This window comes from Halobaculum roseum, from assembly GCF_019880245.1.
Lineage (GTDB): Archaea > Halobacteriota > Halobacteria > Halobacteriales > Haloferacaceae > Halobaculum > Halobaculum roseum.
The window spans coordinates 169020-226690 of sequence record NZ_CP082287.1 but is presented as its reverse complement, the minus strand read 5'-3'; the positions used below and the strand labels follow the sequence as shown (position 1 = coordinate 226690).

Below are 57671 nucleotides of genomic sequence, written 5' to 3'. Positions count from 1 at the left end.
ATTTGACGGAACGCTCTTCTGTAGGAGATTGTTGATGGCGCTTAGCTGTCGCCGTAGAATCGAAGAGAGCAAGGACACCGCGTCAGCGGTGTCCGTTAGGCATGATTCCGCTAGATGTGTTTGGGTCGGAATCGGTCGCAGCGGACCTGTTGCAGCAGGTTCGCTGGCGTAACGGTGTTACTTGCCCTCGCTGCCGTTCTGACCGAACGGTCAAGAACGGCAGCTATGGGCACTTTCAGCGCTATCTCTGTAAGAATTGCGACCGCACATTCAACGACAAGACCGGCACGATTTTCGCCCATTCGAAAGTCGCGCTCAGGAAGTGGCTGTTCTCGATTTACGCGTTTCTCCGGTTTAACACGAGTCTTCGCCAACTTCAGCTCGAAATCGACGTTCAGTACAAAACGATCTACCAGCGCGTCGAGCGCTTCACGAAGGCGCTCGACGCGCCTTCGCTCGACCTCGTCGGTCCCGTCGAAATCGACGAAGTCTACGTTTCTGCAGGGCTGAAAGGCCGCGAGCGCGACGGTCGGTCGCGCTCGCGTGGCCTGTCCACGCGTGGACGAGGATCGTACGAGCAGGACAAACCGCCGGTGTTCACGATCGTCGATCGCGGCACCGGCAATCGGTATGTGATCCCCGCGAAATCCGCCGATGAATCGACGGTTCGGCTCCTTCTCGCAAACCGCGAGAAGGAGCCACTGACCGTCTACACTGACGGATTTCGTACCTACGACCCACTCGACGAGGACGACGCATTCGACCGCGAATACGTCGTCCACGGCGACGGCGAATACGCGAATGAAGACGTCCACGTCAATACCTGCGAGAGCCACGGATCGTTGCTGCGACCGTGGCTCTCGCCTCATCGAGGCGTCTCAAAAGATAAGCTCACACAGTATCTCCGAGCGTTCCAGCTTCGACGAAAACTACTGCGGAAACCGGGAAGAGAAGCGCTCAAACACGCTATCAAAGCTACGCTGTGAGATCAACAAAGTGCTACACAAGAGCGTTGACGGAATCCTTCGGCGAGAGTTCCAAGACGCTGGCTTTGACGACATAACGATCGAGGAAATTCGGGAGTGGTCCCCCTTCCACTGGCCGCTAGAGTTCGCCGACGTCTTCGAGAAAGGTGGATTCGACGTGTTCATCGGGAACCCACCCTGGGACATGCTCTACGCGAATCGCGACGACTTCTTCATCCGCTACGATGAGCAGTTCCGTACCTATCCGTCGGAAGAAAAAGACGGTGTGATGGAAAACCTCCTCTCAAGCCCAGAAGTTGCGTGGGAATGGGAGGACTACAAGGACTCGATGGAAACTCAGGCAGACTTCTTCACGCAGGGAGACGTCTACAAGCTCCAATCTCCGGTGGTGGGCGGTCGGACGATGCCGACAAAAAATGAACTGTCTGCTCTCTTTCTAGAGCGGGTCTTCAGACTCTCCAGAGACGGCGTGAAGGTGAGTCTGCTCCTCCCGGGAACTATCTTCGGTGGAGTGATGGGGAAAGACCTCCGGACACATCTACTGGATCACACAGACGTAGAGAATCTCATTGGGTTCGAAAATAAGGGCATCTTTGAGGCGATTGACGATCGCTATCGATTTGCTGTACTGACGTTTGAATACGGAGGGAGGACGTCAGTACTTCGCGGCATCTTCAACCAGCATAACATGGACATCGTATATCGAATCGAGGAGGAAGCAGTTACTATCCCACGAGAGGTGCTTCTTAGCTACTCGCCTGAGGGGCGGATATTCCCTTCAATCACCTCACAGATGGAAGCAAGCGTCTTAGAGAAAGTGGTTGACCAACCGTCTTTGGGAGAAGGGGTGGAGGGGGCCTGGACAGTAGATATGCTGACGAAGGAATTTGTAGAATCGACTGACAAGGACCGATTACAGAATACACCTGAAGGTGCTGACTACCCAGTTTACGGGGGTAAAAATATCCATCAATTCCAGCACGATAATAGCCTCAATAGTGACTTAGCGGGTCCTGAGTACTGGAGTAAGGGACTCCAGGATCCGCCGAATAGTGCACAATATCGTGTCCGGGAAAAGAAGTTCAATAGAGGCCACCTGAAACGAGCAATCTACGAGGCATTCGGTGGGCCAGAAACCAGCAAGTCACAAGTACAATTCGTGGACGAACTCCTCAAGGAACATCGTGGCCACGGATTAGAAGAAGAAGATGTACTCCTTGATTGTGACGAGTATCGCGTCGGAATTCGAGACGTTACGAACTCCACAAATGAGCGGACGATAATCGCCACTGTACTCCCGAAAGACATCATCTGCCTCCATACGATTAACACGTTCAAACCGTTCGATATTAGGCCCAAAGAGGGACATCTCTCAGAGTCTCCGCTTCGGTCGCCCTACATCCGGCGATTCACGGATCGGGAACTCTTCGTGGCGACTGGACTCCTGAATAGCATTGCGTTCGATTTCCTGATGCGGACAAAGGTCGAGACGCACATCATCAAGCGTGAGCTACTGGAATCCCAGCTACCACGCCTCACCGACGGAGATGACTGGTTCCATTATATCGCTGAACGAGCTGCCCGGTTGAACTGTTACGGGGAAGAATTCAAAGAAATGCGTGAGCGACTCGGCGGAATCGAGGCAGCGGTAGAAGATCAAGAGCGCAGAGAATTACAGGCTGAAATCGACGCGGCCGCATTCCACGCGTATGGCCTGGAACGTCGTGACGTGAAGTTTGTTCTCGACGACTTCCATCGCGTTGGGAATCCGAAGCTGATGGATGAGATGTACTTCGGTCTGGTCTTGGAGAAATATGATCTGCTGGAGCAAAAGGGGCCGCTACCGTAGTTCCCGCATCACTGTCCGACAACCCCCCAGCATACGAGCTTTGCTTGCACATCACTCTCCCCCATCAGTTTTGTCTGGTACTCAGTGGAGGTTTCGACGTTCTCTTCCAAGAACTCCTCAAGCTGACTGAGGAACTCCACGGTCGGCCACTCTGGGAAGGAGTCGTACTGCTCGTTCTGGCGGAAGATCTCGCGTAGAATTCGGTCTTCATCGGTGTTGGCCAGTTTTACCCCCTGCAACCGCTCTTCGATGTCGTTAGCCCATTCTCCTAGCGTTTCGAACTCTTCGACAGGAGCCGGCTCATCGCCGAAATTCGGCTGAACGTAGCGACTGATGAAATCGAGGATCGTCTCCTGTTCCTTCGAGAAAGCCTCTCCCTGTTTGAAAGCCCCCTCAACCTGGCCTTCTCGAATCACCTCAAGACGCTCGTCAAGCACTGCTTGAATCTCCTCACGGTTCGACAATACCGTATCTGGATTTCCGGTAATCGGTTCGCCGTCAACTGACGGGTCGATGTTGAGCGTACTCACGGGCCGCTCTTTGACTTCGTCGGCAAAGGGCTTGTAGTAGAAAGCACGACGGACGCGTCCAAGCGGAGATTCGTGGTCATCATCGTCGAACCAGAGGTGAGCAAGGGCGAACACGCCAGGCCGGGGGCCGGCATCGTGGTCAGTTACATTCGTGTAGAGGAATTCCCGTTCTTCGGGCGGGTCATCGAAGAAGTCCTCAGCGTACTCGAAGTCTTCCGCAGTCAGGTCATAATCCTCGTTCAGTTCTCGCTTTAGAAGGTACCGTTCGAACGCAGCGTGCTCATTACTCCCAGCGTTGCGGAGAAGTGGATTCTTGCTCGTGTCGTCGAGTTCATTCACGTCGTCAATTTCACGGGACTTCTGGAGGGAGTCCTCGATTTCGTCTACCTGTAATTCCCCGATCGTCTTTTCCGTGTCCACACCTGTCTTTTCCAGAATCTGGTCTTCGTTCGGATCGAGGATGTTGTTCTCTTTCCCGACGATGAGCGCGATATCGTTGATTTTTGCTTGAAGCCGTTTCAGGAGCTTAATGGCCGCCTCGATGTCGCCGTCGGGGTAGAAATTGTGAACGTGTTTCTCGGCGGTACTCCCGATCCGGTCGACCCGCCCGACACGCTGGACAATCCGCATCGGGTTCCACGGCAAGTCGTAATTGACCACCACATGAACGTCCTGAAGATTAACCCCTTCACTCAGCGTGTCAGTGGCCACGACATACTGTAGTTCTGAGTCCCCCGACTCGGCGAGCGTTTGCTGATAGCCTGACGCCTCGGGGGCAAAGCGTTGAATGATGTCCTGCTTATTCTCGTCACCACCCTTGACGACGGCACTGTTCGCCTCTGTGAGTGGTGAGTCCGCGTTGTCACAGAGGGTCCGATAGACGTAGTCTGCAGTTGCCCGATACTGCGTGAAGATGAGCACCTTCTGATCGTGATTAGTAAGGACATCTGCAAGTCGGTCGATCTTTGGGTCGCGGAACTCGCGGAGTGAAAAGACGGCCTCGTAAAAGTCGCGTGTGGCGGGGTCGACTTCACTCAGGTCACTATTCGGGTAGAGAATGGGATTCGTTTCTTCTTCAGGGATATCTGGGAGGACACCAGCGTCGTGGTCAGCGAGCCATTGGCGCGTGGAGACCGCATAATCGCTCACATCACCCGCATCACGGGCGACATCACCGATGAACTGCGAGAGGAAATACGAGAGAAGGGTGAGGTCCTCCCTGATGTACGTCTTCACCTCGCCGATGGTGGCGTCTGCCAGTTCATCTCCATCGGTATCAGCTCCACCCTCCGCCTGAATGGCAGTGGTATCGAAACCGAATTCTTCGAGTGTTTGTTCGAGATCTTCAGCAGCGTCGGCTCCTTCGACAAAGTCACCGAGTTCAGAGTCATCCCCTTCCCGAACAGTTCGGAGCATATCGATGTCTTCGTCCTCGGGAAGTTCACCAAGAAGGCCGAGAAGCTGGCGTTCGCTCTGATGTAGCGTCTCGATCGACTGGACGAACGCGTACGTTGAGGACTCGAGCCGTTTGAGGAGGTTCAGCTTGTAGAGGGCTTTCAGCGTGCTCCCTGCTTTCGGGTTTTTGACTGTGATGTGAGGAAGGTGGAGGGCGTCCATCACGTCGGGAAGCATCCGATATATTGGCTGGTAGGCCGCCGGCAGGGAGTACTGTTGCTTGTTGAGTTTCGGCGGCTTGAAGCTCATCTCGAAGTCTTCGCTGTCCTGAATCTGATCTTTGACGTGCTTGCGCGTCCGGAGAACCATCACTTCGTTCAGGATATTCGAAATCTCAGAGGAGTGTCGCTGTAGCTGCTCGGTGGTTTCTTGCTGTTCGTCGTCGCCGACCTCCTCTTTCCCGGATGCGATGCGTTTTCGCGTCTCCGAGAGTTCGATATATTCGTCGAACGCATCAAAGTCGAGTGACGCCTTGTTCCGAAGTTCCTCCGGGCTGGTGAACAAGCTGATGAGGTTCTTTAGGTCGGTAGCGCTGTTATTGATCGGGGTCGCGGTCAGCATAATCATCGTCTTTCCGCGGAGTTGCCTGAGATTCGCGTGTCGTCGCGTCCCCTTGTAGTCGTCATCGTGGTCCGGATTCGGTCGCCATTTCCCGTAGTTCCGGAACCGGTGAGCCTCGTCGATAAGCAGGACGTCGAACTCGTCTTTGAGGTCCTGCACCTCGTCGTAGGAGAGATTCTGGAACTTGCTGATACTCATCACGTCAAGGTGCGTGCCGTCTACCTCTAACCCGAAGTACGGATTGCCGTCTTCGTCAATGTCGTTCTGGAGTAGGTCTTCCCACTGGTCAGTCAGGTTGGCCGGGACAATGAGGAGACAGTGGTCACCTCGTTGGCGATAGTCGTGGAGGAGTTCACCGCCAATAAATGATTTCCCCAGGCCAACCGAGTCGGAGACGATGCACCCGTTGAACTGGGAGAGCTTCTCCTTTGCACTCTCGTACCCGAGCTTCTGGAAGTAGTACAGTGGGCTGTCACGAATGTTGACGTTCCCACTCAGTTCGTCGTAAGCGAGCAGCTTGTAGAGCTCGAACGGTTCGAGATACGTGCCCAACTCCTCGGATGACGTCTTCTTGTTGGACTCGTCCTCCTGCTGTTCCTTCCAGTCCTGGTACTCCTCGCTGTTCTCGATGATTCGGATGATCTCCTCACTAAACTCCTCGGCGTTGGCCCACTGGTTATCGTACCACTCCTCGAACGCTTCGGCCTTGTGTCGATCCTGACTCGTGAGGTTCAGCTCGATGTTGTTCTGGTGGCCGCTCTTAGTAAAGTTCGAGGAGCCGACAACTGTAGCACATGGGCGGGTGTCTTCATGCTCGTCGTGTCCCCAATCTTCGTCATCTTCGAGTGGCGCTCGAAATGATGCACCCTTTGCGTGGAAGTAACCGTTTTCAGGATTTCGCACACGGACGCTCACCTCGCCTTCGGCGATAAAGTCTCGTAGCCGGTCTAGTCGCCCGATCTGGGCGTTATTCAGCTCCGAGATGCTTTCTCTTACCTCTCTTTTAAGTTCCTCTTTGAGATTCTGTCCCTCACCGATTTCGTCAGCAGTTCCCCTGTTCGTCTGACGACCCATCAAGATCCGAAGCGGAGCGTGGCCGAGTTCTTCAGGGTCAGCCAGGTTTTCAAGGTCTTCTCGGTAGAGGTCGAATCCTGAGAGATAAAAGTAGCCAGTTGCGATACGGCCTTCCTCGATCTGGGGAATAATCCGTTTGTAAGCGTCTTCTAGTGTTCTGTTGGCGTTATCGACAAGCGGAGGAAGTGAGAGCATCGTAATGCCGAGATGTATTCAGTACGCGAACTTAGTGTTTAGTGACCTCCCTACAGAGGTGGCACCAGACAATAGTCAATCAAACTGGCCGAAGATCCCGCCAGCGGACGTCAACGGTGTCACCATTAGCGATTTCAACCCGAAAAAGATAGCCCTCTCGTTGATCATCAGTCACAGCTCCCGCATCGTCTGAGATGATCTCAACGACTGTTCCTCGACGTCCATGGAGGCGCTCGTGATCTGGATCTGTCTCGTCCGGGATATCGATTCGGACCGTGTCTCCAATATCGAATCGTTTCATAGTAGGTGTCATCAGCTCCGAATCCAAAATATCCCTATCGAACCAGCCATAACGGTTGCACCGATTATTAGCCCGACTATGGTCGGAGACGGCAGGGAATAGCCTGCACTCGTGAGCAAAGGAGTTAGAACGAACCCGCCCGCGTATCCTCCGACAGTAAGATATCCAGCGGCGAGGAGACGGACAAACCACTGTTCGACAATGGTATGCGAGCGGTGATCTGGGTCTTCATCAGGTCGCGGCTCAACGATTTCCGGATCGGGCTTTTCCCGTTTGAGGTATCGCCATTCATCAAGATACATTCGGACAGGAAGGGCAGATTCGATTTGGTTGAGAATAGCATATCGGGCCTTGTTCAGCCGGCGATACGACTGTAAACTCTGATACCAAAAGTAACAGATTAGACTTCCAAATCCAGAGGCGAATAGAACGATTGCAGCACTAGTAGTCGTCAAATTTCCTCGGGCGAGAGCGAAGAGTCCGGCTAGTATCGACGTCAAAATTAAGCCGAAAAATCGGTTCATTTGAACCCGCTGATTCGCAGTCTCGATTGCCACCTCCCCATAGTGGATGTATTGATCCATCAAGCGGTCCGTCTCTTCGTCGTTCAGATTCGTTAACGGCCCATTCTCTACGGCATCGGGCTCGACCGATTCGGCCGGGTCCCCCCCAGTAACCTCTTCGGGGTGTTCCGGCTCTGTTTCAGGCGTGTCTTTGTCCTCTGTATTTTTGTCAAGATTTGTATTATTCGGCTCGCTCTCGCCAAGGGTTTCGTCAGTTGATTCAGACATATTCCGCTAAGGTGGCGGCGAATGATGTTTTGCGCCATCCTGAGAATAGGGGGCCGTAGAAACAGTTCAGATCCAAACGCTGTTCGGTCGCCATTGCGCTTTCTGCGTAGTGCCTGTACTGATTGATGAGCGTCTTATCACGCTCTGGCTCTGGGTGAAGATCGTGTACTGCCATCCCTCTGTCTTGGGCCATACTCGACCAAGGGTGAATCATGCATGCTTCGCGATGGCGTTCACGATAGACTTCTGCCGCCAACCGACAATCTCATCGGCTTCCTCCTTTACCACAGCTGGAAGTCGCTCGTTCCCGTTCGGTCGCACACCGATAATAGGTTTCTCGAAATGGTCTGCCATCTCAATCTCCTCCTCGATCCACTCGCTGTGCGAGACGTACATCCCAGCGACGACGACGACCACATTTGCCTGCCCAACCTGCTGATAGAGCTGCTGACGAAGATCATTCTTATCTTCAAACTCCATCGGATCGTCCTCTGGGACACTGAAGTTCTGCCAGTCCAGCCGATTTTCATCATCGAGGAACTCCTCAATACGTTCACGCTGTTCGGAGTACTTCCACGAGTGACTCACAAACACCCGATACGGCCGATCTTCCAGAGGGAGACGCGGCTGCGTCGACGTGCCGGTCTCATCTGTTGTTGAACCAGATGAAACTAGGCCACCAAGTCCTTGAGCGCCCTTGTATGTGAAATAGCCTGCCACAGCAGCAGCGATAATGAGTTCAGGGGCGTCGTGCCAAAGGTAACGAAGTGGATCGTCGTGTGGATCATGATCAACTTGTCCACCTTTCCAGTCGGCATATCCGGCGAGGAGGTCTTTTCCGAGATCGACGACATCGGTGTTTTGTTGGTTTGTGGTTGGAACGGATGTCGTATCGGAGCCTCCAGTAGTATCCTCGAACAGGCCAGCAAACGGATCGTCTTCCCCGTTTGATTTGATAAGGCCATTCACGTCAAGGCTTCCGGTGGGGCTTTGTACCTCGACGGTCGGCACGTTGGTGACAGGGTCGTTTTCGTTGGGTGTCACAGGCGATACATCGCAATTTGGATATTTAAACCCAAGGGGATATTTGCTATTCAGGAAGGTTCGTGTTTCCGTGAACTTCCGAAAAGCCACCACGACAGAATCCTTCCAAATCACCACAAAGAGACCGGGTATTCAACCGATGGCCAATTGGTGAAATTTGCTTTCCGGAAACAACCCGGTCACGTATTTATGGCCTGACGCAGAACCAGTCACTTACTAACACAATGATCCGCGATGCTCGTGTTCTCCGCGCCGGGTTCGTCCCTCGGGAAGTTGAGCATCGCGACGCCGAAGTCAACCACCTCTCTAGCGTCCTCGAGCCCATCACAAACGGCGAACCAGCCGACACAGCCATCGTCACCGGACCCAGCGGCACCGGCAAAACCTGCATCTCGAAATTTGTCACTGAACGCCTGCGTGAGGAGGTCCTCGACGTCGAGGCCATCTACGTCAACTGCTGGCGCAACTACACCCGATTTCGGACGCTCTACCAGATCCTCGACGACCTCGGCGCCACCATCGACATTCACCGGCAGTCGACGCCCCACGACGAACTCGTCGACCGCCTCCAGCAGCACGACGGGCCGCGTACGGTCGTCATCCTCGACGAGGTCGACCAGCTCGAAGACCCCAGCGTCATCTACGACCTTCACAGCCTCCCGCAGTTCGCGATCATCTGCATTGCGAATAAGGAAGAAGAGCTGTTCGGCCGCGTCGACGACCGGCTCGTGAGCCGGCTGCGCTCCAGCGAGCACGTCCGGATGGACAAGTACCACGACGAGCAGCTGTACGACATTCTGAGTGCGCGGGCGAAATGGGGCCTCGACGAAGACGTCATCACCGACGACCAACTCTATCGAATCGCCGATGCGGCCGCCGGCGACGCCCGCCTCGCAATCGGCATCCTCCGAACGGCCGCCGGTAAGGCTGATCGCGAGAACCACGAGCGCATCACCGACGACATTCTCCTGGACGCCGCCGAGGATGCTCGGGCCCAAATCAAGCAGAAGAGCCTCGATTCACTCACGCCCCACCAGCGCGTCGTCTACGACATCGTCCGCGAGCACGGCCCGGTCGGACCGAGCGAGATTCATGAGCGCTACTCCGAGGACGTCGACGACCCACGGACGAAACGGACAGTCCGGTCCTATCTCTCGAAGATGGCCCAGTACAACCTCCTCGAGGCCAAGGGCACGAGCCGGGATCGAGAATACGCAATCATTGAGTCACCGCCTGCTGCAACAACCACTTAAAACGTTCCAGAACATCGATACACCATGACCACACTTCCCACACTATTCAAAACCTTCCTGTCAGACATCCGCCCGCAGGACGAACACAATGATGCCTACAAGGAGGGTCACGAAACCCTCCGCGATCACTTGCAGACTGACGACGATATCGACGAGTTCTACGTTGCAGACTTTCTACAGGGGAGCTACCGTCGGTGGACGGCACTCAGACCGCAAGAAGACGAGAAATCCGACGTTGACGTCGTCTTTGTCTCTGATCTCAGCAGTGACCTTGATACCGACGTAGCGCTGGAGAAATGCGAACCGTTCCTGAAAGAACACTATGAGGGGCAGTGGGAACCGAATGCCCACTCCTACAAGATCGAGGAAGAGAAGGTAGAAATCGATCTCGTCTTGACAGCGGCACCCAGCGAGGCAACACGTGAAGCCGTCAAATCACTGGGTTCACTGGACGTGGGAACAGCCCTGACTCCGGACGACCTTTCGACGGTGGCAGAGGCCCTCAATATCTCGGCAGATGGCGACGACGAGTGGAAGGACGAACCGCTCAAGATCCCACATCGAGATGAGAATGAGTGGGAGAATACCCATCCCCTCGCGACTATCGTCTTCACTGTAAATAAGAACGATATCACGGATGGTCACTACGTGAACGTCGTCAAGGCCATCAAATGGTGGCGGCGAACGAAGACTTCCGACGTTGAGGGCCCGACGAGCTATCCCCTCGAGCACATCGTTGGCCAGTGCTGTCCTGATGATATCAACAGCGTCGCCGAGGGCGTGACAAGGACGCTCGAAGAACTTACACGGAAGTTCAAGACCGAAGCAATGACTGAGGAAACCCCTACCCTGCCTGCTCACGGTCTCCCGAGAACCTCCGAGAATGACGTCCTAAAACAAATCGACGGGAAAGATTTCGCGGCGTTCTACGATGAGGCAGAGGATGCCGCAGAGCTCGCGCGGACAGCACTGGATGAGGAGGACAAAGAAACATCGAGGGATTACTGGTACCAGCTCTTCGGCGAGAAATTCCCTCCATTCGGAAGTGACGACGATTCTGACGATGGAGGGGAGAAAGCCATGTCAGTAGGGTCGTCCTCACAGGTAGAGGATCCATCGGACCACCAGTTCGCCGAGGCGGACAGCTGACGTAATAAATGCCACCCCACGAAATTACAGAAGCCGTCGCAGCCATTGCCGAACGGGATGGAGTCACCGTCCTCAAAGACCCATATCGAGACGATAGCAACGGACGGTGGATTGTCAAGATCAGGCTTTCTCCAGACGACTTAGAACCCCATCCGGACGTGCCACGCGAGACAGACTGGTATCTCCATCTACGGGATACGTACCCTGCCGGTTCAATTGGGATCTACCCTGCGGATCAAGAAGAGAACACCATTACCGCCACATTTCCCCACCAGAAGCTGAACGTTGCTGGGAGCGACGATACTCCGTGGCGAAGAGGCGATGTCTGTGTTGCTCGGTATGGGCACACCCTCAGTCAAACGGGAGCCACCGGCGAACCCAGCACAAGCCGTGATCGACTCTGTTGGCATATGGACCGAGCATTGCGGTGGTTAAGTAATGCTGCGAAAGGGGAACTCCGGGAATCAGACGAACCGTTTGAAATCCCGGCCTTTGATACGAACTCGGCTTCGGCCACGACCATCGCATTCAACGAGACGCAGGAGTCGTTCTCAGACTGGAGGACGGAGTATGGACAGTGGGGGACAGTCAATCTCCGCTCGTTGCCAACTGCTGAAGAGACTTACGCGACTGGTACGTTCAAAAATAGCGACGATGAAGTCGTCTATCAGCCACAATGGGGCGAATACATCGATTCGAATCCTGATGACTCTGTTTCCGGAGCGTGGGCACTGTTAGAAGAGATGCCGATTGAACCCCCGTGGGAGGCCCCGGAGACGTGGGAACAGTTAGACGTATTTTTCGAGGGTACCGAGACCGACCCGTACGAACTAAGGGCGAATATCAAGCCCGTCTTGGACGATGAGCCGGTCAAGGTCCTTCTAATTGGATTCCCCATCCCAGCAACGGTTGACGGCGACCCCGAGATCATCTATTGGCAACCAATCGAGATAAAGGAGTTCAAAGATCCGAATGACCTCTCCGGCGGATTTCGAGATACTGGAAAGGGGCCTGAGATAGCCGAACGGCGGGAAGCCGGAGAGGAACAGATTCGGTGGCTGGACTCGGACAACTGGTCGCATGAGCAGCTCACCAGACGCGGGCATATGACAGAGTGGTTTCTGGATCGCAACATCGTGCTCATCGGAGCGGGAGCGCTCGGCAGTATGGTTGCCGAGAACCTTGTTCGAGCCGGCTGTCAGCAACTTACCATCGTCGACAACGACACGTATGAGATCGGCAACATGGCTCGCCACACACTAACAATCGATGAGGTGGGACGAAACAAGGCGACAGCAATCGCGGACCGGCTCGAATCCATTGCACCGTACGCCCAGGTCCTTGATGTGGATAGCGCCTTTCCACCGAGCGGTGAGTTGCCGGAGCCAATTAGAGAAGCGGAGGTAGTAATTGACTGTACCGCGTCACGGGGAGTTCGTCGCGCCCTGGATGCGATTAGATGGAATCACCCGGTCGTGTTTTGCTCCGCTGCGATGGGTCGGCGAGCGAACCGGTTGTTCTGCTTCAGAGCTTACTCACATACCTTTCCGTACAGCGATTACAACGAAGCGTTTGATCCTTGGCGGTTGCAAGAACAGATCGAATGGGACGAAGACGAGGATGCCATCCCCGAACGAGTGGGCTGCTGGCACCCAGCATCAGTTATCCGAACGGACCGGGTGATGACGTGGGCTGGGACAGTGACACGGCTTCTTGATCAGGCGACGGCATTGAGTCTGCGCGAGAATCACTTCACCGTACTCGAGACCGGGAGTGACGGCGAGCTGCCGACTATTTCACAGGCCACACCTCCCTTCCAGGACGGAACAATATGGCGAGCGCCGGAATCGCCAATCACCGTACAGATTCCGGCCACGTGTCTTGAAGCGATGTATGATCGCTGCCGAAAGGAACATCCATGTGAAACGGGCGGTATTCTGGCTGGTACCGACCGTCTCGATGGACCAGCACTGGTGGTTAATGCCCGAGACCCACCGCGGGACTCCATTCAAGAACCAACTCGATTCCTCCGAGGAACCGACAAAGTCGAGGAGTGGCTCAAAGATGCCAGGGAGAGCATCGGTATCGACTATCTCGGTGAATGGCACTACCATCCCGGCGCTTCACCCGATATCAGTCGGGACGATCGAACTGCGATGAATGAAATCGCCAACGACGACGGCTACGACTGTCCGCATCCGCTACTCTTCATCGTTGGTCAGGACGAAGAGGACCAGTTCTCGATTAACGCCTATCTATTCCACGATAGTAAGGAATACGAGCAGTTAGAACGGATTGACAGCCCAGATGCTGCTTCAACTCTCAACGTCGGTGACGATATATGACTGATCCAACTGGCCGTGTATTTCTCAGCTATAAGCACGAACAGACGGACGTCGCCAACTTCCTGCAAACGGAACTGGAGCGGCACGGGGTGCCGATTTGGCGGGATATCTTCGATTTGAAGCCGGAGCCACTCAGAGATGAAATCATCGACCAGTTGGAGAACCCGGAAACAGCCAGTGGAATTGCGCTCGTTAGTGAGGGCGTAGCTGACTCTGACATCATTCTCAACGACGAGTTGCCGGGGTTCAATAGTCGGTGGGATAACGATGACGAGTTTTTCGTGGTCGTTGTGCCATGTCCCGATATCAGCGTTGGAGAAGCCAAATCGATACTCAACGAGGCACCGATCCTCCACGACTTTTCCGCCTGGAAAATGCTCCCCTTAGAGGCGGCCACGTCTGACAAAGCTACAGATATCGTCCAGGCCGTCATATCAGAGCGGATCGAACGGATAGATGGGTATTTACCGGACGGTGAGCCTCTCGAATGCTCACTGGACACCTACGAATCGCCGGCTCACGACATCGATCCAGCGATTGCTATTGACTGGTCAAGATCTTTCGAACATGGTCCACCATCCCAAGAAGTATGGAACCAGCGTCTACTCCCGGCGTTAACCACGGTAACGGACTGTCTCATTCAAAACGCATCGGGCCGCCCCCTCCGCTTTCGTGGCCGAACGCATCTTCCCGCTGCTTTCGCGGCCGGTTACTGTCTTCCAACCACACGTCGTATCCAAGCAACGTGGATGCAACCCACCGGCCCTGCCGGGATGACAGAATGGACACTCGATATCGACGAAGAGGAAAGCGGGTTAGAAGGAGATCTCCAGCGACAACCGAATCACGGATCGGAACTGGCAGTGCTCGTCAACATCGCTGCCGATGTGCAACCGGAGATAGACCAGATGCATAACGACCTTCCGGATTTCAACGGTATTCTCAGATTGACACCGGAAGACGGGCCTGATGTGGAACTGTCCCCGGCACAGGCAACCCATGCTGCAGATGTTTTCCGAACCAAGGTACGAGATGCGGTCAAAGAACTGCCAAAAACATCGACCATTCATCTCTTCATAGCTGGCCCGATAGGGCTCGCCTTTCTCTTCGGGCGAAAATCAAACACACTCAGACCGATCCAGACCTACCTCTATAGCAAAGACGAGGGGAGATACTATCCCGCTGGTCGATTACAGGATCAGCCACTTTTAGACGGCTCAGACACCACCTCGGAAGAGCAGTAGGAAATCAGCCACCCAATTGCCATCCAGAAGAGCCTCGATTCGCTCACCCCTCACTAACGGGTCGTCTATGTTATCGTTCACAACCATAGGCCGCACGGACCCAGCGAGATTCACGACCGCTACATAGACAAGGTCGATGACCCTCGAACGAATCGTACTGTCCGAACCCATCTCTCGAAAATGACCAGTACAACCTCCTCGAGGCGGAGGGGACGAGTCGGGATCGAGAGTACTCGCTCGTCGATTCGACAGCTGCGTCGCCGATGCAGTAACCGTGATGCCGCCACCGATCAGGAACTGAACTCGCCGAGGCCCGATTGCTCGTTGTCCAGCGGCTCGATGACCTGCGGATCGTCGTTGCCGGGGTTGTTGACTCGCGGCGAAATCTCGTAGGCGTCAAGATCATCCTTCGGGTACGCCTGACACAGTTCCCTGCGAGTGTCCCGGTCTGCGGCGAGCCAGTTAGATTCCGCGTCCTGCGGGAGGACGACCGGCATCCGGTCGTGGATGGAGCTCATCAGGTCGTTCGGCTCCGTCGTGAGAATCGTGACGCACGAGATCGTCTCGTCATCACCCTCCCAAACGTCCCAGAGGCCAGCCATCGCAAATGCGGGGTCGTCTTCGCAGTGAATCCTGTAGGGCTGTTTCGTTCCGCCGTTCGGCGCTTTCCACTCGTAGAACCCCGACGAGGGGACCAGACAGGGGCGAGATTCCCACGCCCGCTTGAACGCGCTCTTCTCGTCGACAGTCTCGGAGCGGGCGTTGATGATACCCTCCTTGGGCTCATCCGCCCAGAACGGAATCAGCCCCCAGTGGTAGGCATCGATCTCGTCGGAAGCCTCGTTCGTGATGATGTGTAGATCGTCGCCAGGCGCGATATTGTATCGAGGTGAATACCCGCCGTCCGCGACAATCTGGGCATCGAAGCGAGCCTCGAGGTCAGCCTGGTCGATGAAGAGCGAGTTTCGGCCACACATATCGAGGAGTTCGGAGGGAAGCAACATCAACGTGGTCGCACAAGAATCTCGTCGGCGTCCACGTTCTTAACCAACAACCAGCCATCAAGAATCGTGGGATGTTGGTTAACTGAGCAGCAGCCTAATTCTGAAAAACGAGATCGTTGTATTCGTTACGCGAAACGAACAAAACGAATTCACCGAACCGGTTGCGACGGTCGCCGATTACCAAAGCGACTCAATGCGCTGTTCAATCGCCTCAAAGGTTGTCGAATAGACATTGAGTGGGTGGAGCGAAGGAAGGTAAAGATATGAGATTTTAGCACCCGAAAGTGGTTCGTGAAAGTGGAGACGAGCGTTGCGCGCGTTCGGGTATTGATCCCTGCGACACTCCCAGAGATTGTCGTCTCAATCTTCGAAATAATGGAATCACAACTTTAGAATTTCATTTGAACACCGGTGTCCATGGTGGTCCTAGGATAGCTTAATGGAGGGATCCAATCTACTTGTGAGACCCGACACCGACGAGATTTCATTTGAACAGTGGTGTGTCTGACGCGTGGCTACCGCGACAACCGCTGTAGAACAGCCTGGCGCATCTCAGCATCAAATCGAAGCTCGCGAAGCCGGGATTCAGCCCCGACCGACCGGAGGATGAGGGAGGGATCATCAAGAAGTTCGAGCCAGAGTGCATTCCCACTCGCGTAGCCGTCGCCAGTTCGTTCCATCGAGAGGAGTTTCATCGTGTCATACTCACGCAACAGGTCGGTGACGTATCGTTGTGTGTGTGCCTCTGCATCGATATCGTTCGCGAAGAGTTTGTAGACAGAGTGGACCTCGCCGGCTTTGAACTCGGTCACGTTGTCGTTCGTCACCTCGCTCAGCGCAGCAAGCGCCGTGAGCGCGATTTGGACCTGCGTCGGTGTGCCATCGATAAGATCCTGGATCCGAGAGACATCCGTATCATCGTTGGCGGCCCGGACGTGGTTCTCGGTTACTTGATCAGCACCGGTATCTCGAGCTATCTCGCCGGCTAGCCGCAGGAAGTCGATCGCTCGGCGGGCGTCGCCGTGGTCCTGAGCCGAGAACGCAGACGCGAGCGGGATCACGTCATCAGTGAGCACATCGTCGTGGAATGCATCACGTCGTTTCTCGAGGATATCACGAAGTTGGTTCGCGTCGTAGGACGGGAAGACCTCTTCCTCGGGGGCGAACGACGACTCGACGCGCGTATCAAGCCGATCGCCGTATTTGAGGTCATTCGAGATTCCGAAGATCGTCAATCCGGCATCGATGTTTTCCATTTCGCCTGCTCGCGAAAGTTCATACAACAGTTGGGAGTCATCGGCGTCCTGGTGGCGTGTGGCCGACCCCATCTCCTCTTGTGGTGAAAGTCGGTCGAGCTCGTCGAGGATAATGATAATGGCGTCGTACAGCTCGTCGACGATTCGCCACAGCCGATCATAGTAATCGCCGGTTGCGATCCCCTTCAGCGGGATCGAGATGTCGGTTGCCTGCGGATCGTTGAGCTGGTTCGCGATATCGATCACGGCTTGCGTCTCCGAGCGGCGCTGGCGGCAGTCAACAACCGCGCGGCCGACACGGACGTCGTTGTCAGCTGCCCGTCCCTGGACCTCGCGACTCACGTAGCGCGTGACGAGTGTTTTCCCGGAGCCGCTTTTCCCGAGGACAATGGTACCTTTCCCGGAGTTCCCCTGCTGGGCCGGCTTCATCCGTTGAGCGATCGCCTCGATTTGTCGGTTGCGGCCGACGATCTTCCCGGCATCGGGGATATGCTCGATCCGAAGGATCGACTCATCACGGAATATCGGGTCCTCCTCGTCGAGCACCGATAGCGGATCATCCCGTTCGGGCCGCTGTTGTGGCGTAGCAACGCCGTGCTCGTCGGCGTAGTCACCGAGGGTGTTGAACTCGCCCTCGGAGACGCTGTCCGTCATGAGACCGGTGTTCAAATGAAATCGACTTAGCTCTTGCCCTTACCACGAAGAGTCCCGTTAAACCAGTGGATGCTGTCGCTCAGTGGTTCGGGGATGTGACCACACCGACGTTCAAATGATACGGCCATTATACACCACTGTTCAAATGTAATCAGTCGACAAGCGTCCCGAGATGGCTCGTTGGGGTGAATTGCACGGTCCGCTGTGGCTGGTGTCTTGGGAGGACACACACACCACTGTTCAAATGATATGGGTCGAATGGGTGGCGGGTAGTGTTTCGGTCGGGTCAGGGACGGTACTCGATGGTTTACGGAGTATCCGATAGAGCAGGACGGGTACTCACTCAGCGGTGACGACTCGCGTATATTATATAACTAGGTGAACCAGTAAAGTAGTAGTAAGCGAATAGTCGTTTCAGATGCTCTAGCGTCTTTCCTAGAGAGTGTTGTTGTTATATTAACACTACTTTATATTCTAGGCGTGATTCACCGGCTATTCGGGGTCCTCCAGATGAGATTTCATTTGAACAGTGGTGTGTCTCCCCAGTATCGACCTCACCTTGGGAGGATCTTTCGGACAAGAATACTGGAAACGGTGGGGTGGGTGCCTCCCCACTCGGATCGAGCTACTCGTCCGGGTGTACCGGTCCTTTGTACTTCGACGTCACTGAATCCCCATCCCGCCACTGCCAGTAGTAGTAGCGGTTGTCGTTGATTTCCTTGATCGTGATCGTTGCCTTCGCCGGCACGTCGTCAGGGAGGTCATCGCGGCGCTCCTCCACGTCCGCCACGTCCACCTCCTCCTCCTCGAGACGAGCTTCCCGCTCCATGTGTTCGGCCAACGCCTCGGCGTAGCTGGCAGCGTCCCGAAGATGCTCCGGTGTGGCTTTGTTGAGGGCGTCAACGATCTCCGTCGGAAGATTCACCGGTGGGGTCGGGGGTTTGTCGGACATCGACTCCTCCGTGTTAACCAACATGGCCCGCGAATCCATAGTATTGTTGGTTAAGACGATGGAGGCAGCTCCCGCGCCGCGGACTGTAACACTACTCGAAACTTCTTCATATACAAATTTCGTACTTTGTTACACCCTGCTCCGGCCCATCGAACTCGAGGTCCTCGCCACGGTCGTCCGCGGCAACACGATCTCTGTACTCGCGACGAAGCTCGACCACAGCGAGAGTTGCCTCTCTCGTGCCGTCGCCGACCTCGTTGAGAAGGGGCTCGTCTACACGGAACGCGACGGCCGGCGAAAACGAGTCGTTACGTCGGATGCTCGCGCCGTCGAACGCTACCAGGACCTCGTTCGCCAGCACTCCGACATCCACTTCCCCAAGCTGCTGACCGGCAAGGCACTCGAGGTGCTGTACTACCTCGACCAGCCGCGACCTGTTTTCCGAGATCGCCGACCGGAGCGACAACTACCGTAACACGGTCAACCGCGTCCTCAAGCGGTTTCGCGACCGTGAGCTCGTGGGGACCGTCGACGGCCGCTATGAGTTCAACACCGACATCGATCACGTATGAGCGAAACCGACACTGGTGCGGCCGATGCAGGGCCGTTCGCGGATCAGCAGCGGCTGTTCAAGCTGCTGTCCCAGGATACGCGCCGGACCACGGTCCCGCAACCGCGACGTGATCCGGTTCGGGGTGGGACATCTGACTACGGCCACAACCCACGTGCTTCATGCGCCTCAGCGATGCGGGACAGCGCCACGATGTAGGCTGCATCACGCCACGTAACGTCGCGTTGCTCGAACTCCGATCGAACCGCCTCCCAAGCGGCCTGCATCTCCGCCTCGAGTTCATCGTTCACCCGTTCGAGTGACCACGCTCGCCGATTGATGTCCTGCAGCCACTCGAAGTAGCTCACGGTGACACCGCCTGCGTTGGCGAGAATATCGGGGATCACGGCGACATCCCGGTCGGCGAGCATCGAATCAGCCGTGGACGTTGTCGGGCCGTTAGCACCCTCGACGACGAGATCGGCGGCGATCGCTTCCGCGTTCTCTTTGGTAATCACGTTCCCCAGGGCGGCCGGAATAAGGACGTCGACGTCGAGGGTGAGAAGCTCCTCGTTCGAAATCACGGTGTCGGCGTATGTGGTGACGGCTTCCGGCTCTTCGTCGTGGGACGGAACTGATGCCGTATCGATTCCATCTGGTTCGTACATCGCTCCATTCACGTCGCTGATCGCGACGATGGTCGCGCCCCACTCATCGAGGAGTCGGGCCGCATTCGCCCCGACGCTCCCGTACCCCTGAATTGCCACGGTGGTATCCTCGAGCTGGCAGTCGTAGTACTCGCAGACCAACTGCGTGATGATCGCAACGCTCCGTCCAGGAGCTTCTTCACGGCCTTCACTGCCGCCGACCACTGGCGGTTTTCCGGTGACGACGCCCGGTGTCGTTTCGCCTTCCTGCATCGAGTACGCGTCCATCAACCACGCCATCGTCTTCGGATCCGTCCCCATATCCGGGGCGGGGATATCTTGGTTGGGCCCGATAACGCCGCGAATCTCTTGTGTAAACCGACGGGTGAGCCGCTCCTTCTCTTCCGGACTCAGCTCCTTCGGGTTGACGGCGACACCACCCTTGGCTCCGCCGAACGGGAGGTCCATGACGGCACACTTCCAGGTCATCCACATGCCGAGGCCGACACACTCGTCTCTGGTCACGTCGGGGTGGTATCGCAACCCGCCCTTGTATGGCCCTCTGACGCTGTCGTGCTGCGCGCGGTAGCCTGTGAACACTTCGACCGTGCCGTCATCCCGTTCGATGGGGATCGTCACCTCGTGGACCTTTTTGGGATATTTGAGCCGTTCGACGATGTTCTGGTCGATATCGAGATAGCTGGCAGCATGGTAGAGCTGGCGGCGTGCGGTTTCGAACGCCGATTCGGGTTCGGTCGAATCAGCTGCCTTGTCGTCTGAATCGTCGTGGGTGCAATCAGGTTTCGATGCCATGGTCATTCGAGTGGCATACGACGGTTTCGCATCGGGCCGCTACAGTCGGGGCACTGGCCAGGGCTATCCTCCGCGATGATGATATTGCCACACTCGAAGCACTCGTAGGGGGTTTCTTCGTCTGATCCAGAGTCGACATCTTTCATTGTGAGTTCACGAGTGTCGCCAGGTGGAGTGGCGCACCCTATACAGGTGTAATAAGTGTATAAGGGAGTAATCTGCTGTTGATTACCAAACAACGCTTCAATCAAGGTGTTTGTTATTGAACTTTCACCGTGGAGGCCGCCACCGGGTGATTGTTTTCTTCGAAAAGTGCAGCAAACAGTTTCCGTTGGACCGTCCGGGCGTGTTGATAGAACGCGGGTGGGGAGATGCCGAGTGTCTCCGCTACGTCTTCGCCCGTGCTCTCACGGGGCGACTCGAAGAACCCACTGTAGTACGCCGTCTGGATCACCTCCAGTTGCCGCTCCGTCACTGAATCGAGGAATTTCGAGTAGAGGTTGTGTTCTGCGGTCTGATCCAGCGTCTGCTTGGCCCGGAGTTCAGCGCCAGCGAACGTCTCACGGACGAGTTGCGTGATTGTTCGGACGTCGATGCTGTCCGGGATATCGACAACGAGCGTCGTCGTGGTCGGATCAGCAGTCGCTTCGCGGAAGACGGCACCGTGATCAGCCAACTCCAGGGCGAGGAACGGCTGTGTGAGTCGAAGCCGTAGCACGCCCCCCTCGCCGTCCGCGCTGATCTGCTGCACGTCGTCGATACCGACCAGTTGCGAGGCGGCGTCTGCCACGTCAGTTACCGCCCGGTCTTCGACGGTCACGAACACGTAGCTCCCTTCCATGGACTGCTGGACGCCACCCTGATACGAGAGGGTGCACTCCGCCTCCGCTGCGAGCCGAGAGAGGACAAACTTCGGGTCCTCGATGGTGAACTCGACACGTGTCATCGACGTCGTGAGCAACGCATTCTTCCGTTCGATCGCACTGAGAGCGGACGCGATAGTTTCGCCGAGTTCTCCCAGGACGGCCTTCGCCGTCTCGTCGAACGCATCCTGGGTCGGTGCGTACACCGTCAACACACCGTGGGTAAGGTCGTTGTACACCAGCGGGATGCTCAACACGGACAGGTAGTCCCGAGAGATGGCGTCTTTCCGCCACGCCTCGTCACGGAGCCCGGCAGCGACGTTCGTCACCATCGTCACATCGCCAGTGGCTGCGGTTTGTCCGGCTGGTTCTGCATCCGACGCTTGGACGGCGAACGACTGACTATCCAAGTACCCCTGTTCGGTACCGGCCCAGGCCCGAGGCTCCAAGGTGTCGGTCGTCGGGTCAATCGTCCCGATCCAGGCGAACCGGAACCGGTCGTCGGCGGTCAGCAGTTCACAGACCGTGTGATCGATTTCCTCGCGCGTCTCCGCCTGTACGAGGGCTTGATCGATTTCCCGAATCGTCTCGTTGATGCGGTTCAGGGCAGTCAGTTGCTCGTTTTGCGCCTGGAGTGTTCGGTCCTGTTCCCGGAGTCGTGATTCCCGTGTGATGCGGTCGAGGGCTGCTTCAGCCGTAGCCGCGAGCAGATCGGCCAACTCTCGCGTCACCTCATCGAATGCACCGACCTGGTCCGAGCCCGCAACGAACACGCCGTGGTTGCCGAGCGGGATGTAGGCCGCACTTCGGAGGTCAGTTGCCCGGTTTTCGAGCCGATCTGCGTCGTGGACGTCGTCGAAGAACAGCGCCTCGTCTTCGACGAAACTGTAGCTCGGGAGCGTTTCCCCGTCGGCGTGCACGGTCGGGAGCGGCCCGTTCAGCTCGGTCATCGTCGCTGAGTGGGCTGCAGGCCGAAGGTTGTTCGCCTCACCGTCGAAGAGATAGACCGCACTCGCATCGATATCGAGCACACCAGGGGTGTCGTCGACGACGTGCTGGGCGATTTCCTGGTGGGTCTCGGCGTAGAGGAAATCGCGGGCCGTCTCGTGGAGCGTGGCGAGGGCTTCCTCGCGTTGTTTGCGTTTCGTGATATCACGACAGCTGAAGAGAAGGGTCCCGTCTTGGATCGAGACTTCGCGGACGTTGACGAGGAGCGTGTGCTTGCGCCCGGCTTTATCGGTCGCCGTCGTCTCGATGTTCTTGAGCACGCCGTTTTCCGCGAGTTCCTCCCGGTCGAAGAGGTCGTCGCCGAGGAGGTCGTCGATCGTCCCGAGATCACGGATCTCATAGACTGTGTAGCCGAAGATGAAGTGGACGTTAGGACAGACGTAGGTGTACTCGCCGTCCTCGTCCGTGATGAGGACGGTGTCGGTCATGTTGTTGAGCGTAACGCGGTGGAGTTCTTCGGACTCTCTGAGATTCCGTTCGAGATTGACGCGCTCGGTGATATCGACGCCTTCGACAACGATCGAGACGAGATCGCCACCTTCGTTCTCGACGGGGCGCACGGAGAGGTCGATAACGCGCGGGTCATCGATGTCTGGCGGCTGTGGGACGACCGCGTTGCCGAACGTCCCGTCTAGTGCTTTCTCCACGAGTTGGTGGACATCCGTGTTCGTTGTATCGGCCTGTGACCACCACGGGAGCGTCCAGAACGGTTCGCCGACGAGCGTATCGATGGCTTCATCCACCATCTTTCGTGCTGTCTCATTCACACGGGCAAGCGTACCATCCGGGTCGAGCACCCACGTCGCGGTTCGCGAATCGTTGAAGATCGCGTCGAACTGTCTGGCCCGGTCCCGTTGCGTGGCCGACCGCTGTGCGGCCCGGATTGCACGCTCGGTACGTTCGATGAGTTCGTCGGTCATCTGTGCTGGCGGCTCTGTGAGCGCGATGTAATCGGTGACGCCGGCTTTGATAGCCTCGCTAGCGATGGCCTCGCTCCCGGCAGTAGTCCCGAGGAGGACTGGGAGCGCAGACGTTTCCTCGCGTATCTCTCGGAGGAGTTGGAGGCCGGCCGTCTCATCGAGGGTGTATCCGCAAATGAGGCAGTCCGTGCGACGCGTTCGGATGGTGTCGATGGCCTCTGTCTTGGTTTGAACGTGTTGTACGCTGGCATCAGTCCGCCTCTCGAGCGTCGTAGCGAATTGCGAGAGCCAGTCGTCTGTCCCGACGAGCAACACCGTCGATGAGTCCAGAACGGATGGTGAAGAGGCCATTATTCGAACACCGAGCGACAGCAAGACTTCCTCTCGGTGCTGATTCGAGTCCGCCCACAGCCCCGGTGCCGGCTCGGATCGGAATGGAAGGGCATTGCTAGTTAACTATCTAACCGCCCAGAATAATAGACATTTGTTGTTTAACTCCTAGGAATGGATAGAGTGCCAGTGTTCAGATAATCTGGTTTCATCCAACGACGATCGATTGAACCAATTTCTACGCTGTTTGCGTCGGTGTGACTGAAACAGTTTGAGAAATGGTTGGTTCGGCGTTATAGTTCTCGAAAGTCACATTCGATGCTATTCCGGTTACCCGAGAGTAAATTACCGAGCCGACTCATTCTGATGACTGTGTAGCCGAACGAATAGTTCACCGTTCCCCGCTCTCTTCCCACTCTGGACGTGGTGTGGGGGACGGGAGTTCGTCAACGACAGTTCGGAGTTCGTCCTCTGTCGTCCACTTGAAGCACCGATCGTGGAGTTCGAATTTACGGAACTTGTTGAGATGGACCCAACTGTACGTTGCCGGATCTTCGCCCTCATCTGCCCGGTCGTCGATCACATCCCAAACCTCCTGTTCGTCGATGTCGAGTCCGCTCTCTTTGGCGCGATCAACGAGCGACTCGACTTTTGATTGGACTTCATCCGCCGGCAACTCGTCTGCGAACGCCATCTCGAGAGCGGCCTGAATGACGTGCTGTTTCGAATCAAGGTTCTCGTCAGTCACCCACGCGTAATCACGCGGGAACACGTACGACTTGTCGAAATACGGCGGGTCATCGATCTCGCCCAATTCAGGAGCTTCCCCACCACTCTCCTTCTCGAAGACGCCGACAATGTAGTCGCTGTATGTCGCGAGCAACGAAAACATGATATCAAACGTATTGAGCCGGTCAGTCGGGAGTTCGAGGAGATCACCCATGATGAACGGATAGGCACCGAGCTGCTTCGTGAGTTCGTTTTGGACGGCGCGAAGCCGGCGGATATAGGGGTCGCGATAGCTCCCCAGGATGAAATACGACGTCCGCTGACTCCAGAGATACGGCAATTCGCGCTGTGTAAATCGCCAGATCTCCCGTTTCTCAGCTGGTTCAAGTTCGATGCCCCCGACGGCCTCGTGAATAACGGTCATAATCTCCCCAGCGTCCGGCGGAGGGCTTGGGTCGGTCATTTGCTGCTGATTCAAACTACACCACCTTATCGCTTCTGGACCACTTTGGTTTTTTCTAATTTCACCAACTTGGATGAACCTAACTGTTATAGCGCCATACATCGTACCATCACGTATGAGCGAAACCGACACTGGCGCGGCCGATGCAGGGCCGTTCGCGGAACAGCAGCGGCTGTTCAAGCTGCTGTCCCAGGATACGCGCCATCTCATCATCCAGGAGCTGCTGGGCCACCCCACCCATCTGATGTCGCTCGCCGAACTCGAGTATATGACCGGGAAGAGCCAGGCGGCCATCAAAGATCAGCTGGAGACGTTGATCGATGCAGGGCTCCTTACACGCTACACATACGAACCAAGCGAGGGAACACGTGATCTCCCCTCCCAGTTCTACGGATTCACAGAGCGAGGCGTCGAGGTCCTCCACGACTACAAGTATCTCCGTGGCCTTCCGGTTGCACGGGCCTTCTACGAAAACACGCGGAAGACCGAGAAAATCGAGCGCCACGAATCGGCGCCCCGTCCGGAGCTTCCCGAAGCTGTCGCGGAACCCCTCGAGTTCGACGAGCCCGATCTCGACGCCGTCGATAGTGGCACAACCCGATAGACCTCATCTCTCTGAGCCTAAGGTCGTCTCCGATAACAGGGCAATCATTCGGCAGTGAACTCAACGCCCGTAATCTCAAAGCGCGTACCCCCGTCCGAGCTTCTAGTAACGCCAATGCTCCAATTATGAGCCTTAACGACCTGTTGCACAATACTCAGTCCGAACCCGGAACCCTCAACATTTGTTGAATACCCCACCTCAAACACGGTCTCAACGTCATCTTCTGAAATTCCTGGTCCAGTATCCTCGATGTAGAAGCCGTCCGTCAGTTCGCCGACTGTTACGGCCACAGCACTGCCACCGTGTTCGACCGCGTTTCGAATGAGATTCTCAAATAGTTGTTTGAGTCGAGGCTCATCAGCCACTATCGTCCGTTCACTTTCGAGGGTAAGCGAGGCCTCGGCCGTTTCAACATTTTCCCAACACTCTGCAACTACGGCTGCGATATTCACTGGTTCCCTTTCAGTAACGTCCTCTCCTTCACGGGCCAGCGTGAGGAGATCCACGATGAGAGTTTCCATCCGGCCGTGCGCTCGCTCAATAGTCTCTAGATGTGGGCTCTCACAGTCCTCACGCGCTAGTTCCAGATGCCCCGAAGCGACGTTCAACGGATTCCGGAGATCGTGGGATACGATACTAGTGAACTCCTCCAGACGCTCGTTAGCCCGCTTTACCTCTTCCCGCTCCGTGATGTCCATGTACATCGCCATCGTACCGACGACATCACCGGATTCGTCTTTTCGCGGGACTGACCGCAACACTGTCTCCACGACTTCCCCCTCAGCAGTCACCAACTCACAGGGCTCTCTGGTGAATTCACCCTTCAAGGACCGTTCGTATCCCTCACCGTCAATCAGCGCTTCCCGAGAGTCTGGCGTGTAGAACTCCGGGAGTTCCGTTCCAATGACTGCCGCCGGTTCGTATCCGAGCGTGTCTGCAAACTGGTTGTTGCAGTCCGCGATAACTGGTCGACCGTTCTCCGTTCGGGTGACGACCGCCATCACGGGAGCTTCCTCAAATAGCGTCTGATACTGCTCTTCAAGCCGGGTTGTCAGCTCTTTTAGCTCCTCAGTTTTCTGCTCAAGTTCCCGTTGGTACTGCTTGGCCTCATTAACATCGAGGTGGATCCCGACAGCACGGATCGGGTCCCCGCCATCATCTCGCTCGACAATCTTGCCGAGATCCCGTATCCACTTCCACTCACCTTCAGCAGTTTGCATTCGGTGTTCGGTGTCGTAGAAATCCGTTTGCTGGTCGATATGCGCGTCAAGTGCAGCTTCGACATCGTCGATATCATCTGGATGAACGCGTGTCTCCCACGTCCGGAGGTGTTGGTCGAGTTCGTCGAGGGAGTAGCCGAGCATCTCGGCCCACTGTTCGTTGAACTCTACTTCGTCGGTCGTCATGTCCCAATCCCACACGCCGAGGTTCGCTCCTTCGACTGCAAATTCGAGACGTTCTTTGAGCGCCTCGATTTCTTGCATTTGCTGCTTTCGCTCGGTGATGTCGCGGCTGTTGACGACGAACCCCTCGATGGCAGGGTTGGCCAACTGATTGTTGCCGGCGGATTCGAACCAGCGCCACGACCCATCCTGGTGCTTGAATCGGTATTCGACAGTCCGTGAAATCTCAGGATCGGCGATCGATTCACTGAACGATTTCATCACATCGTTGCGGTCATCTGGATGGACGTATTCGAACGCGATCTCACCAAGCAACTCCTCGGCCTCGTATCCGGTGATGCGCTCGCCCGATGGACTTTGGTACTGGTAGGTTCCGTCCGGATCGAGAACGGAGATGATGTCCGTCGAGTGTTCGATAAACGCCTGAAACCGCTCCTCCTGCCGTTTGCGATCGGTAATATCCCGCATCATAATGACCGCGGCGCCCGTTTCTCCATCTGCAACGAGTGGCGAGAATTGATATTCGAACGTCACCTGTTCGCCATCAAAATTGAGCGTCAATTCCAACCGTTCGGGGGAGCCAGCGGGCCCCTCGCGTTCGAACGTGCGTTCGAGTGCCTGTTCGAATCGGCTAGGATCATCCGCTTCGACAATGTACTCCTCAGCGAGGCGCATCACCGCCTGCCCTTCGAGGGTATCGAGCGGGGCATCGATGTACTCTATAACCGACTCGTTTACGAACTCGACAATCCACTCATCATTGACGACGAACGCGACATCGTCAATGGTTTCAACAATTTTCTCGTACTGCTCTAGCCGTCTCTCGCGCTCCTTGTACTCAGTAACCTGGCGGAAGTAAATCGAGACTCCGCCATCACGATTGGGGTATACGTTGACATCGAACCACTCCTCGAGACCGGTGTAGTACTTCGTGAACGAGACCGGCTCGTGTGTCTCCTTCGCCCGCCGGTATTCGTCCTCGAACTGTGTGCCTCGGGCATCTGCGAACACGTCCCAGAAGTGCCGGTCGAGAAGGTCTGATTCGTCCAGCCCTGCAAGGTCCTCTGTTCGTCCGTTCACCAGGGTGATCCGCCACTCTGCATCGACTTCGATGACGGCATCGTTCGTGCGGTCGATGATCTGTTGGCGTTTCTGCTCGTGATCTTTCTGCTCGGTGATGTCACGGTCGGAGATAAGCAGAGAGACGACCTCGCCGTCGTCGTTTCTCACAGGCCGGAACACACCGCTGACGACGAGTGGCTCGTCAACCGATGTGGAGAGATCAATTTCAAACTCGACGTACTCGCCAGCAGCCGCCTTGTCGATCCATTCTCGGATTTCCTGTTGGACCGATTCGTCACCGGAAAACCACGGTGTTTTCCAGAACGGCTTGCCCGTGATCTCTTCTACGTCTGCTTCGATGTACCTCATAGCGGTCTCGTTGATGTCGAGGACAGTTCCATCGGTATCGAGCATCCCTACGAGAATATTCGGATCATTGAAAACCGCCTGATACCGGCGCTCTTTCTCGCGAAGTTCCTGTTGGCGAGCTTTTCGCTGAGTGATGTCACGAACGCTTACGATGATCCCCCCGATGACCGTGTCTTCGAGGCGATTCCGGCCTCGTACCTCGACCCACCGCCACGATCCGTCAGCGTGGCGCACGCGATACTCGACTGTATGGTCCTGATCTGGGTGTTCTAGCAAGTCGGCAAACGCATCCGAGGCTGTCGACAGATCCGCTGGATGGACGTGTTCGAACGCATCGGTGCCCTCTAACTCCTTGGGCTGGTAGCCCAATACTCGCTCGACAGCTGGCGAGATATAGTCCACCTGCGCGTGTTCGTCAACTACTATTACGTAATCGGATGCGCGTTCGAGGATTGTCCCGAAGTACGCTCGCGTTCGCGAGACTTCCTCTACGGCACGGATTTGGGCAACGGCATTTGTGATGCGGTTCGCCAAGATCGTGTACTGATCCGTGCCGCTCTCCTTCTGGAGATAATCAGTTACCCCCGCAGAAATGGCATCACTGGCGACTTCCTCTGATCCCTTGCCCGTATAGAGAATAAATGGGAGGTCTGGATACTCCTCTCGTACGGTCTCGAGGAACTCGATGCCGTTCTGACCGGGCATATCGTAGTCAGAGACGATACAGTCGATACTATCGGTGGAAAGGATTTGTTGACCCTCGTCGGCGGTTGTCGCTGTTCGAACCGTGATTCGGTCATTCTCCCGTTCTAGGAAGGTCGCAACCATGTCGCTGAGGCTAGGCTCATCATCGACATGGAGGACATGGACCCTATCACCTGTTCCACTCATACATATGCAAACCCGAATGCACCTAACGTAAAGTGAACTGCCTCGGGGTCAAGCCCCGAGGCACTCGCCTTGCTCATCTGTAGATGTGTGGGTGCGGTGCCCCTGAGCGACAATTCTGCGTCGGATCCGTGCCCCGTATTCAGCAGGATCGATAAGAAATATGATACCTCCTCTGCTCCTCGATGCTGACTCGTTCATGCTAATGGCGTCACTACCGAGACGATTGGTGAAACAGAACTGGTATTTCGTCGGGCCGTCTGTGACTGACGGCCCACTGGACCGGCACTCGCCGTCGATTACCGTCGGCGCATCAGGGTAGCCACCAGTGGTTGTCGCGACACGTTGCCGTCTGGGGTCACCTTCACACCCGTCGTCCAGCCTCGTGTCCGGAATGTGGGACGCCTCGCCGGTCGGTCGCAGTTCCTCGAAGTCAGAATATCGGTTGTGGATCGGTTGGCTCGTAGGTTCTGCGGGTATCGAATTTCAACGTCCGGACGCCTTCGCTCGCAAGGAACTCTTGATTATACAAGAGAGTACAAATATCTGCGAGTTCAGTGCTAACATTGTCGCAAGAGGCCCCAAGCATGTCCGAATCTCCGCGAGATGGGGTCCAGTCGTGGACCGAGTCGATGAGCGCCCGCGATCGTATTCGGGCGGTCGCCGAGACGCTTCGCGAACTGCGGTCGGTCAACTGGATCAGCGAGCAGGCCGACGCAGCCTGGAGTACGACTAACGAGGAGCTTCAGGATCTTGTCGACCAGGGTCAACTGCGCCGCGTCGATGCCGGCGAGACGACGCGCTACCAGCCGGACTACACGCGACTGCTCTTCGAGGAGATCCGGACGCTTATCGAGGAGAACACACGCGAGGAGCTGCGCAACGAATTGGCCGCGATCACCCAGGAGACCGAGGAATGGCGGTCGACCTACGACGTCGTCCGGGCTGAACTCGAAGCCCAGATCGAACGCCTGGGGGACGATCAGTTCGCCACGTTCGCGAACGAGACCCTGGTCGAACTCGAGGAGCGGTACGCAGTGACCACGCCGATCGAGGCCCGCGTCCAGGAACTCACGAATAGGTACTACCGGGGGCTCGAAGTCCTCCAGGTACTCGACGAGCCGATGACCGTCGACGAACTGGCCGCCGAACTGGAGCTGGATACCGACGAAGTTCGCGACCGGATCGCGTACCTCACGGAATTCGATCGGGTTAGCCAAGATGGCGAGACCGTCAGTCCGACAGAGTAGAGTCGGAGGCTTTGTTGAAATCCATTGACGGCGCTCTTACTAACACGGGGCCGATAATGGGCAAGCGGTGCTCGAATTTAGTCGGCGGGTTGAGCACGTTCTGATGCGGACACGCTCGGAAGCGAGGGCAGCTCTAAATCTACCCGCCGGAGGAACTGGGCGTTGATTGCCACAATCACCGTCGAGAGTGACATCAACAGCGCACCCACTGCCGGCGAGAGCAGGATTCCGATTGGGGCCAGCACGCCAGCGGCGAGTGGGATGGCGAAGACGTTGTACCCGGCTGCCCAAACGAGATTCTCCCGCATCTTCCGATAGCTCGCCTTGCTCAGTTTTACGAGGCGGACTACGTCCGTCGGATTGTTCTGGACGAGGATGATATCCGCTGATTGCACCGCGACGTCCGTCCCGGAACCGATAGCGATGCCGATGTCGGCCCGGGTGAGCGCCGGCGCGTCGTTCACGCCGTCACCGACCATCGCTACGAAATCCCCCCGCTCTTGCAGCTCTTGGACCTTCTCGTCCTTGTCTTCGGGGAGGACCTCGGCGAATACCGTGTCGATGCCGAGTTCATCGGCGACCGCATGAGCGACGTCCTCGGAGTCACCGGTTAGCATCGCAACCTCGATGCCGAGTTCGTGAAGCGCATCGACGACGTGATAGCTCTCCTCCCGTATCACGTCCGCCAAGGCGAACGCCGCGACGAGCTCGCCGTCGCGTATGAGGTATACCACGGTGCGTGCATTCTCGCCGGAACGCTCGGCAAATGTTCGAAGTTGATCGGGAACCTCGCTCTCCAAGGTCGAAAGGAGGTTCGGCCCACCGACGTGGACGCTCTGCCCATCGACGCGTGCCCAAACTCCCCGTCCTTTGATCGCTTCGAAGTCGGCTGCCCGGGGACTGGCGACGTCGCGTTCGTTGGCCGCCTCACGGATGGCCTCGGCGATCATGTGCTCGGAGTCGGCCTCAACGGCGGCCGCTAACCCCAGCGCCTCTTCTTCGGTCACACCCTCGACGGTCTCGATGTCGACGACGCCCTGTTCGCCCTCGGTGAGCGTTCCCGTTTTGTCGAAGATGATCGTATCGAGCTCTCGTGCTTGTTCCATGGCGATGCGGTCCCGGATGAGCATCCCGTTGCGCGCGGCCAGCGACGTGTTTATAGCCACGACTAGCGGGATCGCCAGCCCAAGCGCGTGTGGACAGGCGATGACCAGCACCGTAACGACGCGCTCGATCACTTCGGCATTGAACGAGACGGCGACTGTCCAGGCGACAGCGGTCACGACGGCCGCACCTAGAGCGACGTAGAACAGCCACCCCGCTGCCCGGTCAGCGAGCATCTGCGTCTTCGACTTACTCTGCTGGGCGTCCTCGACGAGCCGCATAATGCCTGCCAACGTCGTCTCGTCGCCGGTCGCGTCGATCCGGACGCGGAGACTGCCGTCGCCGTTCACGGTCCCACCGATGACCTCGTCGCCCGGTTCCTTCGACACGGGCTTGGATTCGCCTGAGATCATCGCCTCATTCACATCGGAGTCGCCCTCTTCGACGATGCCGTCGGCTGGGACGCTCGCCCCTGGACGGACGAGCACGAGATCATCTTCTTTGAGTTGGTTAACGGGGACTTTCTCGGTGTCACCAGAGTCAGTGATTCGCTCGGCCGTATCGGGCATCAGCTTCGCCAGTTCGTCGAGAGCGCTGGAGGCTCGCCGGACTGACCGCATCTCGATCCAGTGGCCCAGCAGCATGATGTCGATCAGCGTCACGAGTTCCCAGAAGAACGCTGACTGGGTCGGGAACACGACGCTTGCAAGACTGTAGACGAAGGCGACGGTGATCGCCATAGAAATGAGCGTCATCATCCCGGGCGAACGGTCTCGCAACTCGGGTACGGCCATCTGCAGGAAGGGAATCCCACCGTAGGCAAACACGCTCACCGCGAAGACAGGATTGATCCACTCGCTGCCGGGGAACGTTGGAACCGAGAATCCGAGCCACTCCTGGAGCATCTCGCTGTACAGGAGAACTGGAATCGAGAGCAGTGTCGAGACGAAGAACCGCCGCCGGAACATCTGCTCGTGGCCCTCGTGCATCCCACCGTGGCCGCCATGGCCGTTGTCTCCACTGTGATCGCTATGGCCATCATGGCCAGTCTCTGATACCTGTGCCTCCTCTTCCAACATCTCCTGCTCAACGTGTGATTCCTCGTGATCTATATTCTGCCGAGCTGAACGTCCATCAGATTGGTCCTGATCCGAACCTGAGGGCATCTCGCCCCTATTGTCGTCATGATTGTGGTCATCGTGATTTGTCATTTGGTGTCTCCGTTTAGTGGCGCAGTTTCATCTGTGACTTGGCCAGCGGTTCGGATTCTCTCACTCATTCACCTATACGGGACCCATTTATATGGCGTCTTTGCCTAGTAGATATAGGAAAACACCCCTCTGGAGTTCCCGAATTAAGGAAAACAGGTATTTGGATGCGCGATCTAATTATCGCATGCGCACCTTAGACGACACGGACTTCGAAATCCTTCGGCTCCTAACCGAAGATGCACGCCGGCCCTACCGTGAAATCGCTGATGCCGTTGATCTCAGTTCACCGTCGGTGTCTGACCGCGTTAGTCGTCTACAAGACATGGGAATAATCCGCCGGTTCACGCTCGATCTCGACCGCTCAAAACTCCGTGGCGGCGTTCCCGTTCTCGCGGAACTCGCAGTCCAACCCGACATGGTCGAAGATATCCGGGACACCCTTGCACTGGCAGATGGCGTTGAGCACGTGTTCACGGCCTCCGATCCTCGCGTATTCTTCCAGTCCCGTCTCCCGAACGCAGATGTTCGGACATTCTTGGTGGACACGTTCGATAAAGCGGAGTGGGAAGCGATTACTGATTACGAGGTTGTCGTTCTCACGAGTGCTGACTGGACGCCCCAAGTCAGTGGTACCGACCTTGCAGTCACCTGTGCCCAGTGTGGAAACGACGTGGACCAGGACGGTGAAACACTCCGACTTGATGGTAGTCTGTACTACCTCTGTTGTCCCTCCTGTCTGGAGCAGTTCGAATCGCGGTACGATCAGTTCAGTGCTAATGCCTGAGTGATGTGAATCAATACTGCCTGAGGGTGCTGATCCCGAATCAAACCCCGTCTCAATTGTACGAGACTTGGTTTGGAGAGATAGCCGACTTGCACCATTCGTAGATTGATTAGGAGGAGCGATTCCACATTCACCTTTCAACCGAAGGTTGCTATCCCTGAATACCTAGTCTTTGAAAGGGAAACTCCACTGAATAAGGGGCCCGTATGTATAGGTGATGAGTCAGCGAAAAAGCCACATCGATATTCAGGGGATGAGTTGCGCGAACTGTTCGCAAACGATCTCCGACGCCGTTGGTTCACTTGACGGTGTCTTAGAGGCGAATTTCAATTTCGCCACTGACGAGGGATCGGTCGCGTATGACCCGGAGGTTGTCTCACTCGGTGAGATTTACGACGCGATTGAGAACGCGGGTTACACGCCAGTCACCGACTCGGTCACGATTGCGGTCACCGACATGTCGTGTGCGAACTGCTCGGAGACGATAGAAGACGCACTCGAAGGGACGCCAGGCGTCGTCAACGCCAACGTAAACTTCGCAACTGACGAGGCACAGGTCACGTACAACCCGGCCGATGTAACCCTACAGGAGTTCTACGAAGCCATTGAAGACGCCGGCTACTCACCTATCCGGGAGGACACCGATACCGACGACGGAGGAGAAGGCGAAGCACGAGAGGCCGCCCGACAAGGCGAAATCCAGCGCCAACTGCGATTGACGTTGTTCGGGGCCGCACTGTCCCTCCCCCTGTTGGTGTTCATGGCTGACCACCTGCTGGGGTTCGGCCTCGTCGGCGACGAACTACTCGGCATTCCATCTGGGTGGGTCGCCTTCGCTCTGGCGACACCCGTCCAACTGGTGCTTGGTCGGCCGTTCTACAAGAACTCCTACAAGGCGCTCGTCAGGAACGGCCGGGCCAACATGGACGTCCTGATTGCGCTGGGATCGACCACCGCATTCGTCTACTCTGTGGCGGTTTTGCTCGAGCTAATCGCTGGTGGGCTGTACTTCGACACGGCGGCATTCATCCTCGTGTTCATCACGCTCGGTAACTACCTTGAGGCTCGCTCGAAAGGGCAGGCCGGCGAGGCACTCCGGAAACTCCTTGAGATGGAGGCCGACACCGCCACCATCGTCGATGAAAACGGGAACGAGGAAGAAATTCCGCTCGAAGATGTCGACGTCGGCGACCGAATGAAGGTCCGCCCCGGCGAGCAGATTCCGACTGACGGTGTCGTCGTCGACGGCCAGTCGGCAGTCGACGAGTCGATGGTCACAGGTGAGTCCGTCCCCGTCGAGAAGTCTGAGGGAGACGACGTCGTCGGCTCGACCATCAACGAGAACGGTGTCCTCATCGTTGAGGCGACGAAAGTCGGGAAGGACACCGCGCTCCAGCAGATCGTCCAGACGGTAAAGGAGGCACAATCTCGTCAGCCGGACATCCAGAACGTCGCCGACCGCATCTCGGCGTACTTCGTCCCTGCAGTCATCGCGAACGCCGTCATTTGGGGCGTCATCTGGTACTTGTTCCCCGAGGTACTCGCGGGCTTCGTCGACGCCCTCCCGCTGTGGAGACTCGTCGCAGGTGGCCCCGTCGCCGCAGGCGGCGTCTCGGTCTTCGAGTTCGCGATCATCGTGTTCGCCTCGTCTGTGCTGATCGCTTGTCCTTGTGCGTTGGGTCTGGCGACGCCCGCGGCGACGATGGTCGGAACGACCCTCGGTGCACAGAACGGAGTCCTGTTCAAGGGCGGCGACGTCCTCGAGCGCGCGAAGGACGTCGACACCGTCGTCTTCGACAAGACCGGGACACTCACGAAAGGCGAAATGGAGCTGACCGACGTCGTTGTCTTCGACGGCGACGGCCAGCCTCTCGCCGACAGTGGGAGTCTTGCTACTGATGGCGGGCAACTCACTGCTGCTGAGCGGCTTAGTGAGGACGACGTACTTCGGCTCGCAGCGATTGCGGAGAGCGGGAGCGAACACCCGCTTGCCCGGGCGATTGTCGATGGAGCGAAAGCTCGTGGTATCGACGTGGCCGATCCCGACGACTTCGAGAACGTCCCCGGTCACGGCATTAAAGCGAACGTGAACGGAAGCGAGGTGCTGGTCGGCAATCGGAAGCTCCTGCGTGACAACGGGATCGACCCATCGCCCGCTCAGGAGACGATGGAGCGCCTCGAGAATGAGGGGAAGACGGCGATGCTAGTCGCTTACGAAGGTGAACTCGCGGGCGTCGTCGCCGATGCCGACACGGTCAAGGAGAGTGCGAAGGACGCCGTGCGCCAGTTGCAGGAGCGCGGCGTCGACGTGATGATGATCACCGGCGACAACGAGCGGACTGCACGCGCCGTCGCTGAACGGGTCGGTATCGACCCCACAAACGTCCGCGCGGAAGTGCTGCCCGAGGACAAGTCGGACGCGGTTGAGTCCATCCAAACCGACGGCCGGAAGGCGATGACGGTCGGTGACGGTGTCAACGACGCACCCGCACTCGCGGTTGCGTACGTCGGGACGGCCATCGGCTCCGGAACAGACGTGGCGATCGAGGCGGCGGATGTCACGTTGATGCGCGACGACCCCCTGGACGTGGTGAAGGCAATCCGTATCTCGGACGCAACGCTCGAGAAAATTAAGCAGAACCTCGTGTGGGCGCTGGGGTACAACACGGCGATGATTCCGCTGGCCTCACTCGGGTTACTCCAACCCGTGCTCGCCGCCGGCGCAATGGCGTTCTCGAGTGTGTCGGTGCTATCGAACAGCCTGCTGTTCCGCCGGTACACGCCCGATCATGACTACAAGCTACTCGGTCGCCTTCGCTAAACACCTCACCGCGATTCTGATTTAGTATTTCCCGAATATCGTACCTGCCTTGCTTGATGATTAACGCGCGGGACCATTCTCTCTACCAAGATTAAACGCGACAAGCGAGAATGTGTAGTACATGCGCGAATTTGTCTTTACCATCGAGTACGACAAGGATGTTGACGAGGTGATGGATCTCTTCATCGACAATCCGGACTTGTACGCTCGCTCGATGGAGATCAATGCGACCCGCGAGGCAGTGTGGGGTATTGAGAAGGTCGTCGGCCCCGCTGCTGTTCTTGACGAGTTCGACGACGCGCTGGAACGCGTCGCTGATACTCCGGGCACAACCGGGATGTGTGGGGCGCCCGTGACTGAATATGAGTACACGATCCTCTCGTCGAATGCGGAATCACGGAAGATTCACTGGCTTCGCCGGGAAGGTGAGGGTCCACGGTCGATTCCCTTGGTCGCGACGAAGCACATCGGCGAGGGATTGATAATGCGCACGGAACGGCGTGGCGACCAATACCGATGGCGGATGCTTATCGACGGGACAGTATCAGAGATTCACGAGGACGTCCGAGCGAACCTCCGAGAGGGGCTGTCGCTTACTGTTGAACGCCTCGGCACGCCGCCGTGCTTGCTCGAAGACGGTCGCGTCCAGCAAACGCTCACGCCCGAACAGAAGGCAGCACTCGAGGCTGCAATCAAACGTGGGTACTACGAAGAGCCACGGCAGCAATCGGTAGCGGAAATCGCCGAAGACGTTGGTGTGTCACGGTCGACGTTCCAGTACCGTCTCAACCGAGCGGAGGCGTGGCTAGCACAACAGTTCGCCGCCGATTCGCTCGACGTCGACCTCGACGTGGATCTCGATCCCGAGGACATCGAGTTCATCTAGTAGACCGCACGTCGAACTCCTCGACGGTTGGAATATGTCGAAGTAAATCCCACCCTGATGTCTATCGTAGGCACGGGTATGGCAACGACTAGTGCTAGTGTTCAGCTGATTCGCAACGCGACTATCCTCCTGGACGTCGGTGACACGACGTTCCTCGTGGATCCGATGTTCACGCCGCAAGGCGAGATGCCGACGGTGACAGACAACCCAGCAGTTCCAGAGTTCCTCACCACGGCGAATCAGGACCGGAATCCGCTTGTTCCGCTGCCTGACGTTGATCTCACCTACGACGCTGTGGTAGTCACGCACCGTCACCCCGATCACTGGGACGAGGCGGCCAGAGAGGAACTCGATGCTGGCGTTCCGCTGTTCTGTCAGCCCGAGGAGGCCGACGCCTTCACTGACGAGGGCTTCACTGACGTTCGGCCCGTCGACGACGAAACCTCCTTTGAAAGCATCACTATCCATCGGACACCGGGCCAGCACGGACACGGCGAGCTCGCCGAGGGAATGGGCCCGGTTTCGGGCTTCGTCTTCGAGGCCGACGAGACAGTGTATGTCGCCGGGGACACGATCTGGTACGAGCCGGTCGAAGAGACACTTGACCAGTACGACCCGGATCTGGTGGTTCTCAACGGCGGCGAAGCGCAGTTCGATCAGGGCGAACCCATCACGATGGGCGTCGAGAACATCAACGCTGTCCGCGAGGCCACTGACGCCGAGATAGTGGTCGTCCATATGGAGGCGATCAACCATTGCTTACTGTCGCGCGAAGAACTGCGGGCAGAGACAGAGGATGTACACGTCCCCGAAGACGGCGAGCGGTTCAGTCTATAACGCGGGAACGCCCGCCTACAACTGTCCCGTGTTGTAACCACTGGTTTGGGGTAGTTACTTCGCTAGCTCAGCTGGGAGTCGGCCATCCGGACGTGGAACACGGCCTCGTTTGATCCTGTGATCGACGCGACGCAGGTGTTTGCAGCCGCCTTCGGGTGAGCGCTGCTGCCAGTCGGGACAGGTACACGATTCGTCGATGACGTCGACTTCGTACCGGTTCCCGGAGGCGGACTGCACCTCGTAGCGGCCACCTTTCGAGAGGAGTGAGACGTCCATCGCTTCGTCGATGGCACGCTTCGTGCGGGGCTCGAGATCGTCCTGTGACTCTGCGTTCTCGTCGACGACCAGTCGGTCACGAACGTCGCCCGTTCGGCCACCGTCGGGAGCGACGGGTTCCGCAAGGCCACTGAGCCGCTCGTGGAGCACTACCTCCACCGGATGGCCTTCCGGCCAGAGATAGTGGACCTCGCGGCGCTCGCGATGGTCGTAGGAGCCGCACGCGGCTGCGCTCCCAGTCCAGACGCGCCAGGCCCCGAGCGCGGCCATCACGTCGACGATGTCGCGGGGAACCGTCTGGTGGTCGGCCGGGAAGAACACCCGAAAGCGGGTACACGCCTCCTGCGGCGGGACGGTCTCCCACCAGTCTTCGCTGGAGCCCCAGCTGTCGTACATCGCCTCGGCGCTCCCGTAGCCGACAGTCACGCCATCGATCGGCGTCCAGTCTGCTGGGAGGTGGTCCGACTCGCCTTCGAGCACCCGGAGGACAGCGTATCGGAGGTACTCGTGGGCTTGGTTGTCTGTCGTTCGAGCGACCTGGTCGTGCTGCTCGGCAACGTGCTCGGTTTCCTCGAGGACTGTCGTGAGATAGGGTTCAGTCATCATTCGACGGAGGTTAGAACGCGCCTCCGCCCCTCGGCGGGCGCAGAAAACTTAACCAACAGAGCGGAAGGAACCCATTACTCTGTTGGTTAACTGGGTTGGGACGAGGATTCGCTCTCGAGAACGTCGATGAGTTCTTCTGCCGTTCGACTAATCCGGCCAAGGCGCCCGCGAACGACCTCGGGATCGTCCGACTCCCACGCAGCGAGGTAGAACGCCGATCCGCTCGTGTCGAGCCCGCAGTAGCGCCCGACGACGTACGCGACGTCTTCGGCCTCGACTTCGCGTTTCGCCTGCTCGGTGTCGTCGTCGATGTCGAAGTGGAGCAGGGCGTGCGCGTACTCGTGAATCAGGGTCCGCGCGAGGTCGGCCTCGTTCGCCCGATCACGCACCTCGACGAGCGGTTGGACGTCGACGAGGCTCAGCTGCTCGCAGATGCCCTTCGCCTCGCCGTGGGTCCAGTCTTCGTCGGGAACGATTCGCACCGTCACGCCAAGTTTGTCAGCGGCGGCAGTCAACTGTTCGACGAGGTCGCCGGCGTCCCCGGTCGCTTCCGTATCCAGGTCGGGAAGCGGCTCGCCCTCGGTCTGGGAGACATCGAACACCGGCGCGGGCTTGAACCCGACCAGGCCCTCGGACCACTCCTCGGACGGCGTCTCGTCGTACTCACAGTCACTGTTCTCGTGGTAGCTCGGCGAGTTTTCGCACTCCGGACACTGCTTGGTGATGATCGGCGCCCAGATTCAGATGGCCGACTCACCCTCCTTGACGTGGCGGTCGAACTCCTCCTGCCACGTACGGTAGCCCGCAACCCGGGTCGCCTCGGGACACTGCCGCTTGATGAGGAGCGTGTTCCGGTAGGAGTAGTCGTGGAAGCGACTCTGGACGTCGAGCCACTCCTAGAACTCTTCGCTGGCCTGCGCGTCGTCGACGGCCGGCTCCGCCTCGTTGGCAGAGAGGAGGTTCGCCGCGGCGCCGCCCTTCGCGACGGCGCCGTAGAACGTGGTCGACTTGATGACCAGGTGGACAATGCCGAGGAACGTCGTCGACGCTGTCTCGTTCGTGCTAGTGGCGTCATTCCCGAGATGATTGGTGAGACTGAACCGGCATTTCGTCTGGCCCTCTGGTACTGACGCCCCACAGGACTGGCACTCGCCGTCGGCGGCCGTCGGCACATCAGGGTAGCCACCAGTGTTCGTCGCGACGCGTTGCCGTCGGGGGTTACCATCACACCCGCCGTCCAGTCTCGTGTCCGGAATGTGGGACGCCTCGCCGGTCGGCCGCAGTTCCTCGAAATCCAGATAGCGATCACGCATCGGTTGGTGTGGTTTGTCCCGGATTCGTATTTCAGAGTCAGGACCAGTAGTCCGCCCTGTCTCCCGTTTAAGCATGGGCCATGAACTATCCCATGCGAACATGTTATACTTTATGAGCAAGTAGATGGGAGTAGCAACTGGGGTCCCTATGAGCAGCAACGACACCAAGCACGTGCAAACTGAACTGAACGAGGACGAATACGAACGCTTCCGGGAGTTCGCTCGAGAGCACGGGCTCTCGCTCAAGGAAGCCGGCCACGAGGCGCTTATCGAGTGGATCGAACGCCAGCAGCAGGCCGACCCGAACGACCCGGCGTTCACAGTCCTCGACGACCTCGAGGACGAATCGCTCCCAGCGTCGGCGGCGACGGATGCCCGCGAGGAAGACGATCTCGTCGAGGAGTGGGACGGCAGCGACGAATCGTTCACGCTCGCCGATGACCCGTCTGCGCAATCCTGAATTTGGATGGCTGAACCAGTCGAAACCCCGATTGGGACGATCACGCCCGAGCATTTTCGCCCGGGGCACGTCCGCCATCAGGTCGTCGTCGGGCCGAAGTTCCTGTACGCATTATTCAACCCACAAGATCAGATGCACGCAGTCTCGCGGGCGTTCATGACCTTTGTCCGCGACGGTGACCTCCCCTATCGTCGCCTCATCGTCAACGATCACATCGTCGACGAGGCTGCGACACGGCTGAAAAAGCAAGCGTCGATGCGGAACGCAGCCTCGTTCCTGACGACGCTCGACGAGAGCACGCTCTATCAGTTCGAATCCGTCTCCGAGGACGTTTTCGATGACGCCAAAGCAACGTTCGTCGAGTGGACGGATCTGGATGCGTCACTCACCGATTTCACTGTTGCAGCCCATATGGACGCCTTAGGGGTCGATCACATCCTTACGTACGACCGGCACTACGATGCGTTCGACGTGACAACGCTTCCGTATCGCAATCAGAGCTAGAGGTGCCAAGTATGTCCGAACCCCGCAGGACGGCGTTCAGTCGTGGACTGAGTCGATGAGCGCCCGCGACCGCATTCGGGCGGTCGCCGAGTCACTTCGCGAACCACGGTCAGTCAACTGGATCAGCGAGCAAGCTGATGGGGCTTGGAGTACGACCAACGGGGAACTCCAGGATCTCGTCGACCAGGGCCAGCTGCGCCGCGTCGAGGCCGGCGAGACCACGCGCTACCAGCCGGACCACACCCGTCTGCTCTTCGAGAAAATCCGGACGCTCATCGAGAAGAACACGCGCGAGGAGCTACGGAACGAACTGGCCGCGATCACCGAGGAGATCGAGGAGTGGCAGGCGACCTACGACGTCGAGACGTGGGAAGAGCTCGAACAGTCGCTCGCCGACGGCGACCTCGAAAGTGACGAACACACTGCTCGCTGACGACCTTTCGCGTGCGCTGCTCACGACCTTCCTGGGTCCCTAGCTCAGCCTGGGCACCGATGCGCTCCAGTTCGGCTTCCCGCGCCCGAATGCGCTCTTCCTGTTCGAGGGTGACGCCGTGAATCCGATCCTTGCTCGTGTCCGCGATCCCGTCCGGGTGGTTCGCATCCACTTTCGTCTGCGTCTCCTGCTCGACTGCGGCATCGAACTCCGGCGTCTCATCGACGAACGGGAAGCCGTCTGTATCGACCGTCTGCTCGCCAGCTTTCTCGAATGCCTGTTCATCGACCGTAACGACCTTGCGACTCGCTCTCGCTCGCGGCTTCGCGAGCGTACTACTGGGCGCGAGCAAGAGCGCGCCTGCATGACGAATGAGTTAGTTGCCGATCACTGATCGCCAGTCACCGAGGATGCCGCATATGAGAGGACGGAAAGATAGTTACTCGTCTTCGAGTGCTGCGTAGATCTCCGCGTGACGGCGTCCATCGAGCTTCCCCATCTCGAGAGCGATCGCGTGACGTTCGGCGTCGCTCTCGGCCGCCTGATACCGCTCGTACAGCTGGCGGACCTCGTCGTCGACCGCCGCCGAGGAATCGGTGCTGGACGCCATTGCTCTGTTGAAGATACTCAGTGTGACCCTTTATCAGTTGCGACGAGCGCATGCGCGGAAGTAAATGACCGCAGTGTCCGTGTCGACCGCAGCTTCGTCGGTCGCAAACCGGTGCAAGAGCGCACGAATTTCATCACCGTAGTCAAATGTGTACCCGTTCATCATATAGAAGACGACGACTGTTCGGAGCGCTGTTCGCTTGTTCCCGTCGACGAATGGATGCTCCGCCACGAGAAGCCGCATCAGATGGACTCCTTTGTGGTGAATTGTCTCGGGTACTTCGCCGAAGTACCCCTCCGAGATGTACTGCAGCGCGGATGCAATCGCGTCTTCTGACCGAACGCCTGGCTCAGTAGTGTCGCCTTCTGCCACGATTTGTTCGTGGAGATTTAGAATGAGTTCGGCAGAAGGATACGCGAGATCGTCGGTCACGTTTCCGACGTTCACACGTCACCCGTTAATCGTTTCTCTACCGTCGGGATCAGACCACGATATCGATAGCGTGGAGTGCCCCAGTCATCGGGTATCTCCGTCAGTGGTGTCGACCGTCATCGCGTCGCCGTCGATGTCTACCTCATTGATGAACCAATGGCGGCCGTCACGATCCGAACAGCGTCGACGTTACGCATCTCAAGGCCATTTGTGGCGGTCCGGAACGGTTCGTCGTCGATGAGGATGCGCTGGACGACTGTACGGACCGACTCAATTTCGTAAGTATCGATGATAGCAGCCATCGCCGTATCGGACTGTGCGTCTTCGTGATCGGCTCGCGGGTTTTGCGCCCGTTCGACCACATCGTCGACCGATGCGTGCTCGGGATTCCCGGTTTCCTCACGAACGTCATAGAGGGGCTCAGCATCCGGCATAGCGAGTTACTCTGTACTGTCGCCATCCGTATCAGCCGTTGTTGCCTCAGTTCGCCGTTGCCGCCGGGTCTCTACGAGGAGTTCCTCGAGTGTCGCTACCTGATCGATCCCCGCGAGTTCATCGGTGATCTCGTCGATGAGTGCGGCTCGCTCAACGGTTGCCTCGTCGCCCGCGATTGTGTCGATGGATTCAACGAGGATCTGTCGCGTCTCGTGCCACCCACAGCCCCAACAATCTCGGGTAACCTCGATGCGCTCGTCCTCCTCCGCTGCAAGGACTGCGTCGGAAAGTGACATCGAAAGCGGCCGTTCCGGTCCGACCTCGAGGGTGACAGGGCAGCCGCACGCGGGACAGTCCATAGTCAACCTGAGGAGCGGTCGTCTGTTGAAGATAGCGGAGCGACAGGAGAGCCACACAATACAGCATTACTGAGAACGCGGGATGGGGCACCTACGAGCAACTGCTGATCTACGCCGTGGAACCGTTCCACTCGTGTTCACGACCGCTCGGCGCGTCAGCCGGAGACATTGTACGCGTTGAAGTCACAGATCAAGTGCATTCTCGCCCCACTAGGACTACACCGCGAACGGACCTGTGATGGGCCTTCGAGATGGCGCACTTCCACGCGAAACCCAGTGAGTGCAGCGAGCGCGGCGACGACGAGTCCATAACTGTCGCAGACGAAGTTATCGAACTTGTCGAATCCGACCCTACCGGCAACTATTTTTTTTTAATACGTGTGATAGCGAACATATGCTGAATGCCACTGCTGCGAGCACCACAGCTCAGGTGGGGATCTTTCTTTCTCAGGCCGCTCTTCTCCTTCTCGTCATTGTAGGGGTCTCTTCCGCAGACCGTTTAGCTCCCGTGTCAATTGCGATTTTGCTAGCAGGCGGGTCGTTTCTCTTTGGAATTCAGGTCGGCCGAGGCGATCGCAACTGAGATACTCCCATTACTGTTGGCTGGTTCGGAGGTTCTGACAGTGGGCCATCCCGCTGCAGTCCTCTACTAACTGTGAGCGGCCGTTGCATCGGCAGGCCTCGTATCGGTTGGCTGCGGCGATCAGACTGTTTCCGGAGGTTTCTCCAGAATCGCGAAAAATTCGCTCGCGGGATACTCGCGACGTCGACGAGGAGTACGATCGCTCAGAGATTGTTCAGCTGGCTCTCCGCGTCGTGTTCCAGCATGTCTGACCTGTGGCCGTCGAGGACCTCCAGACTGCTTCTCAAGAAGATGCCTCTAATCGGTTCCGAGGTGGCGCTTACACAATCGTGAACTCATTATTTGACAGTTTCAAGCTCTGAAGCTCCAGATTACATTCGGGAAGGCGGTGTGTGTCTTCTGTCTGGGACGCTCAGAATGTTGAGTGGGGCTGCTCTTCAGAACATTTCGGTAGCGGTGTGTGGGTTACGGATTTTCACTCTGATCTCCCCCCTTCACTCTGCACGGGGGTTCGACTTTCACTCCCACGAGGGGGGTGTCACTCCTGTCACTCCCACGGGGGGTGCGTAGCCACTTCCACTTTCACTCCCACATTGGGATCAGACAAGCAGCCACGTCTGTCACCGAACTACCCCCTGTTCGGAGAGTTCGGACAAGTGACCCACAGGGGGGGCCTTCGGACAAGTTCAGAGGACTGGTTCGGTCGATGGCCACGATCTCAAGCCGCTGCCGTTCGAGGATGTCGAAAGAGAACCAACTCTGGCAATATCAACAACCCCCCGGCAGAGTGGATCAAGTGGGGAGAGTGACCCACCCCCCATCAGAGTGGAAATAGATGTCAGATCATCTCACTAATGGTGAGACGTTCACAGAAGAACAGCAATCGAGTGTTACTCAACCCCCCAACTGCCATCTGAAGCGATGTTACTCGACCCTCTAACGAATGCAGTCTGGCGGTTTTCGAGTCCAGCGGGTAGCCGTCCGACTCTCGCGACCGTCGTGGTCTCCTGGTCGGGAGCCTCGTCGACGAGCGTCGCGATGACCGGCGCCCATGCTCCCAGGCGGCGGTCGAGCGATCGGAGATCGTCGATGTCGATGTCTTTCGGTGGGCGCTGCCAGTCGTCGGCACCGCACACCCCGTCGGGATCGTGGAGTAGATCGGCGTCGTCGAGGAGCACCATCGCACCCCAGTTGACGTGTCCATCCTCGTGCATCGCCGCCATCCACAGCTCTTCTTCTGCGTCGAGCGTTCGAACGCCGCCATCACGGCTACTCCACCAGGGAGACACGGTCGCGACCAAGAGCCCGTCATCTTCGCGAGTCACGAACTGCAGACCTTCGAGGTCCTCGCGAATGGTTCGCCACATCGATTCAGAGATGCCCACACGCTCCTCGTACAGTTCGCGTGCTCGCAGTGGCTCGTCCGCAGCGAGCAGCTTCTGAAGACACTTGCCCGCCGACGGTGGAAGCGTCGGGAGGACGTGCTCGGGAGAGATCTGCGAGAGCGCGAATTCGATATCGCGAGTGGTCAGCTGTTCGGTCCCTTCGCGAGCGGGCAGTGAGTGGACCGCTTCGGCGATCGCGAGGCCCGATGTCCGCCAGGCCTCCCCTCGGGCAGTCATCGCGACCAGCACTCTCGCAAGGCGCTCGATATCGTCTGAGTCGGGGTTCACCCACTGAGAGCGATCGCCGCGTAGGTCTTCCCAGCCCTTCTCAGCGAGCTCGCGCTCGAGGTAGTCTCGCGTCCAGCGGTACGTCGACGCTGAGGTGACACTGATGTCGATGACTGGGGCGTCCTCAGCGCCCTCTGCGACCGCCTCGCGGGGCTTGACCGCGCCGAGTGCGTCCTCGACGAACGGCCGGAGGTCGTCGGCGCTGGCCGCGGTTGGGTCCGCAGAGCCGCCCTGGATGACCCACCGCGCTGTCGGCTCAGCGTGGCGGTCAGTCTCATCCATCTCCAGCGACAGGCGGTGTTTCAGCCGCTCGCCGTCCGTCTCGACTGTGTGTCGGTGGGCCGCGTGGTGCCCGAAGGCAAAATGCTTGGGTACGGTGTAGCGGAAGAAGTCGCTGAAGTCCGCCAGCGCGCTCGGATTCCGGAGCAGGTTGCCGACGTTCGGGACGCGTATCGGGAACACCACCTCGATCCCGACTGCGTGCAGCAGCTTCGTGCCCATCGTGAGGATGCCCTGGCCGAGTTCTTTCAGCTCCTTCCCCTGCTCGGCGTTCTGGTACGTCTCGTCGTCGGCCAGCAGCTTGAGCAGGTGTGCGCACCGGCCGCGAACTCGGTCAACCCAGTTCGAACGCACCGTTTTATCCGGGTCGACAGCCGGGTGATCGTCGTCGGTCGCGAGCCAGCCGAACTGGTGGCCGTATAGGTAGCCCTCGACATCGTCGTCGACGTCGAGCCCATCAAGCGGGATCTTCCCCAGGTCGTCGCCGATCCGCTCGTCCATCGACATCTGTTCCCAGAGATGCGGGTCGAACAGCATCCGGCCCAGCCGCGTGAGCATGGAGTCAGAGCCGCCCCACTGCAGCGGTGCAACGAGTGTCGCCGTCTTTGCGTCGAAGTTCGCCTGTGTCACCTTCCCCGCGCCGAGATCGTCACCGTCCTCGAGGTCACCGTCGACGGATTCGGGAGCAGGATACAGCTCCTCGGTAGGAGTATCGACACAGGTCACAACAGCGTCTTGGGCCAACGAGCGGAGGACCCGGTGCTGGAACTCCGAGCTGTAGCGGCGGTGGTCGGTATCGTACTCGCCGAAGTACTGCAGGTGCGTTGCGCCTTGTGGCGGCTTGACGCGGGCGATGTCGCGGTCGAGCGACCGGGCGGTCGGCGGCAGGCGGTCGTTGCGGTCGGCGGTGTCGGTCTCCCCGGCGGTCTCCCCCTCCCCGTGGGACGGCTGGCGCTGAGCACTACACTTGTTGGTGCTATTGCAGGGGGTAGCAAGACCGGTCCAGTTTGCCTGCTGCTCAGGATGGACCAACACGAGGGCGTCGTTCAGCAACTCCGCTGCAGCAGCGCCCAGTGGCGTCAAGCGCCACTTTTGTCCGACCTGTTCAGCCAATCCAGCGTCAGCGAGCTCGGCCAGGAAGCCGTACACAGAGCCGACTGCAGCGAGACACACACCAGTGTCGACGACAGCACTCGCACGCTGGAGATCGTCCTGAGAGAGTGCTGCAAGGACACTGTACTTCTTCGTGGACCCACGGCCGGCGTACTTGCGAGCCGCTCGATACGCTTCGAGGGGAGCCAGTCGATCGTGGCCGTCCACGCTGCGGGAGTGGAACCGGTCGCGGGTTTCAGTAAGACGTTCGTCGGTCCACACAGGGAGCGCCTCCTCAAGTTCGCCGAACAGCTTCCCATCAAGCCCACCAGGGACACTGATGCAGACGTCGACGACGATCGAGAGCACCTCGAGCACGCCGAGGAGACGCTCGATACGGCGCGTGTCGTCGCCGGAGAGCGCATCCAGCCACTCGCGGCGGTCCAACGTCACCCTGAGGCGGGCCGGCCGCTTGCGAAGCGCAAGCGCCGGCACGACGGACCTGATGAGATCCTCGCGACCAAAGCCCTCTCGGGCAGCATCTTGTCCGCTCGCGAATGCGGTGAGCGTTCGAAGCAGCATAGCCCGTGTTACCTGCCGTTCGGCATCGGCTTTCGAGATGGAGCCGTCTGCAGTCAAGGAGAGTCCAGCGCGTCGGCGGACCGCGTCAATACGGTCCGACCACGTTTCGCCAACACCCTCGACTGCAGGGCCATCCTGGTAGATCAACGCGTATTTCGCGGCAGCGTGCGCCCACGCGCCGTTGCCAGCCACGATCCCGCGTTCGTGAATGAGGACGTGTGCCAGCTGGTGAGCTGTGCGTGCGGTGAACTTGCGACGGTGAGCGAAATAGGCGATGCCGCGGATCGTCGCCGGCAGCAACGCTACGAGCAGTCGGTCGGCCTCAGTCACCGTGGGTTCGAGCCCCGTGACCTCTGCTACAAGCGGCTGTTGGCCGCCGTCGACGAATGTCTGGCCTGTAGTCTCGAATTCGAGGACAGTTTCGTCGGTGACTGCCGGCAAGTCGGAGACGTCCTCGACCTCGATCGCGTTCGCCTCGTTGACGGGCGAGCGGGCTGGAAGGTCTTCATCCGGGCGGATCGGCGCGGGTGCGTCGACGCCGAATTCAACCTGGTCAGCGAACGCCTCACGCTGTGTCGTCCGCTGGCGCTCCGCCAACTGCTCTGCCTGCGTTTGGAAGGCGTCCTCGTACTCGGGTGACCAGCCGTCGCTGATCGACGGCGCCCAGTAGATCTGGTTACCCTGCTCGGCGACAGTCTGGTCGGGGTGCGCCTCCCCAGCTCGATCCGCGTTGAGTCGAGAGCGAATCTCGCGGAGTTCGGCCACTGATCCTGTCTTGGTGTACCGGATGTTCCGGTGGAGGCGAGTGTGCTGGCACTGGCGGCATGTGATCGTAACTTTGTCCGAGTCCTCGACGATGAACAACTCGTGACACTGCGGACACTCGATGAGCGCGTACGCCGTCACTGCCCCACACCCCTGAGTGACTGCCAACGAGTGGTCGCAAGGGGGAGTCCATCTGGTAACAAGTGGGCGAACACCGTGGGGTGAGGCGTGCAGAGCATCGAGCGAGCTATGTAGAGCGCGACGGAGAGACAGCGATACTCGTGACTAGGCGGATTGGGCACCGAGACCGACGATTACGCGTGACTGGGCACGCAACCGCGCTGCACAGCACCGTCGCTGGTCGGGGGCAAACTATTTCATGTGGTCCGATCAAGGAGGAGGTCGTTGGCCTAGGGTAGGGAGGACCCGACCTCCCTTTCTCCCTGGTCGAACTGCATTCAGGTAGCGCCTGTCTTGGTGTCTGTTCGAACCGGTTCCGTTCACCAGTAATATCACTACCGCCGATCGCGCCGGTGGGGTCCGAGTCATCGGCCGATTTGTCTGACGCACGCATGACGAACGCGCCACTACTGGGGTGCCGATGAGATCGGGGTGGCACCGGGACACTAGCCAGTCGCCGTGGGGCGGACGGCGCGATGTGTGGTGTGTCGTGCATGGTGCGGTTTCGGTGCCCGAGCAGCTGCTGGACAGCGCTGCAGCTGCTCGGGGAATGCTGTCGAGCGTGAGTGGTAGCGATTCCACTCCTCGACCGGGGGCAAACTCTATTATCCCGGGCTCTACAGAACAGGGTGTCCAGCCGTTGTGAGGAAGGGCGAACCCTTCCTCCGCTGTTCTGTAGAACACCGGTGAGCCGTGGTGTTGTCCTTCGTTTCCGATTAAGTCGGACCCAACCACCTATATTAATTCTTGGGCTGTTTTGGATCTCAGCCATCGCGCCGTCTGACGATTTGGTGACGAGCGCGGTTGGCCGTCGCTCAGGACGCTCAGGGTGAGTCACCATGGGCGACAACTGGGATCCGGGAAATTTTTTTATAGGGTACCAGTGAACTAGGTTGGATTCGACCCAGTGTGTTCTGCTGAATGGGGATCCGGTGATGTCGACGAGCACGACGGACGGCTGGTGACACCTCGGAATCCACGCCGCGCTTACTGGCGCGGGCGGTCATCTACCGCCCCCGGTTGCCGACGAAGTGAGATGATCGAAGCGCGCACGGAATTTTCCGGCTTCACTGAGCCGCTCTTCGAGCTCTGTGAGTAGTAGTTGATGTTCCTCGGTTGGCTTTCGTTGCTCGCGGACGAGCGTTGCGAGGTCGTCAGTCGTGGGCTGTGCGTCGGCGTCGAGCGTGTCAGTGTCGTCACTCATGGTGTCGGTGTACCGTGGGTAGTTGGCGGTCGAACGGCGGACGCGGTGGTGTGGCGCGCCTACCTTTCGTCACCCCGCTGTGGCGTCAGTGTGCACTCCGCAGGGTCCTCACTGTCTTCGGGGTCGAAGCGTGCGATCGTCCAGTGAGATTCATACGCAATGTCGACGAGGGCCTTCGGAACCGCTGTTGTCTCTGCAGGCAGCGTACAGACAATCGTGCCGTTCTCGGCGTCTGCATTGTCGACCGGTGTCTGGGATTCCAGGACTTTCACGAGCTCTTGGGGAGAGCTTATTCCAAAGCCAACCTGATAGGCGCGCCAGCGATCATAGCTTTCGCGGACCAACAGCAGCGACGACCGAGGCTCAGCGAGCAGATCGCTGAGACGGTGGTTCACCTCCTCGACGGTCATATCGAGGTCGGCCGCACAGGTGACCGCCGAGAATTCAGTTGGGAACTCATAGGTATCTGTGAGATACTCCCAGAGCTCATCTGCCTCTTGCCAGCGGCGGGTTCCGATGATCGTCATTGATTCGAGTGGGGTGTCCTCGTCGGGGAGCAGGAGGCCATCAGGGCTGTTGGTGAGTTGGATGCGGTCGCAGGTTGGCGTCTCGACGATCGCCATACTCTCATGGCATTCGACGACGGTGACTGGATCGTCACGGCCGTCCCACGTGAGGATGTACCCCTCACACAGATCCTCGACGGTGAGTGGAACGATCGCATAGGGTGCAGTGGGCGTGGTCATTCGGTGTAGCCGTGGCTACGCGCGAACGCGAGTTGCATCGCTTGGCGGATGTGATACCGTGCGTCGTCGTCTTCGGTCAGTTGGAGCGCCTTCCCGAGGCGATCCGTCAGTGGATCCGCATCGAGTGGCCCAGGGAGTTGACAGCCACACGGGCCTGCCCGAACGGTGCCCGGGCCGGCGACCGACAGCGACGTGACTGGATCACCGCAGTTGGGGCAACTCGGGAACGACTCACCGACGTCGTGGATCGCTGGATCGAGGACACTCCCGATGCGAGCGTACTCGATTTGGAGAAGGTGTTGGCCAGCATCGCTGACGACGTACTTCCCATCGAAGTTGGCGAGCAGTCCCTTCTCAGTGAGGTCCTTGAGAGCCTCATTGTAGGGATCGAGGTCAGGGTCCTCCTCGGGGATGACGTGTCTGATCCCCCGCGTGAACGATTCCTCGGTTATCTCGCGCCGGTCGCGTTCGAGCCGTGCGATGAGATACAATGTCGTTCGCTCGATCGCAGGAAGGTCTGTCCAGGCGATGTCCTCGGTGTCGTCGTCGTGAGGGTTGTTCATTGGTCCTCCTCCGTGAGCACGGCTGTGAGTTCGTCGCGGCGACGGCTGAGAAGCTCGTAGCCTGCGTCGGTCAGTTTGTACTTGTTCGTACGATCGTCGACGCTCGTCTTCGTGATGAGGCCCTGATCAGCGAGATCGTCGAGCGTCGGGTAGAGTCGACCGTGGTTGATCGGCTTGGTGTAGTACTCCTCGAGGACATCGCGTATAGCCAAGCCGTACGTGAGTGGATCGTCGCGTTCGAGTCGAGCGATTGCGTAGAGGACGTTGCCTTCGAAGGCGGTGAGTTCCGTCCACGTGGGGTGGGTGATGGTGCCACCGTCTGTGATCGGTGGGGTAGCGTGGACGCTCACTGGGCGACACCTCCAGTGGCGCGAGTACGAGTACCGTGTTGACGGTCTTGGTCGTCTTCGGGGTCGATGCGGTTGGGGACGGGCTTGCCGGCGGCGTTGCCTCGCGAGAGGCGGGGCATCGAGTCACAGGCCTGACAGCGGTGGACGCGATCGGCGTCGTCGCCGAAGACACGCGCGAACCGCTCGGAGACGTGCCCGCCGCAGTGGAGGCACTCGGGGCAGTGGGTGGTGAGGCGGTTCATCGGGTTGCCTCCGTGTTCAGTGCGTCAGGGCTGGCGTGGCGAAGGTGTGCGTAGCGGCTGTCGTACGCGTGGGGGTCGGGGTCGGGCGCGCACCACTGACAGATGGGGCCGTCGTAGTCGTCTGGGTCAGCGCGCGTCCAGTCGGTGTCGGTGTGCTGGAGCCCGGCGCGGCAGTGTGGGGTGTCCGGGTCGTCGGGATCCGGGTGGTGAGCTCGGGAGTTGCGGCGCGCGCCGACGAGGTAGTTTGCGGGTTGTTCGTCGTCGTGTCCGGCACGTTGAAGCCGGGTGGGGCGTGTTGTGCTCATGTCGCTTGCTGGAGCGGAATTGACCGCTCCGTGCTGCTTGCGACCCCACGCGGCGGTTCGGTGCTGGAACACCGGCCGCCGTTATGCGTGGGCGGGTTCGCCGCGTAGCGTCGCTTGTCTGCTCATATGCTGTACTGCACTTAACTATTGCCCATAGCCAACAGATTTCGGTAATCAGATTCATATCCCGAACAAATAATCGTATTCTGTGACCAGAGGGCCGGATCCATCTCACACAAAAGTCGATATTCTCAGGCAGTTCATAGAGACGCCTGACCCGGTCCTGTTCGTCTCTGAGGTATCCGAATACTTCGACAAGAGTGATGAATGGGCTCGTGGCAGGATGAACGAACTTGTTGAAGACGGCTATCTTGACAGCAAAAAGCCCGGTAGGCGGACGCGTGTATACTGGATAACGCGTGAGGGGAGAGAATACTATGCCTCCACGTCGGCCTCGGACAACCAGTAAATTCGGGTTCTGTGGCCAGGTTTCTTCGATTCCAACTCCCCACGATCTACTAGTTCGTTCAACCGTTTCCGAGCTCCTTCGGAGGACATCCCCCAGTCTTCCGAGCACTCTCCCGCACTGAAACAGGGATCTTGTGAACTCTGAAAATACTCGAGAATCTCTGAATCGGTGATCTTCATTTTCCCAGCGGGCATCTACCTGTATCTCCAAACAGTTGCCCATAGGCAAAAATATTATGTGACTAGTAGTACATTGATCTGGCAGGCACAGACGGGCCTCTTCGGGTGAATCTGTCTCAGAATCGCCCCGGTGGTTGGAACACCGGAGCCGGGCTGTGCCTGCGTCTGCTATGAACCAAGCAAGCCCGTCGCCTGCAAACGGCGACTCGACGAATAAGGATACCGACGACAACCACATTCCAAGGCCACCGAGGTGGTCGGCGTGAGCGCCCGCGTCTACGGCGTCACCTGCGCGGGCTGCGGCTCCTCGATGCTTCGCGGTGAGGGCGACGCTCGCATCTGCTCGCGGTGCGAGACCGAGCACGCAGTTCCTGCAGACCGATGAGCAACTGCCGCGTCGAGCAGCGCCGCCAAGCTGACCGGCTCGTTGACACCCTCGCGTTGAACCAGTCAGTCGTCGCCGTCGACGTGTTCGCTCCTGGTGTCGGCGCTCACGATGGCTGGGTCGTCGAGACGACGTTGGATCGTGCGTCGATTCCGACTGAGGTGTTGCAGACGCTGGCAGCTGGCGGCGCGATCGTCGTCGATGCGAGTCCGCAGGGGCCGGCGAATATGATCGTGACCGCGACGATCTGAGTCGGTCGCAGTCGTAGTTTTTGAGTGGGAGTTGGGGCGATGGCACACCTGATGGTGGGAGTGTGGTCAGGATGTATCCGGCGTGGAGGGTTCCGAAGGGTTCCGGACGGTGGTAGTCGCTTGTTTGCGTGCTACCGCGAGAGTTTGGAGAGAGCTGGAACTGTGGTTTTGGTTTACTTCACGTCCAAAATTTGACTTATGTTGTAACTTCGTAATGCTCAATTAGTCTCTCACCCTTTCGGGCAACTTCACTATATGTCACCACATCAACCTGATTTAGGAAGCTATTATAGAGGCGCAAACCCTCTCGCTCATCTTCTGATATATCACTCCCGATTACAACTGTCCCACGGGGCTTGAGAATATCCATTTTATCCCTACGGAGTATTTCATCTCGGCTTGCCTCAATTTCTGCGATATAAGACTGCACCTGGGTAACTGCTTTTGAAACTTTGGAGCTGGGGGCGAAATTGTCATGAGACCTATCCTCTATCATCACAGTATGTCCAGGCCGTTTTATTTCAAAGATATCAAAGTACCCGTCTACTGTTTCTAAACAAAAGTCAACCTCCTCATCTCTAGTGAGGTGTCTCTCTTCACGATTATCTACGTACCTTCCACCGAATATCCATGGATTATTCTCAAGGAAATCTTGGTATTCTTTCTCTTCTTCATTTCTCTGTATCAAACCTCGGAACTCCTCTAACGCCCTTTGGGCACGAACACGGGTGATAAGATATTCTAGGTCAACCACCTCATCGGGGATCTCGTCGTCGAACTCCCAGACATCATCAAATTCAGCGCTGATCTCACTCACACTCCGGATAAGTTCAATAACAAACTCTCTACCGACTTCTGAATCTGCGGTGGTAATGCTCTCTATCGCACCGATGATGGCCTCCGTTGATGGGGAATCCTTTTTGAGAATAACGTGGGTCCCGCGGTCAAGATCGGTTAGTTCCTCAATCTCATCAAGAAGAGAGATCAGTTTTTCGACCTCATCCGGTTGGCATTCAAATTGTGTTTCCTCAACGGCCTCTAACCGGTAACCACTCTTCTCAGCTTTCCAGAAGACAACGATCTTCTTACCGGTACTTGAGGCTTTGATCCCAAATATGTGGACAAATTTGAAAGTCTCTGGCCCGTTCTTAAGTGGGAACTGTGCGATGTGGGTCAAGCGACTTTTATCTTCAAGTGGAATCTCTAATTCGTATGATTCTCCTTCGAATGTGTAATCTAAATTCACAAATTGGCGTATGATTAATACTAAATAAACCTTGCCCAAGATACACGATTCAATGTTCAATGTCACCCACGTACGTCGATAACGTCGACATCCATTAGCACAGATTCCGTTTCAACGTCGACCAACTGGAGCGAGTGGTAGCGTCCAACTTCACGAGCGGTCGAACGCGGATAGACTTCTAATTTGATTGGGAACGAACGCTCAGACATATTTTGACACTTGAGCCGATTTGACTCCGGATCGTAATCGTGTTCACGGCGCGGGATTGACTCGAATTCTGCTGACAACTCAGACGATGTCTCAACTTGAAAATCGAACCCATTGGTGAACTTCGAAAACTGAATTTCACCGTGGATGAGCGTAGAACTCTGTTGAATCAAGGCGTTTCCGCGCGTCTCGGACATTTTGTCAGGAGACCGTGTTCCGTCGACGATGTGCGTCGGAGTCCAAGAGATGTCCACTCCGAATGGCCGTTCTGAAACATAGACGTATCCGAATGAGCCAAGCGCAAGACCGACGATCGCGAGACGAACACTTGTCTTGAGCAAACCTGCACTCAACGTAGAGGACCCCCAGTAGATGATTGTTGAGAGGGTAATGACTCCCGGACCGAGGTCTGTTTGATTATACTCCGAAAAGAGCTCGCGGAGGACGAGAAAGACTGATTGGCCATACGTGAGATCGCCGCTGGCCATGAATTACTACGCAGGCCCCAGAACTTCACGCTCGAAGAGTTGGATTACGTATTCTTCTCCGTCATCAGCGTCAGATTCGACCTGAAGACTGCCGTCTCGGTATCTCACGTATACAGAGGCGTCATTGTAATTGAACCCGACCTCTGCGGACTCGATCGCATACGAGCCTATCACATCTGCAGCGGCTACATCCTCGACTTCTCGGTACGACACCTCTTCTCCCTCGTCAAGAACTGTGATGTTGATTACTCGATCGGCCTGTTCAAGGAAACTCCAGAGAGCATCCTCTGGTGCGTGGAGATTCCGATAGATGGTGACGCTCTCGTCGGCCGCTTGTGAGAAGAGCGTCGTAACAGACTCGACGGAATCAATGTCTGTCTGAAATTCTAGCAGGAATAGACGGGAACCAGTACGCAACTCAAAGTCTAAGTGGATCTCACGGCCGTTGGTATAGTTCGAGGGCTCGTCGTATGTTGCCTCACCGGTGAAGACCACTTGCTCGGGATAGGGATGATTCTCAACAAGAGGTTCCCAGTCGATCTGCTGGACGGACTCAATCGTGAGGTTCGTGTGACCAACTCCACCGAGCGAGCCGATTACTTGGGGGTCAATTTCCCCAGCACGGCGGAGGTTGGTTACACTCATAGTAGCCTAATATTGTGTCCGACACTAGATAGACCCCATGGTTCCAGCATCTCTCAATCAGTGTATTCCGTAAGTCCCGCTTGGTACTGCTGGTATTCTTCGGGGCCTCCCTTCTGGCGGTACTCTTCTATCACTTGGTCGATCGAGAACTGGATGTCAACACCTTGGCGGTCGCACTCTTCGTAGATATCGATAAAGAATTGCTCAGGCGGATAGCGCTGTTCACCGTCCATCTGTTTCCATTCTCCGTAGAGCTCTGTGAACTGTTGCAAGAACGCGATCGATATCGCCATTCGTTCGATGTCGGGAGAGCCTTCGATTGCGTGATCGGCGAGGATGTGTACCCGGCCCTCAGAGGAAATCCGGGCACGGACGAACATCCCTGCTAAGTTGAATACGCCCTCAAGTTCGACGATTCCCATCTGCCGCAGAACGCCCATGAGGACAGGGATAGATTTAGTGACGTCTGTGGAATCAGAAACTCGTCCCTGCTTCCCGAATAAATCTGGCTCGTCGCCTTCGAACTTCGCATCAGTGAGCATGTTGACCGAGAGTTGTCCCGGGAGGGACTGCTGGTTCTTCTCCTGGGAAAACAGCCACAGTAGGAAATCCGGAGAAAACGTGACTGGATCGAGTTCGATGTAATCGTTGAGCGTCGATTCAAGTAGCTGCTTTGCGAGCCGTGCGTTGGTCTTGTCTCCACGAACGAAGAGGAAGTCCGGCCGTGCCCAATACGCGTCAAATGTGGATTGTCCAGCCTTTGTCGGTTTCTCCTCGACTACTCCATCGATCTCAACCTCAAGCTCTTCCCACTGCTCTTCGATATACCGGAGTGTTTTGATCTCTCCAAGAGATGCTTGAAGACTGTCGCTCACACGCGGTTCTTCTTCCAGCAGTTCGAGAAACGGAATGGTGGTGTAGCCCCGCCCAGGCTGGCTCATCGTTCCCGGGCTGAAATTAATCAACTCAGTATCAACGACTTCCTCGAAATCGAAATCTGCATCAAGAACGGTGGTGGTGTGAAGCCCATTGAAAACGAGCTGGCCATCGTATGAGAACTCGTCTTCATCCTCAATACCCATTGACAGGCCATTGAGAGAACTATTGGATATACTTTGCTACCCAGTTCTCTCTCAGATTATCCACCGCAGTACGGATATATCCCCTGTGCTCACTCATGTATCAAGAACGGATTTCGAGTGATCAAGCAGGTTCGCAGCTGCGAACGCTGGTACAAACTCGTCGTATAGCAACTCACGTTCAACCTCCGTGCCTCCATTGTCGGGCAGATCGCCATCGGTAACATCCAAACGGCGGGCAATTCGATCTATCGCCGGTGAGATATCCACCTTCGGGCAGGCTTCGACTGTCTGGTCTGTTTCGAGATCCTTCACCCACAGAGTCCAGCGGAGCCCATCAGTTCCGATGCCGATCAAGTACTGTAGGTCGACTGTTCGCAGGTATTTACAGAATGTATCTTCCTTGAGGTACTTGTCGATACCTTTGGTGGCCCACCGCTTCGCGCCATCCATCCGCTCTCTGTTGGCCGCCTTTGCTTCCACAATACAAGTAGCCGAGGAGTCAATATTCTTCAATAGGTAGTCTGGCCGCCTCGGTTCCACTC

Annotated in this window: 47 protein-coding genes and 8 pseudogenes (2 of these 55 cut by a window edge); 20 read left to right on the top strand and 35 right to left on the bottom strand. The window is 57.5% G+C overall.

What is annotated here, in order from left to right; translation table 11 throughout:
* The 3 genes in view from K6T36_RS16365 to K6T36_RS16355 are tightly spaced (at most 10 nt apart) and all read left to right on the top strand, a layout consistent with a single transcriptional unit that may run on beyond the window.
* Positions 1-172, top strand: the 3' end of a protein-coding gene (locus K6T36_RS16365) for an Eco57I restriction-modification methylase domain-containing protein (RefSeq protein ID WP_222923553.1). It extends 482 nt beyond the left edge of the window; only the last 172 of its 654 coding nucleotides appear in the window; its start codon lies beyond the left edge, outside the window; its stop codon occupies positions 170-172.
* The gene (locus tag K6T36_RS16360) at positions 102-986 is read left to right on the top strand and encodes an IS1595 family transposase (protein WP_222921354.1); all 885 of its coding nucleotides are present in this window, start codon (positions 102-104) and stop codon (positions 984-986) included. Before K6T36_RS16365 ends, K6T36_RS16360 begins: the two co-directional genes overlap by 71 nt.
* Before the next feature lie 10 nt (positions 987-996).
* Positions 997-2835, top strand: a complete 1839-nt coding sequence (locus K6T36_RS16355) for an Eco57I restriction-modification methylase domain-containing protein (protein WP_222923552.1) — start codon at positions 997-999, stop codon at positions 2833-2835.
* 8 nt (positions 2836-2843) lie between these two features.
* Here the strand turns inward: K6T36_RS16355 and K6T36_RS16350 are convergent, their stop codons facing one another.
* The 4 genes from K6T36_RS16350 to K6T36_RS18985 all read right to left on the bottom strand — a co-directional run bounded on the left by K6T36_RS16350 (position 2844) and on the right by K6T36_RS18985 (position 8786).
* Positions 2844-6650, bottom strand: coding sequence for a helicase-related protein (locus tag K6T36_RS16350; protein WP_222923551.1), 3807 nt, complete (start codon positions 6648-6650; stop codon positions 2844-2846).
* Positions 6651-6729: 79 nt separating this feature from the next.
* A complete protein-coding gene (locus K6T36_RS18990) occupies positions 6730-6951 on the bottom strand; it encodes a DUF8139 family protein (RefSeq protein ID WP_225935246.1) in 222 nt (73 codons plus the stop codon).
* Between the two features lie 11 nt (positions 6952-6962).
* Complete coding sequence (locus tag K6T36_RS16345; protein ID WP_222923550.1) at positions 6963-7742, bottom strand: RipA family octameric membrane protein; 780 nt, start codon at positions 7740-7742, stop codon at positions 6963-6965.
* A 210-nt stretch (positions 7743-7952) separates the two neighbouring features.
* Complete coding sequence (locus tag K6T36_RS18985) at positions 7953-8786, bottom strand: TIR domain-containing protein (RefSeq protein ID WP_225935245.1); 834 nt, start codon at positions 8784-8786, stop codon at positions 7953-7955.
* Between the two features lie 224 nt (positions 8787-9010).
* Here K6T36_RS18985 and K6T36_RS16335 point away from each other — a divergent pair, with 224 nt between their 5' ends.
* The 5 genes and pseudogenes from K6T36_RS16335 to K6T36_RS16315 all read left to right on the top strand — a co-directional run.
* Complete coding sequence (locus K6T36_RS16335; protein WP_222923549.1) at positions 9011-10039, top strand: Cdc6/Cdc18 family protein; 1029 nt, start codon at positions 9011-9013, stop codon at positions 10037-10039.
* Positions 10040-10063: 24 nt separating this feature from the next.
* Complete coding sequence (locus K6T36_RS16330; protein ID WP_222923548.1) at positions 10064-11188, top strand: SMODS domain-containing nucleotidyltransferase; 1125 nt, start codon at positions 10064-10066, stop codon at positions 11186-11188.
* 8 nt (positions 11189-11196) lie between these two features.
* Positions 11197-13533 (top strand): ThiF family adenylyltransferase, encoded by a 2337-nt coding sequence (locus tag K6T36_RS16325; protein WP_225935244.1) that lies wholly within the window; start codon positions 11197-11199, stop codon positions 13531-13533.
* Complete coding sequence (locus K6T36_RS16320) at positions 13530-14777, top strand: SAVED domain-containing protein (protein WP_222923547.1); 1248 nt, start codon at positions 13530-13532, stop codon at positions 14775-14777. Before K6T36_RS16325 ends, K6T36_RS16320 begins: the two co-directional genes overlap by 4 nt.
* A 24-nt stretch (positions 14778-14801) precedes the next feature.
* Positions 14802-15049: pseudogene (locus tag K6T36_RS16315) on the top strand (AAA family ATPase); the annotation flags it as partial.
* An 18-nt stretch (positions 15050-15067) separates the two neighbouring features.
* Here the strand turns inward: K6T36_RS16315 and K6T36_RS16310 are convergent.
* The 3 genes from K6T36_RS16310 to K6T36_RS16300 form a co-directional block, all read right to left on the bottom strand.
* Positions 15068-15754: an SOS response-associated peptidase gene (locus tag K6T36_RS16310; RefSeq protein WP_222923680.1), complete on the bottom strand. Its 687-nt coding sequence runs from the start codon at positions 15752-15754 to the stop codon at positions 15068-15070.
* A gap of 542 nt (positions 15755-16296) precedes the next feature.
* Entirely contained in the window at positions 16297-17691 is a 1395-nt protein-coding gene (locus K6T36_RS16305; protein ID WP_222608976.1) for a Cdc6/Cdc18 family protein, read from the bottom strand.
* Positions 17692-18316: 625 nt separating this feature from the next.
* Positions 18317-18643, bottom strand: coding sequence for a DUF6788 family protein (locus tag K6T36_RS16300; RefSeq protein ID WP_222923546.1), 327 nt, complete (start codon positions 18641-18643; stop codon positions 18317-18319).
* 136 nt (positions 18644-18779) lie between these two features.
* On the opposite strand from K6T36_RS16300, the pseudogene K6T36_RS16295 reads away from it, so the two are divergent.
* Positions 18780-19212, top strand: a pseudogene (locus K6T36_RS16295) (MarR family transcriptional regulator); the annotation flags it as partial.
* A gap of 139 nt (positions 19213-19351) precedes the next feature.
* Here K6T36_RS16295 and gdhB read toward each other — a convergent pair.
* The 4 genes from gdhB to K6T36_RS16275 form a co-directional block, all read right to left on the bottom strand.
* A complete protein-coding gene (gene gdhB / locus K6T36_RS16290) occupies positions 19352-20653 on the bottom strand; it encodes a glutamate dehydrogenase GdhB (protein WP_225935253.1) in 1302 nt (433 codons plus the stop codon).
* 2 nt (positions 20654-20655) lie between these two features.
* Positions 20656-20799 (bottom strand): rubrerythrin-like domain-containing protein, encoded by a 144-nt coding sequence (locus K6T36_RS16285; RefSeq protein ID WP_222608979.1) that lies wholly within the window; start codon positions 20797-20799, stop codon positions 20656-20658.
* A 113-nt stretch (positions 20800-20912) separates the two neighbouring features.
* Positions 20913-23795, bottom strand: coding sequence for a bacterio-opsin activator domain-containing protein (locus K6T36_RS16280; protein WP_222923544.1), 2883 nt, complete (start codon positions 23793-23795; stop codon positions 20913-20915).
* A gap of 370 nt (positions 23796-24165) precedes the next feature.
* Positions 24166-24966, bottom strand: a complete 801-nt coding sequence (locus K6T36_RS16275; RefSeq protein ID WP_222923543.1) for a DUF8170 family protein — start codon at positions 24964-24966, stop codon at positions 24166-24168.
* A gap of 115 nt (positions 24967-25081) precedes the next feature.
* Here K6T36_RS16275 and K6T36_RS16270 point away from each other — a divergent pair, with 115 nt between their 5' ends.
* The gene (locus K6T36_RS16270) at positions 25082-25570 is read left to right on the top strand and encodes a winged helix-turn-helix domain-containing protein (protein WP_222923542.1); all 489 of its coding nucleotides are present in this window, start codon (positions 25082-25084) and stop codon (positions 25568-25570) included.
* Between the two features lie 44 nt (positions 25571-25614).
* Here the strand turns inward: K6T36_RS16270 and K6T36_RS16265 are convergent, their stop codons facing one another.
* A complete protein-coding gene (locus K6T36_RS16265) occupies positions 25615-29295 on the bottom strand; it encodes a hybrid sensor histidine kinase/response regulator (protein ID WP_222923541.1) in 3681 nt (1226 codons plus the stop codon).
* 150 nt (positions 29296-29445) lie between these two features.
* A pseudogene (locus K6T36_RS18980) lies at positions 29446-29745 on the bottom strand (biosurfactant protein 1); the annotation flags it as partial.
* A gap of 134 nt (positions 29746-29879) precedes the next feature.
* Between K6T36_RS18980 and K6T36_RS18975 the strand changes: the two are divergent.
* Positions 29880-30542: a DUF7342 family protein gene (locus K6T36_RS18975; RefSeq protein ID WP_225935243.1), complete on the top strand. Its 663-nt coding sequence runs from the start codon at positions 29880-29882 to the stop codon at positions 30540-30542.
* 77 nt (positions 30543-30619) lie between these two features.
* Here K6T36_RS18975 and K6T36_RS16250 read toward each other — a convergent pair whose 3' ends face one another.
* Positions 30620-32857: a copper-translocating P-type ATPase gene (locus K6T36_RS16250; protein ID WP_390182301.1), complete on the bottom strand. Its 2238-nt coding sequence runs from the start codon at positions 32855-32857 to the stop codon at positions 30620-30622.
* Positions 32858-33041: 184 nt separating this feature from the next.
* On the opposite strand from K6T36_RS16250, the gene K6T36_RS16245 reads away from it, so the two are divergent.
* From K6T36_RS16245 to K6T36_RS16230, 4 genes are all read left to right on the top strand, one after another.
* Positions 33042-33641, top strand: a complete 600-nt coding sequence (locus K6T36_RS16245) for a winged helix-turn-helix transcriptional regulator (protein ID WP_222923539.1) — start codon at positions 33042-33044, stop codon at positions 33639-33641.
* A 217-nt stretch (positions 33642-33858) separates the two neighbouring features.
* Positions 33859-36462 (top strand): heavy metal translocating P-type ATPase, encoded by a 2604-nt coding sequence (locus K6T36_RS16240; RefSeq protein ID WP_222923538.1) that lies wholly within the window; start codon positions 33859-33861, stop codon positions 36460-36462.
* Positions 36463-36583: 121 nt separating this feature from the next.
* Positions 36584-37348: a helix-turn-helix domain-containing protein gene (locus K6T36_RS16235; protein ID WP_222923537.1), complete on the top strand. Its 765-nt coding sequence runs from the start codon at positions 36584-36586 to the stop codon at positions 37346-37348.
* Positions 37349-37426: 78 nt separating this feature from the next.
* Positions 37427-38185, top strand: coding sequence for an MBL fold metallo-hydrolase (locus tag K6T36_RS16230; protein WP_222923536.1), 759 nt, complete (start codon positions 37427-37429; stop codon positions 38183-38185).
* Positions 38186-38239: 54 nt separating this feature from the next.
* Here the strand turns inward: K6T36_RS16230 and K6T36_RS16225 are convergent, their stop codons facing one another.
* From K6T36_RS16225 to K6T36_RS16215, 3 genes and pseudogenes are all read right to left on the bottom strand, one after another.
* Complete coding sequence (locus K6T36_RS16225) at positions 38240-39064, bottom strand: hypothetical protein (protein WP_222923535.1); 825 nt, start codon at positions 39062-39064, stop codon at positions 38240-38242.
* Positions 39065-39153: 89 nt separating this feature from the next.
* Positions 39154-39996, bottom strand: a pseudogene (locus K6T36_RS16220) (ArdC-like ssDNA-binding domain-containing protein); the annotation flags it as partial.
* Positions 39988-40380, bottom strand: a pseudogene (locus K6T36_RS16215) (biosurfactant protein 1); the annotation flags it as partial. The pseudogenes K6T36_RS16220 and K6T36_RS16215, both read right to left, overlap by 9 nt.
* 148 nt (positions 40381-40528) lie before the next feature.
* On the opposite strand from K6T36_RS16215, the gene K6T36_RS16210 reads away from it, so the two are divergent.
* The 3 genes and pseudogenes from K6T36_RS16210 to K6T36_RS16200 form a co-directional block, all read left to right on the top strand.
* Positions 40529-40840: a hypothetical protein gene (locus K6T36_RS16210; protein WP_049892658.1), complete on the top strand. Its 312-nt coding sequence runs from the start codon at positions 40529-40531 to the stop codon at positions 40838-40840.
* Positions 40841-40846: 6 nt separating this feature from the next.
* Positions 40847-41344: a type II toxin-antitoxin system VapC family toxin gene (locus K6T36_RS16205; protein ID WP_225935242.1), complete on the top strand. Its 498-nt coding sequence runs from the start codon at positions 40847-40849 to the stop codon at positions 41342-41344.
* A 55-nt stretch (positions 41345-41399) separates the two neighbouring features.
* A pseudogene (locus tag K6T36_RS16200) lies at positions 41400-41762 on the top strand (DUF7342 family protein); the annotation flags it as partial.
* Here the strand turns inward: K6T36_RS16200 and K6T36_RS16195 are convergent.
* The 13 genes and pseudogenes from K6T36_RS16195 to K6T36_RS16140 form a co-directional block, all read right to left on the bottom strand.
* Positions 41758-42129, bottom strand: a pseudogene (locus tag K6T36_RS16195) (hypothetical protein); the annotation flags it as partial. The pseudogenes K6T36_RS16200 and K6T36_RS16195 overlap by 5 nt on opposite strands.
* A gap of 87 nt (positions 42130-42216) precedes the next feature.
* Positions 42217-42387: a hypothetical protein gene (locus K6T36_RS16190; protein ID WP_222923534.1), complete on the bottom strand. Its 171-nt coding sequence runs from the start codon at positions 42385-42387 to the stop codon at positions 42217-42219.
* 33 nt (positions 42388-42420) lie between these two features.
* A complete protein-coding gene (locus K6T36_RS16185; protein ID WP_222923533.1) occupies positions 42421-42819 on the bottom strand; it encodes a type II toxin-antitoxin system death-on-curing family toxin in 399 nt (132 codons plus the stop codon).
* 84 nt (positions 42820-42903) lie between these two features.
* Positions 42904-43253 (bottom strand): annotated as a pseudogene (locus tag K6T36_RS16180) (DUF8158 family protein).
* A gap of 6 nt (positions 43254-43259) precedes the next feature.
* The gene (locus K6T36_RS16175) at positions 43260-43613 is read right to left on the bottom strand and encodes a DUF8105 family protein (protein WP_222923532.1); all 354 of its coding nucleotides are present in this window, start codon (positions 43611-43613) and stop codon (positions 43260-43262) included.
* 155 nt (positions 43614-43768) lie between these two features.
* On the bottom strand, positions 43769-43978 hold the full coding sequence (locus K6T36_RS18970) for a DUF7558 family protein (RefSeq protein ID WP_425601462.1): 210 nt from the start codon (positions 43976-43978) through the stop codon (positions 43769-43771).
* A gap of 1108 nt (positions 43979-45086) precedes the next feature.
* Positions 45087-48728 carry a hypothetical protein gene (locus K6T36_RS16170; protein WP_222923531.1) on the bottom strand — a complete coding sequence of 1214 codons (3642 nt, stop codon included), beginning with the start codon at positions 48726-48728 and terminating at the stop codon, positions 45087-45089.
* Positions 48729-49770: 1042 nt separating this feature from the next.
* Entirely contained in the window at positions 49771-49971 is a 201-nt protein-coding gene (locus K6T36_RS16165) for a hypothetical protein (protein ID WP_222923530.1), read from the bottom strand.
* A gap of 59 nt (positions 49972-50030) precedes the next feature.
* The gene (locus tag K6T36_RS16160) at positions 50031-50717 is read right to left on the bottom strand and encodes a hypothetical protein (RefSeq protein WP_222923529.1); all 687 of its coding nucleotides are present in this window, start codon (positions 50715-50717) and stop codon (positions 50031-50033) included.
* The gene (locus K6T36_RS16155) at positions 50714-51280 is read right to left on the bottom strand and encodes a hypothetical protein (RefSeq protein WP_222923528.1); all 567 of its coding nucleotides are present in this window, start codon (positions 51278-51280) and stop codon (positions 50714-50716) included. The genes K6T36_RS16160 and K6T36_RS16155 overlap by 4 nt, the downstream gene beginning before the upstream one ends.
* Positions 51277-51630 (bottom strand): PadR family transcriptional regulator, encoded by a 354-nt coding sequence (locus K6T36_RS16150; protein WP_225935241.1) that lies wholly within the window; start codon positions 51628-51630, stop codon positions 51277-51279. Before K6T36_RS16150 ends, K6T36_RS16155 begins: the two co-directional genes overlap by 4 nt.
* The gene (locus K6T36_RS16145) at positions 51627-51872 is read right to left on the bottom strand and encodes a DUF7563 family protein (RefSeq protein WP_222923527.1); all 246 of its coding nucleotides are present in this window, start codon (positions 51870-51872) and stop codon (positions 51627-51629) included. Before K6T36_RS16145 ends, K6T36_RS16150 begins: the two co-directional genes overlap by 4 nt.
* Positions 51869-52177 carry a hypothetical protein gene (locus tag K6T36_RS16140; protein ID WP_222923526.1) on the bottom strand — a complete coding sequence of 103 codons (309 nt, stop codon included), beginning with the start codon at positions 52175-52177 and terminating at the stop codon, positions 51869-51871. The genes K6T36_RS16145 and K6T36_RS16140 overlap by 4 nt, the downstream gene beginning before the upstream one ends.
* A 208-nt stretch (positions 52178-52385) precedes the next feature.
* Between K6T36_RS16140 and K6T36_RS16135 the strand changes: the two genes are divergently transcribed.
* A complete protein-coding gene (locus K6T36_RS16135) occupies positions 52386-52646 on the top strand; it encodes a helix-turn-helix domain-containing protein (RefSeq protein WP_222918196.1) in 261 nt (86 codons plus the stop codon).
* Between the two features lie 560 nt (positions 52647-53206).
* Entirely contained in the window at positions 53207-53461 is a 255-nt protein-coding gene (locus K6T36_RS16130) for a hypothetical protein (RefSeq protein ID WP_222923525.1), read from the top strand.
* A 196-nt stretch (positions 53462-53657) separates the two neighbouring features.
* Here K6T36_RS16130 and K6T36_RS16125 read toward each other — a convergent pair whose 3' ends face one another.
* The 5 genes from K6T36_RS16125 to K6T36_RS18965 all read right to left on the bottom strand — a co-directional run.
* Entirely contained in the window at positions 53658-54707 is a 1050-nt protein-coding gene (locus tag K6T36_RS16125; protein ID WP_222923524.1) for a Shedu anti-phage system protein SduA domain-containing protein, read from the bottom strand.
* 62 nt (positions 54708-54769) lie between these two features.
* A complete protein-coding gene (locus K6T36_RS16120; RefSeq protein WP_222923523.1) occupies positions 54770-55402 on the bottom strand; it encodes a hypothetical protein in 633 nt (210 codons plus the stop codon).
* Positions 55403-55408: 6 nt separating this feature from the next.
* Positions 55409-56047: a hypothetical protein gene (locus K6T36_RS16115; protein ID WP_222923522.1), complete on the bottom strand. Its 639-nt coding sequence runs from the start codon at positions 56045-56047 to the stop codon at positions 55409-55411.
* A 53-nt stretch (positions 56048-56100) separates the two neighbouring features.
* Positions 56101-57129 carry a hypothetical protein gene (locus tag K6T36_RS16110; RefSeq protein WP_222923521.1) on the bottom strand — a complete coding sequence of 343 codons (1029 nt, stop codon included), beginning with the start codon at positions 57127-57129 and terminating at the stop codon, positions 56101-56103.
* 93 nt (positions 57130-57222) lie between these two features.
* Positions 57223-57671, bottom strand: partial view of a hypothetical protein gene (locus K6T36_RS18965; RefSeq protein ID WP_225935240.1) — the 3' portion only. The gene runs 304 nt beyond the window's last position; the window shows 449 of its 753 coding nt (coding positions 305-753); its start codon lies off the right edge, out of view — the gene reads right to left on this strand; it ends in the stop codon at positions 57223-57225.

Bases quoted from the DNA above. Each gene is read 5' to 3' on its own strand.
- K6T36_RS16360 (WP_222921354.1), top strand. From the start codon at position 102: ATGATTCCGCTAGATGTGTTTGGGTCGGAATCGGTCGCAGCGGACCTG.
- K6T36_RS16350 (WP_222923551.1), bottom strand. From the start codon at position 6,650: ATGCTCTCACTTCCTCCGCTTGTCGATAACGCCAACAGAACACTAGAA.
- K6T36_RS18990 (WP_225935246.1), bottom strand. From the start codon at position 6,951: ATGAAACGATTCGATATTGGAGACACGGTCCGAATCGATATCCCGGAC.
- K6T36_RS16345 (WP_222923550.1), bottom strand. From the start codon at position 7,742: ATGTCTGAATCAACTGACGAAACCCTTGGCGAGAGCGAGCCGAATAAT.
- K6T36_RS16335 (WP_222923549.1), top strand. From the start codon at position 9,011: ATGATCCGCGATGCTCGTGTTCTCCGCGCCGGGTTCGTCCCTCGGGAA.
- K6T36_RS16330 (WP_222923548.1), top strand. From the start codon at position 10,064: ATGACCACACTTCCCACACTATTCAAAACCTTCCTGTCAGACATCCGC.
- K6T36_RS16325 (WP_225935244.1), top strand. From the start codon at position 11,197: ATGCCACCCCACGAAATTACAGAAGCCGTCGCAGCCATTGCCGAACGG.
- K6T36_RS16320 (WP_222923547.1), top strand. From the start codon at position 13,530: ATGACTGATCCAACTGGCCGTGTATTTCTCAGCTATAAGCACGAACAG.
- K6T36_RS16310 (WP_222923680.1), bottom strand. From the start codon at position 15,754: ATGTGTGGCCGAAACTCGCTCTTCATCGACCAGGCTGACCTCGAGGCT.
- K6T36_RS16305 (WP_222608976.1), bottom strand. From the start codon at position 17,691: ATGACGGACAGCGTCTCCGAGGGCGAGTTCAACACCCTCGGTGACTAC.
- K6T36_RS16300 (WP_222923546.1), bottom strand. From the start codon at position 18,643: ATGTCCGACAAACCCCCGACCCCACCGGTGAATCTTCCGACGGAGATC.
- gdhB (WP_225935253.1), bottom strand. From the start codon at position 20,653: ATGGCATCGAAACCTGATTGCACCCACGACGATTCAGACGACAAGGCA.
- K6T36_RS16285 (WP_222608979.1), bottom strand. From the start codon at position 20,799: ATGAAAGATGTCGACTCTGGATCAGACGAAGAAACCCCCTACGAGTGC.
- K6T36_RS16280 (WP_222923544.1), bottom strand. From the start codon at position 23,795: ATGGCCTCTTCACCATCCGTTCTGGACTCATCGACGGTGTTGCTCGTC.
- K6T36_RS16275 (WP_222923543.1), bottom strand. From the start codon at position 24,966: ATGACCGACCCAAGCCCTCCGCCGGACGCTGGGGAGATTATGACCGTT.
- K6T36_RS16270 (WP_222923542.1), top strand. From the start codon at position 25,082: ATGAGCGAAACCGACACTGGCGCGGCCGATGCAGGGCCGTTCGCGGAA.
- K6T36_RS16265 (WP_222923541.1), bottom strand. From the start codon at position 29,295: ATGAGTGGAACAGGTGATAGGGTCCATGTCCTCCATGTCGATGATGAG.
- K6T36_RS18975 (WP_225935243.1), top strand. From the start codon at position 29,880: ATGTCCGAATCTCCGCGAGATGGGGTCCAGTCGTGGACCGAGTCGATG.
- K6T36_RS16250 (WP_390182301.1), bottom strand. From the start codon at position 32,857: ATGACAAATCACGATGACCACAATCATGACGACAATAGGGGCGAGATG.
- K6T36_RS16245 (WP_222923539.1), top strand. From the start codon at position 33,042: ATGCGCACCTTAGACGACACGGACTTCGAAATCCTTCGGCTCCTAACC.
- K6T36_RS16240 (WP_222923538.1), top strand. From the start codon at position 33,859: ATGAGTCAGCGAAAAAGCCACATCGATATTCAGGGGATGAGTTGCGCG.
- K6T36_RS16235 (WP_222923537.1), top strand. From the start codon at position 36,584: ATGCGCGAATTTGTCTTTACCATCGAGTACGACAAGGATGTTGACGAG.
- K6T36_RS16230 (WP_222923536.1), top strand. From the start codon at position 37,427: ATGGCAACGACTAGTGCTAGTGTTCAGCTGATTCGCAACGCGACTATC.
- K6T36_RS16225 (WP_222923535.1), bottom strand. From the start codon at position 39,064: ATGACTGAACCCTATCTCACGACAGTCCTCGAGGAAACCGAGCACGTT.
- K6T36_RS16210 (WP_049892658.1), top strand. From the start codon at position 40,529: ATGAGCAGCAACGACACCAAGCACGTGCAAACTGAACTGAACGAGGAC.
- K6T36_RS16205 (WP_225935242.1), top strand. From the start codon at position 40,847: ATGGCTGAACCAGTCGAAACCCCGATTGGGACGATCACGCCCGAGCAT.
- K6T36_RS16190 (WP_222923534.1), bottom strand. From the start codon at position 42,387: ATGGCGTCCAGCACCGATTCCTCGGCGGCGGTCGACGACGAGGTCCGC.
- K6T36_RS16175 (WP_222923532.1), bottom strand. From the start codon at position 43,613: ATGGACTGTCCCGCGTGCGGCTGCCCTGTCACCCTCGAGGTCGGACCG.
- K6T36_RS16165 (WP_222923530.1), bottom strand. From the start codon at position 49,971: ATGAGTGACGACACTGACACGCTCGACGCCGACGCACAGCCCACGACT.
- K6T36_RS16160 (WP_222923529.1), bottom strand. From the start codon at position 50,717: ATGACCACGCCCACTGCACCCTATGCGATCGTTCCACTCACCGTCGAG.
- K6T36_RS16155 (WP_222923528.1), bottom strand. From the start codon at position 51,280: ATGAACAACCCTCACGACGACGACACCGAGGACATCGCCTGGACAGAC.
- K6T36_RS16145 (WP_222923527.1), bottom strand. From the start codon at position 51,872: ATGAACCGCCTCACCACCCACTGCCCCGAGTGCCTCCACTGCGGCGGG.
- K6T36_RS16140 (WP_222923526.1), bottom strand. From the start codon at position 52,177: ATGAGCACAACACGCCCCACCCGGCTTCAACGTGCCGGACACGACGAC.
- K6T36_RS16130 (WP_222923525.1), top strand. From the start codon at position 53,207: ATGAGCAACTGCCGCGTCGAGCAGCGCCGCCAAGCTGACCGGCTCGTT.
- K6T36_RS16120 (WP_222923523.1), bottom strand. From the start codon at position 55,402: ATGGCCAGCGGCGATCTCACGTATGGCCAATCAGTCTTTCTCGTCCTC.
- K6T36_RS16115 (WP_222923522.1), bottom strand. From the start codon at position 56,047: ATGAGTGTAACCAACCTCCGCCGTGCTGGGGAAATTGACCCCCAAGTA.
- K6T36_RS16110 (WP_222923521.1), bottom strand. From the start codon at position 57,129: ATGGGTATTGAGGATGAAGACGAGTTCTCATACGATGGCCAGCTCGTT.